This window comes from Ancylobacter crimeensis (genome assembly GCF_023016805.1).
Taxonomy (GTDB): Bacteria; Pseudomonadota; Alphaproteobacteria; order Rhizobiales; family Xanthobacteraceae; genus Ancylobacter; species Ancylobacter crimeensis.
On sequence record NZ_JALKCH010000015.1, the window covers coordinates 1 to 55619 of the forward strand.

At 68.1% G+C, this 55619-nt stretch carries 55 protein-coding genes (1 of these 55 running past the window's edge); 26 read left to right on the forward strand and 29 right to left on the reverse strand.

The genetic code is table 11. The annotated features are described in order from the left end of the window. Window positions 1-511: 511 nt before the first annotated feature. From MWN34_RS18015 to MWN34_RS18030, 4 genes are read right to left on the reverse strand one after another with little or no spacing between them, the layout of a single operon-like run. Window positions 512-1681, reverse strand: a complete 1170-nt coding sequence (locus MWN34_RS18015; RefSeq protein WP_247030701.1) for an ABC transporter permease — start codon at window positions 1679-1681, stop codon at window positions 512-514. Continuing rightward, window positions 1678-2643, reverse strand: a complete 966-nt coding sequence (locus MWN34_RS18020) for an ABC transporter ATP-binding protein (RefSeq protein WP_247030702.1) — start codon at window positions 2641-2643, stop codon at window positions 1678-1680. The genes MWN34_RS18015 and MWN34_RS18020 overlap by 4 nt, the downstream gene beginning before the upstream one ends. After that, window positions 2640-3605, reverse strand: coding sequence for an HlyD family secretion protein (locus tag MWN34_RS18025; RefSeq protein ID WP_247030703.1), 966 nt, complete (start codon window positions 3603-3605; stop codon window positions 2640-2642). Before MWN34_RS18025 ends, MWN34_RS18020 begins: the two co-directional genes overlap by 4 nt. Further along, window positions 3602-4270, reverse strand: coding sequence for a TetR/AcrR family transcriptional regulator (locus MWN34_RS18030; protein WP_247030704.1), 669 nt, complete (start codon window positions 4268-4270; stop codon window positions 3602-3604). The genes MWN34_RS18025 and MWN34_RS18030 overlap by 4 nt, the downstream gene beginning before the upstream one ends. 184 nt (window positions 4271-4454) lie before the next feature. Between MWN34_RS18030 and MWN34_RS18035 the strand changes: the two genes are divergently transcribed. From MWN34_RS18035 to MWN34_RS18045, 3 genes are all read left to right on the forward strand, one after another. Next, window positions 4455-5015, forward strand: a complete 561-nt coding sequence (locus tag MWN34_RS18035; protein WP_247030705.1) for a hypothetical protein — start codon at window positions 4455-4457, stop codon at window positions 5013-5015. A gap of 155 nt (window positions 5016-5170) precedes the next feature. Further along, window positions 5171-6178: an iron ABC transporter substrate-binding protein gene (locus tag MWN34_RS18040; RefSeq protein ID WP_247030706.1), complete on the forward strand. Its 1008-nt coding sequence runs from the start codon at window positions 5171-5173 to the stop codon at window positions 6176-6178. 41 nt (window positions 6179-6219) lie between these two features. Beyond that, window positions 6220-7830, forward strand: a complete 1611-nt coding sequence (locus MWN34_RS18045; protein ID WP_247030707.1) for an ABC transporter permease — start codon at window positions 6220-6222, stop codon at window positions 7828-7830. Window positions 7831-7879: 49 nt separating this feature from the next. Here the strand turns inward: MWN34_RS18045 and MWN34_RS18050 are convergent, their stop codons facing one another. Then, window positions 7880-9385: an ATP-binding protein gene (locus MWN34_RS18050; protein WP_247030708.1), complete on the reverse strand. Its 1506-nt coding sequence runs from the start codon at window positions 9383-9385 to the stop codon at window positions 7880-7882. A gap of 258 nt (window positions 9386-9643) precedes the next feature. Here MWN34_RS18050 and MWN34_RS18055 point away from each other — a divergent pair, with 258 nt between their 5' ends. Together MWN34_RS18055 and bcsS are read left to right on the forward strand one after the other, a co-directional pair. Continuing rightward, a complete protein-coding gene (locus MWN34_RS18055) occupies window positions 9644-10114 on the forward strand; it encodes a DUF488 domain-containing protein (RefSeq protein ID WP_247030709.1) in 471 nt (156 codons plus the stop codon). A gap of 97 nt (window positions 10115-10211) precedes the next feature. Further along, entirely contained in the window at window positions 10212-10958 is a 747-nt protein-coding gene (gene bcsS / locus MWN34_RS18060) for a cellulose biosynthesis protein BcsS (protein WP_247030710.1), read from the forward strand. Between the two features lie 6 nt (window positions 10959-10964). Here the strand turns inward: bcsS and MWN34_RS18065 are convergent, their stop codons facing one another. The 3 genes from MWN34_RS18065 to MWN34_RS18075 are packed head-to-tail and all read right to left on the reverse strand — an operon-like array spanning window position 10965 to window position 13653. Beyond that, on the reverse strand, window positions 10965-12632 hold the full coding sequence (locus tag MWN34_RS18065; protein ID WP_247030711.1) for an NTP transferase domain-containing protein: 1668 nt from the start codon (window positions 12630-12632) through the stop codon (window positions 10965-10967). Next, the gene (locus MWN34_RS18070) at window positions 12629-13330 is read right to left on the reverse strand and encodes an XdhC family protein (protein ID WP_247030712.1); all 702 of its coding nucleotides are present in this window, start codon (window positions 13328-13330) and stop codon (window positions 12629-12631) included. Before MWN34_RS18070 ends, MWN34_RS18065 begins: the two co-directional genes overlap by 4 nt. Next, the gene (locus MWN34_RS18075; RefSeq protein WP_247030713.1) at window positions 13330-13653 is read right to left on the reverse strand and encodes an XdhC family protein; all 324 of its coding nucleotides are present in this window, start codon (window positions 13651-13653) and stop codon (window positions 13330-13332) included. Before MWN34_RS18075 ends, MWN34_RS18070 begins: the two co-directional genes overlap by 1 nt. A gap of 102 nt (window positions 13654-13755) precedes the next feature. Here MWN34_RS18075 and MWN34_RS18080 point away from each other — a divergent pair, with 102 nt between their 5' ends. Then, a complete protein-coding gene (locus tag MWN34_RS18080) occupies window positions 13756-14838 on the forward strand; it encodes a lysine-2,3-aminomutase-like protein (protein WP_247030787.1) in 1083 nt (360 codons plus the stop codon). Here the strand turns inward: MWN34_RS18080 and MWN34_RS18085 are convergent. The 6 genes from MWN34_RS18085 to MWN34_RS18110 form a co-directional block, all read right to left on the reverse strand. Further along, entirely contained in the window at window positions 14798-16030 is a 1233-nt protein-coding gene (locus MWN34_RS18085) for a vWA domain-containing protein (RefSeq protein WP_247030714.1), read from the reverse strand. The genes MWN34_RS18080 and MWN34_RS18085 overlap by 41 nt on opposite strands. Then, entirely contained in the window at window positions 16027-16950 is a 924-nt protein-coding gene (locus MWN34_RS18090; RefSeq protein WP_247030715.1) for an AAA family ATPase, read from the reverse strand. Before MWN34_RS18090 ends, MWN34_RS18085 begins: the two co-directional genes overlap by 4 nt. Window positions 16951-17029: 79 nt before the next feature. After that, entirely contained in the window at window positions 17030-17833 is an 804-nt protein-coding gene (locus tag MWN34_RS18095) for an FAD binding domain-containing protein (protein ID WP_247030716.1), read from the reverse strand. Window positions 17834-17866: 33 nt separating this feature from the next. Beyond that, window positions 17867-20233, reverse strand: a complete 2367-nt coding sequence (locus MWN34_RS18100) for a xanthine dehydrogenase family protein molybdopterin-binding subunit (protein ID WP_247030717.1) — start codon at window positions 20231-20233, stop codon at window positions 17867-17869. A gap of 95 nt (window positions 20234-20328) precedes the next feature. Then, a complete protein-coding gene (locus MWN34_RS18105) occupies window positions 20329-20850 on the reverse strand; it encodes a (2Fe-2S)-binding protein (RefSeq protein ID WP_247030718.1) in 522 nt (173 codons plus the stop codon). A gap of 305 nt (window positions 20851-21155) precedes the next feature. Continuing rightward, complete coding sequence (locus MWN34_RS18110; protein WP_247030719.1) at window positions 21156-21617, reverse strand: SRPBCC family protein; 462 nt, start codon at window positions 21615-21617, stop codon at window positions 21156-21158. A 211-nt stretch (window positions 21618-21828) separates the two neighbouring features. On the opposite strand from MWN34_RS18110, the gene MWN34_RS18115 reads away from it, so the two are divergent. The 8 genes from MWN34_RS18115 to MWN34_RS18150 all read left to right on the forward strand — a co-directional run bounded on the left by MWN34_RS18115 (window position 21829) and on the right by MWN34_RS18150 (window position 29922). Continuing rightward, window positions 21829-23007, forward strand: coding sequence for a BaiN/RdsA family NAD(P)/FAD-dependent oxidoreductase (locus tag MWN34_RS18115; RefSeq protein WP_247030720.1), 1179 nt, complete (start codon window positions 21829-21831; stop codon window positions 23005-23007). A 378-nt stretch (window positions 23008-23385) separates the two neighbouring features. Beyond that, window positions 23386-24303 (forward strand): branched-chain amino acid ABC transporter permease, encoded by a 918-nt coding sequence (locus tag MWN34_RS18120; RefSeq protein WP_247030721.1) that lies wholly within the window; start codon window positions 23386-23388, stop codon window positions 24301-24303. A 7-nt stretch (window positions 24304-24310) separates the two neighbouring features. After that, window positions 24311-25759: a high-affinity branched-chain amino acid ABC transporter permease LivM gene (gene livM / locus MWN34_RS18125; protein WP_247030722.1), complete on the forward strand. Its 1449-nt coding sequence runs from the start codon at window positions 24311-24313 to the stop codon at window positions 25757-25759. Continuing rightward, the gene (locus MWN34_RS18130; protein ID WP_247030723.1) at window positions 25759-26724 is read left to right on the forward strand and encodes an ABC transporter ATP-binding protein; all 966 of its coding nucleotides are present in this window, start codon (window positions 25759-25761) and stop codon (window positions 26722-26724) included. Before livM ends, MWN34_RS18130 begins: the two co-directional genes overlap by 1 nt. A 38-nt stretch (window positions 26725-26762) precedes the next feature. After that, the gene (locus MWN34_RS18135; protein ID WP_247030788.1) at window positions 26763-27476 is read left to right on the forward strand and encodes an ABC transporter ATP-binding protein; all 714 of its coding nucleotides are present in this window, start codon (window positions 26763-26765) and stop codon (window positions 27474-27476) included. 109 nt (window positions 27477-27585) lie between these two features. Then, on the forward strand, window positions 27586-27933 hold the full coding sequence (locus tag MWN34_RS18140) for a DUF6867 family protein (protein WP_247030789.1): 348 nt from the start codon (window positions 27586-27588) through the stop codon (window positions 27931-27933). Between the two features lie 123 nt (window positions 27934-28056). Then, window positions 28057-29157 carry a branched-chain amino acid ABC transporter substrate-binding protein gene (locus MWN34_RS18145; RefSeq protein ID WP_247030724.1) on the forward strand — a complete coding sequence of 367 codons (1101 nt, stop codon included), beginning with the start codon at window positions 28057-28059 and terminating at the stop codon, window positions 29155-29157. 273 nt (window positions 29158-29430) lie between these two features. Further along, entirely contained in the window at window positions 29431-29922 is a 492-nt protein-coding gene (locus tag MWN34_RS18150; protein WP_247030725.1) for a GNAT family N-acetyltransferase, read from the forward strand. A gap of 21 nt (window positions 29923-29943) precedes the next feature. Here MWN34_RS18150 and MWN34_RS18155 read toward each other — a convergent pair whose 3' ends face one another. After that, window positions 29944-30675, reverse strand: a complete 732-nt coding sequence (locus tag MWN34_RS18155; protein WP_247030726.1) for a cytochrome c biogenesis CcdA family protein — start codon at window positions 30673-30675, stop codon at window positions 29944-29946. Window positions 30676-30791: 116 nt separating this feature from the next. Between MWN34_RS18155 and MWN34_RS18160 the strand changes: the two genes are divergently transcribed. From MWN34_RS18160 to purB, 4 genes are all read left to right on the forward strand, one after another. Beyond that, window positions 30792-31805 (forward strand): P1 family peptidase, encoded by a 1014-nt coding sequence (locus tag MWN34_RS18160; protein WP_247030790.1) that lies wholly within the window; start codon window positions 30792-30794, stop codon window positions 31803-31805. Window positions 31806-31815: 10 nt separating this feature from the next. Then, entirely contained in the window at window positions 31816-33504 is a 1689-nt protein-coding gene (gene lhpI, locus MWN34_RS18165; RefSeq protein WP_247030727.1) for a cis-3-hydroxy-L-proline dehydratase, read from the forward strand. Window positions 33505-33555: 51 nt separating this feature from the next. After that, the gene (rpe, locus tag MWN34_RS18170; protein ID WP_247030728.1) at window positions 33556-34239 is read left to right on the forward strand and encodes a ribulose-phosphate 3-epimerase; all 684 of its coding nucleotides are present in this window, start codon (window positions 33556-33558) and stop codon (window positions 34237-34239) included. Window positions 34240-34322: 83 nt separating this feature from the next. Beyond that, a complete protein-coding gene (gene purB / locus MWN34_RS18175) occupies window positions 34323-35630 on the forward strand; it encodes an adenylosuccinate lyase (protein WP_247030729.1) in 1308 nt (435 codons plus the stop codon). Window positions 35631-35695: 65 nt separating this feature from the next. On the opposite strand, the gene MWN34_RS18180 is transcribed toward purB, so the two are convergent. Both MWN34_RS18180 and MWN34_RS18185 read right to left on the reverse strand, forming a co-directional pair. Further along, window positions 35696-36313, reverse strand: coding sequence for an SH3 domain-containing protein (locus MWN34_RS18180; protein ID WP_247030730.1), 618 nt, complete (start codon window positions 36311-36313; stop codon window positions 35696-35698). A 170-nt stretch (window positions 36314-36483) separates the two neighbouring features. Next, window positions 36484-36807 (reverse strand): DUF1476 domain-containing protein, encoded by a 324-nt coding sequence (locus MWN34_RS18185; RefSeq protein WP_247030731.1) that lies wholly within the window; start codon window positions 36805-36807, stop codon window positions 36484-36486. Window positions 36808-37128: 321 nt separating this feature from the next. Between MWN34_RS18185 and purC the strand changes: the two genes are divergently transcribed. From purC to MWN34_RS18220, 7 genes are all read left to right on the forward strand, one after another. Continuing rightward, window positions 37129-37938: a phosphoribosylaminoimidazolesuccinocarboxamide synthase gene (gene purC, locus MWN34_RS18190; protein WP_247030732.1), complete on the forward strand. Its 810-nt coding sequence runs from the start codon at window positions 37129-37131 to the stop codon at window positions 37936-37938. 106 nt (window positions 37939-38044) lie between these two features. Continuing rightward, on the forward strand, window positions 38045-38287 hold the full coding sequence (purS, locus tag MWN34_RS18195) for a phosphoribosylformylglycinamidine synthase subunit PurS (protein ID WP_247030733.1): 243 nt from the start codon (window positions 38045-38047) through the stop codon (window positions 38285-38287). Window positions 38288-38294: 7 nt separating this feature from the next. Further along, complete coding sequence (purQ, locus tag MWN34_RS18200) at window positions 38295-38993, forward strand: phosphoribosylformylglycinamidine synthase subunit PurQ (RefSeq protein WP_247030734.1); 699 nt, start codon at window positions 38295-38297, stop codon at window positions 38991-38993. Between the two features lie 64 nt (window positions 38994-39057). Next, on the forward strand, window positions 39058-41265 hold the full coding sequence (gene purL / locus MWN34_RS18205) for a phosphoribosylformylglycinamidine synthase subunit PurL (RefSeq protein ID WP_247030791.1): 2208 nt from the start codon (window positions 39058-39060) through the stop codon (window positions 41263-41265). A 12-nt stretch (window positions 41266-41277) separates the two neighbouring features. Then, window positions 41278-41514 (forward strand): BolA family protein, encoded by a 237-nt coding sequence (locus MWN34_RS18210; protein WP_247030735.1) that lies wholly within the window; start codon window positions 41278-41280, stop codon window positions 41512-41514. Between the two features lie 155 nt (window positions 41515-41669). Further along, window positions 41670-42008, forward strand: coding sequence for a Grx4 family monothiol glutaredoxin (grxD, locus tag MWN34_RS18215; protein WP_247030736.1), 339 nt, complete (start codon window positions 41670-41672; stop codon window positions 42006-42008). 102 nt (window positions 42009-42110) lie between these two features. Then, complete coding sequence (locus tag MWN34_RS18220; protein ID WP_247030737.1) at window positions 42111-42500, forward strand: DUF1801 domain-containing protein; 390 nt, start codon at window positions 42111-42113, stop codon at window positions 42498-42500. A gap of 77 nt (window positions 42501-42577) precedes the next feature. On the opposite strand, the gene rpsD is transcribed toward MWN34_RS18220, so the two are convergent. The 4 genes from rpsD to MWN34_RS18240 form a co-directional block, all read right to left on the reverse strand. Continuing rightward, window positions 42578-43195 carry a 30S ribosomal protein S4 gene (gene rpsD / locus MWN34_RS18225; protein ID WP_247030738.1) on the reverse strand — a complete coding sequence of 206 codons (618 nt, stop codon included), beginning with the start codon at window positions 43193-43195 and terminating at the stop codon, window positions 42578-42580. Between the two features lie 209 nt (window positions 43196-43404). Beyond that, window positions 43405-44673 (reverse strand): lytic murein transglycosylase, encoded by a 1269-nt coding sequence (locus tag MWN34_RS18230; RefSeq protein ID WP_247030739.1) that lies wholly within the window; start codon window positions 44671-44673, stop codon window positions 43405-43407. 116 nt (window positions 44674-44789) lie between these two features. Next, window positions 44790-45647: a glutamate racemase gene (gene murI / locus MWN34_RS18235; protein WP_247030792.1), complete on the reverse strand. Its 858-nt coding sequence runs from the start codon at window positions 45645-45647 to the stop codon at window positions 44790-44792. 136 nt (window positions 45648-45783) lie between these two features. Beyond that, window positions 45784-46620, reverse strand: coding sequence for an RNA methyltransferase (locus tag MWN34_RS18240; protein ID WP_247030740.1), 837 nt, complete (start codon window positions 46618-46620; stop codon window positions 45784-45786). Between the two features lie 277 nt (window positions 46621-46897). Between MWN34_RS18240 and MWN34_RS18245 the strand changes: the two genes are divergently transcribed. Further along, window positions 46898-48109: an NADP-dependent isocitrate dehydrogenase gene (locus MWN34_RS18245; protein WP_247030741.1), complete on the forward strand. Its 1212-nt coding sequence runs from the start codon at window positions 46898-46900 to the stop codon at window positions 48107-48109. Window positions 48110-48159: 50 nt separating this feature from the next. Here the strand turns inward: MWN34_RS18245 and MWN34_RS18250 are convergent, their stop codons facing one another. The 8 genes from MWN34_RS18250 to scpB all read right to left on the reverse strand — a co-directional run. Continuing rightward, window positions 48160-49497 carry a cyclic nucleotide-gated ion channel gene (locus MWN34_RS18250; RefSeq protein ID WP_247030742.1) on the reverse strand — a complete coding sequence of 446 codons (1338 nt, stop codon included), beginning with the start codon at window positions 49495-49497 and terminating at the stop codon, window positions 48160-48162. Between the two features lie 27 nt (window positions 49498-49524). Beyond that, window positions 49525-50289, reverse strand: a complete 765-nt coding sequence (surE, locus tag MWN34_RS18255; RefSeq protein WP_247030743.1) for a 5'/3'-nucleotidase SurE — start codon at window positions 50287-50289, stop codon at window positions 49525-49527. Between the two features lie 39 nt (window positions 50290-50328). Further along, entirely contained in the window at window positions 50329-51660 is a 1332-nt protein-coding gene (gene serS / locus MWN34_RS18260; RefSeq protein ID WP_247030744.1) for a serine--tRNA ligase, read from the reverse strand. A gap of 116 nt (window positions 51661-51776) precedes the next feature. Continuing rightward, window positions 51777-52568 (reverse strand): twin-arginine translocase subunit TatC, encoded by a 792-nt coding sequence (gene tatC, locus MWN34_RS18265; protein ID WP_247030745.1) that lies wholly within the window; start codon window positions 52566-52568, stop codon window positions 51777-51779. Next, on the reverse strand, window positions 52565-53518 hold the full coding sequence (gene tatB, locus MWN34_RS18270; protein WP_247030746.1) for a Sec-independent protein translocase protein TatB: 954 nt from the start codon (window positions 53516-53518) through the stop codon (window positions 52565-52567). Before tatB ends, tatC begins: the two co-directional genes overlap by 4 nt. Before the next feature lie 72 nt (window positions 53519-53590). Next, window positions 53591-53818 carry a twin-arginine translocase TatA/TatE family subunit gene (locus MWN34_RS18275; RefSeq protein WP_247030747.1) on the reverse strand — a complete coding sequence of 76 codons (228 nt, stop codon included), beginning with the start codon at window positions 53816-53818 and terminating at the stop codon, window positions 53591-53593. A gap of 245 nt (window positions 53819-54063) precedes the next feature. Next, the gene (locus MWN34_RS18280) at window positions 54064-55173 is read right to left on the reverse strand and encodes an ABC transporter ATP-binding protein (RefSeq protein WP_247030748.1); all 1110 of its coding nucleotides are present in this window, start codon (window positions 55171-55173) and stop codon (window positions 54064-54066) included. 30 nt (window positions 55174-55203) lie between these two features. Next, on the reverse strand, window positions 55204-55619 hold the 3' portion of the coding sequence (gene scpB / locus MWN34_RS18285; RefSeq protein WP_247030749.1) for an SMC-Scp complex subunit ScpB. The gene runs 328 nt beyond the window's last position; only the last 416 of its 744 coding nucleotides appear in the window; its start codon lies beyond the right edge, outside the window — the gene reads right to left on this strand; it ends in the stop codon at window positions 55204-55206.

Here is a 55619-nt window from a genome sequence, read left to right on the forward strand (position 1 = left end):
TCCCTACCCACGCGCTGCAGGCGGCCGCCGGAGCGATCCGGCCCGGTGCCCCGCATGCCTTCCCTCCCGAAGGCGGCAGGACCCCCGATCCGCAACCCCGGCCGGAAACGGCGCGGGGATGAAAGTGTTGAGGGCGTGAAGGGGCATGAAGGGCGCGGATCGCGCGGTCACGCTCCCGAAGAAGCCGGGACGGTGCAGGGCCCCGGCGGTGAAGCCGGCGGCGCAGGATCGCGCCTCTCACCCGTCATCCCGGCCGCGGCAGCGGGCCGCACCGACCAGACGTGGCCCTCATCGCCCCACCCCAGGGCGCAGCCGGAGCGCCGGGATGACGGCGGGTGGGACCGGAGGGCGACGGGAAGGACGGCGGGAGGGACTGGAACCGAAGACGATGGGAGGACAGGCAGCATCAGGACGGAGGAGAACGGAAGGAATGGAACGGCCCCATCCGTCTTTCTCTCGGCAACACCCAGAGCACTCCGGCGAGGGAGGCCACTATCCCCACGCATCGCCCTCAATCCAGCGTCTGCCGGAACCGCCGCACCGCGATCGTCATCGCCACCAGCATGATGGCCGCGAGCATGGCGATGTCGCGCACGAGGTCGGCGGCGTCGGCGCCCTTCAGCATGATGCCGCGGACCATGCGCAGGTAATGCGTCAGCGGCATCGTCTCGGAGAGCCACTGCGCCCACACCGGCATGCCGGCGAAGGGGAACATGAAGCCGGAGAGCAGGATGTTCGGCAGGAAGTACATGAAGGTCATCTGCACCGCCTGAAGCTGGTTCTGCGCCAGCGTCGAGAAGGTGTAGCCGATCGACAGGTTCGCCACGATGAACAGCCCGGTCAGCGCCACCAGCAGCAGAAAGGAACCGACCATCGGCACATGGAACACGAACATGCCGGCGAGCAGGATCATTCCCGCCTGCATCGCGCCGACCATCACATAGGGCGCGATCTTGCCGAGCATCACCTCCACCGGGCGGATCGGCATGGCGAGAAGCGTCTCCATCGTGCCACGCTCGACCTCGCGGGTCACCGACAATGCGGTGAAGATCAGCATGGTCATGGTGAGGATGGTGCCGAGCAAGCCGGGCACGATGTTGAGCTGGGTGACGGCGGCCGGATTGTAGCGCGGATGGGCGCGGATGACGAAGGCCGGCGGCTCCGCCTCCAGCCCGCTGCCCGAAGGACCGGCGGTGCCCACCAGGCGCTCGCGGGCAACGGCCTGCGTCACGATCTGGTTGAGCGCGGCGAGCGCGCTGCCGGACGCGACGGGATCGGTGGCATCCGCCGCCACCAGCATGGCCGGGCTCTCGCCGCGCCGCACCGCGCGCTCGAACCCGGCGGGGATCTCCACCACGAACAACACCCGGCCCGAGCGCACGAGAGCCTCGGCTTCGGCGTCGCTGGCCGGCTGGTCGGTGAGGGCGAAATAGCGGGTGTTCTGCAGCGCGGCGAGAATGGCACGGGTCAGCGCCGTGTTCTCATGCGCCAGCACCGCGGTCGGCAGATGCCGCGGCGTCGTGTTGATGGCATAGCCGAACAGGACCAGTTGCAGCAGCGGAATCATGATCATGGTGGCGAAGGACACCCGGTCCCGCAGCAATTGCAGGAATTCCTTCCTCACCATCGCCCCGATGCGGCGCAGGCTGCCGCCGGGCGCACGCTCCGTCGCGCCGGTCATCGGAAATTGTCCTCGCTGCGGCCCATCAGGTCGATGAACACGTCCTCGAGCGTCGGCTGGTCGGCGCGGACGGCGAGCCCGTCGCGCTCCCGCAGCGGCGCGACGGCAGCCTCCAGCGCGGCACGGTCATGACCGCCGACATGGACGCTGGCCCCGAAGGGCGCGATCAGGTCGATGCCCGGCTTGCCCTCCAGCTCGGCGAGCAGCACCGCCGGATCGGCGCCCGAAACGGTGAAGGTCACGAGCCCGGAACGGCCGATGACATCCTCCACCGTTCCTTGAGCCAGCAGGTCGCCATAGGCGATGTACGCGATCTCGTGGCAGCGCTCGGCCTCGTCCATGTAGTGCGTCGAGACCAGCACGGTCAGTCCCTCGGCGGCGAGCTGATGGATCTGCGCCCAGAACTCCCGACGCGCTTTCGGATCGACCCCGGCGGTCGGCTCGTCGAGCAGCAGGAGCTGCGGCGACGGCAGGATGCAGGCACCGAGCGCAAGGCGCTGCTTCCAGCCGCCGGACAGCGAACCGGCGAGCTGGCGGTCGCGCCCGGAAAGTCCCAGCCGCTCCACAGCGGCGCGGGCGGCCTTCACCGGATCGGGCACGCCATAGACCCGGGCCACGAATTCGAGGTTCTCCCGCACCGAGAGATCGGCATAGAGGCTGAAGCGCTGCGCCATGTAGCCGACATGGCGGCGGATCTCGCGGGATTGCGTCAGGATGTCGAGGCCGAGACAGGTGCCGTGCCCGCTGTCCGGTGTCAGCAGCCCGCACAGCATGCGGATCGTCGTCGTCTTGCCGGAACCGTTCGGGCCGAGAAAGCCGTAGATCTGCCCGCGCTTCACCCGCATCGACAGGTTGCGGACCACGGTGCGGCCGCCGAAGGATTTCGACAGGCCTTCGACCTCGATCACATAGTCTGCCGCACCAGCCTGCGCACCGCTGGCAGCGCCCGTTTCTGCTATCATGGGGCGAGCTCGACGGTGACGGGCTGCCCGGGGCGCAGCGTACCGGGCTGGTCGGGCCGGGCTTCCAGCATGAAGACGAGCTTCGCACGCTCATCTAGACTGTAGATCACCGGCGGCGTGTATTCGGCGGCGCTGGCGATGAAGCTCACCTTTGCCGGCACTTTCTCGCGGCACCCGTCGCAGCTCGCCAGCACGCGCGTGCCATGGGCGAAGCGCGGCAGCTCCGGCTCGGAGACGAAGAAGCGCACCTTGATGAGATCGGGCGGCAGAATGGAGACGACCGGACGCCCCGCCGGCACCAGTTCGCCGGGCCGGAAATAGACCGTCTCGATCGACCCCTCCGCCGGCGCCGTCCGGGCCCGGCGTTCCAGCCGTACCTTCGCCGCGGCAAGCGTCGCCGTCGCGACCTCCACGGCCTTCTCCGCCGCGGCGATCTGCTCCGGGCGCGACGGCAGGGCGCCGACCACGATGCGGTTGCGCGCCTCGTCCAGCGCCGCGACGTTCTGGTCGTAGCTGTGCTGGGCATTGTCGAGCGCGGCCTGCGAGCCGACCTTGCGCTCCGTGAGCTCGCGCTGGCGGGCGAGCTCGATGCGCGCGAGGTCCACCGCCGACGCCGCTCGCTGTTCCGCTGCCTTGAGCACCGCGATCTCTTCCGGTCGCTGGGCGGCGGCCTTGAGATTGGCAAGCTCGCCCTGCGCCTGTCCGACACTCGCCTGCGCCTGCGTGACATCCGCCTGCTGCAGGGCATCGTCCACGGTGAAGAGCGGGTGGCCGACGCTCACGCGGTCTCCTTCGTCGACCGAAAGCGCCGTCAGCCGTCCTGCCTCATCCGGGCCGACGAAAATGACCTCGCCTTCCGCATAGCCCTGAAAGCGCGGCGATCCCTCCTTGCCGCATGCCGCGAGCAGCAGCGTCGCCGCACACAGTACCGCGACCCTCGTCGGGCAAAGACGCCGCCTCATGCTCCCACTCCTTCATCGCGCCAGCCGAGCCCGCGCAGGACGACATCGATGTGCGCCGCCAGCATCGCCTCGGCATCCAGCGGCTCGCTGCGCTCGAACAGATCGATCCAGATCACCGCGGTGAGGAACGGACCGATGATGAGCTGCGGAAATCGGAGAGCCGCATCGGAGGTGATCTCGCCGCGCGCCAGTGCGCGCGCATTGATGGCGCGCAACAGATCCTGCCCTCGCGCGACCACGGTCCTGAAATAGAAGTCCGCCAGCTCCGGGAAGCGTTCGCCCTCCCCGATCAGCAGGCGGACGATATGCCGGCGCGGCGTGCAGATGATCTCGCCGTGCAGACGGGCAAAGAGCAGCACCAGCAGATCGCGCGTCGAACCGGGAAACTGCGCGACCTGAGCCTCCATCATGCCCAGCACCGGATCGGCGGCGGTGCGCACCAGTCCTTCGAACAGTGCCGCCTTGTCCTTGAAGTGCAGATAGAGCGTTCCCTTAGCCGTGCCGGCGCGCCGCGCGACATCCTCCATCCGCGCACCGGCAAAACCCTTCTCGGCAAACACCGCAAGCGCGGCATCGAGAATCGCCTGCCGGCGGGCGGCGGCGTCCGGCCTCTTGCGCGGCGGCCGGCGCGGCGTGGCGCGTGGCGTCTGGTCGGCACCGGTCATGTCAACCACCTTTTTGGAAACCGAATTATGACTGACCGGTCAGTTTTTTCAAACCCCAATCCGGATCTTTATTTGGCGACCTTCGCCTGCAAGCGATGCCGCCGATATCGCCGCGCCCCATCTGATGAGGCAGGCAGGAATGCGCCAGACATTCCGCCACCCACGCAGAAGGCCGGAGAGCTCCATGTCGTCCAAAGCCGTCCGCCGGAATCGGGGCGCGGGCCGGGCCCTGTTTGCCGGCGTCGTCACGATGCTGGCGCTGTTGCCTTGGCATCGGCCCGCCTATGCCGTCGAGGGCTGCCTGCGCACATGCCTGTCCGACCGCATCAAGGGCACGGATGACGACGCCGCGATGCGCGACGCGCTGCGCGCCTGCCGCGAGAGCTGCCTTGGCACCGAGGCCGACGAGTTGAAGGCGGAGGGCCTCTATGACCGCTATGCCCAATGCCGCCCCTCGCCGCTCAGCGATGCCGAGTTTCACCGGCTGCGCTCCGGCAACCCGTCCTTCCTCATCCACACCAACGCCCTCATCTGGGAGATGAAGAACGTTCTGCCCGATAAGGTGATCCGCTCCATCGAAGTCACCACCCAATCGCTGAGCCTGTCGGACACCGCCTTCAGCATCCGCACGCTGATCCCGCCCGGACACAGCGGCACCATCGTCATGATGAATTTCTTCGCCGGCTATCCCGCCGCACGCTTCGCCACGCGGCTGACGCGCATCGAGGCCTGCCCGCTGCGCTGATGGCAGCCCCCTATCCACTCACCTCCCGGCGAGCTGCCCCTGCGAGAACATTGACAAGCATCGGCCAAAGGGCTTTCTCGGGCTTGATGACGCGGAAAACAGCGCTGCGGCAATAGCTTGGAGGAATTCCAATGTACCGGATCACGCGCCGGTCCTTGCTTCGGACCTCCCTGGCGCTGGGCGGACTGGCCGCCGGCACCCTCGCTCGCCCCGCCATCCTGCGCGCCGCCTCGGCCGAGGAGCTGACACTGTATAACGGCCAGCACCGGCAGGTGACGGATGCCGTGGTCGCCGCCTTCTCCAAGAAGACCGGTATCGACATTCTGGTGCGCAACGGCTCCAGCCCGCAGATCGCCAACCAGCTTCTGGAGGAGGGCGACCTCTCCCCGGCCGACGTATTCTATTCCGAAGGAAGCCCCCCGGTGGCGGCGCTCGCCAAGCGCGGCATGCTGGCGAAGCTGCCGGACGACACGCTGAAGCAGGTGCCTTCCACCTATGTCGCGACCACCGGCGAATGGACTGGCGTCACCGCCCGCGCCCGCGTCGTCGCCTATAACCGCGATCTCCTCAAGGAGGAGGACCTGCCCTCCGGCCTCCTCGGCTTCGCCGACGCCAAATGGGCGGACAAGGTGGGGTATGCCCCGGCGAGCGACGCCTTCCAGGAACAGATCGTCGCCCTCTTGCAGATGAAGGGCCGCGAGGCGACGCTTGACTGGCTCAAGGGCATGAAGAAGGTCGGGCGCATCTACAACAACAACATCGGCGCCATGCAGGCGGTCGAGCGCGGCGAGATTCCCTGCGCATTGATCAACAACTATTACTGGTTCACCGTGGCGCAGGAGGTCGGCGCGGCCAAGATGCGTTCGGCGCTGCATTACATCCGCAACCGCGATCCCGGCGCGCTCATCACCGTTTCCGCTGCCGCCATTCTCAAGACCGGGCGCAACCTCGAGGCGGCCCAGCACTTCGTCGCCTTCCTCGTCAGCGCCGAGGGCCAGCAGATCATCGCCAACGCCATGGCGGAATATCCGCTGCGCGCCGGCATCACCTCACCCTTCCCGCTGGAGCCGTTCGACAAGCTGGACCCGCCGCCGGTCACCCCGGCCGATCTCGGTGACGCCGCCGAGGCCATTCCGCTGGCCCGCGAAGCCGGCCTCGCCTGAGCGCGGCCTCTGTTTTCAGCCGCAGAACGGAGCGCCGGCCCGTGAGCCTGTCGACCACCGAGGCCAGATCCGTCGTCCGGGCAGCCACCGCCGCTGCGTCCGACGCATCCACCCCGCGCCGCCACATGCTGCGCCGTCCGCCCGGCTGGCTGATGCTGGCGGCGGCGGTGCCCGTGCTGTTCGCGGCGCTGCCGATCGTCTATGTCGCCGCGCGCACCTGGGAGGCCGGGTTCGATGTCGCCATCGACATGCTCTTCCGCCGCCGCAGCGCCGAGCTACTGGTCAACACGCTGCTGCTCGCGGGCAGCGTCACCCTGCTGTCGGCACTCATTGGCACGGGCTGCGCCTTCCTGATCGAGCGTTTCGCCCTGCCCCTGCGCGGCGCCTGGCGCACCCTTATCTGCCTGCCCCTCGCGGTTCCGGCCTTCGTGTCGAGCTATGCCTGGGCGTCTCTTGGCCCGTCCTTTCAGGGGATGGCGGGCGCTATCCTCATTCTCACCCTGTCGCACTTCCCGCTGATCTATCTGCCGGTCGCGGCAGCGCTGCAGCGGATGGATACCCGGCTCGAGGACGTCGCCCGCTCGCTCGGCGAAACCACGCCGCGCACCCTATTGCTCGTGGTGCTGCCGCAGCTTCGCCCGGCACTGGCCGGCGGTGCCCTGCTGGTGATGTCGCACATGCTGGCGGAGTTCGGTGCGCTGTCGCTGCTGCGGGTGCAGACCTTCACCACCGCGATCTTTCAGGAGTACGAGCTTCAATTCAACAGCGCCAATGCCGCCCTGCTCTCCGGCGTGCTGATGGCGCTGTGCCTGCCGGTGGCCATGGGCGAGGCCTGGGTGCGCCGCGACCGCCGCCTCGCCCGCAGTGATCGCCGTACCCGGCGCGATGCCGCGCTTCTGCCGATCGGCCGGGCGCTGTGGCCTGCGGAGATCGGGCTCGCCGTCCTCTCGCTCGCGGCGCTCGGCGTGCCGTTGTTCATGCTCGGCTACTGGCTCAGCGTCGGGCTTTCTGCCGGCACCGGGCGCACCGACATCACGGTCGCGCTCCTCGGCTCGCTCCGGCTCTCGCTGGGCGGAGCCGTGCTCACCACCGTGCTGGCGCTGCCGCTGGTGGTGCTGGCGACGCGCTACCGCTCTGCGTTGACGCCGCTGATCGAGCGCCTGCCCTATGTGGTGCACGGCCTGCCGGGCCTCGTGGTGGCGCTGGCGCTGATCTTCGGCGCGATCCGCTGGGTGCCGCCGCTCTACCAGTCGACCGCGCTGGTCATGGTGGCCTATGCGATCCTGTTCCTGCCGCTCGCCCAGTCAGCTTTGCGGGCGACCGCCGAACTGGTGCCGCCGGAGCTGGAACAGGCCGCACGCACGCTGGGCCGCGGCCCGCTCGCCGCCTTCGGTGCGGTGACGCTGCCGGCGCTGGCCCCCGGCATCGGCGCCGGCATGGCCCTGATCGTACTGGAGCTGATGCGCGAGCTGACGGCGACGCTGCTGCTCGCGCCCTCCGGCGTCTCGACGCTGGCGACCGAGGTGTGGTCCTACACCAATGACGGCTCCTACGCCGCCGCCGCGCCCTATGCGGCGCTGCTGGTTCTGATTTCCGGGGTGCCGGTCTACGTCTTCACCCTGCGCACGCTGAAACAGGGCAAGCGCGGCTGAGAGCCGTGGCTTAGAAACGCCGCGCAAGACACTAAAAATAAATACATCTTCAACCACGCGCCATTTCGCTCGGCCGGGGCTCGCCGGGCGCGGTCTTCCAGCCGAACGCAGGAAAGCGCACCACGCGCCGGCCGCGGAAATCGGTCTCGCAGGTGAGATAGCCGCGCTCTTCCATATAAGTGAGCAACCAGCGTCCCCGCGAGGGCGAGCGGCTGCCATAGGCGCGCGCCAGTTCCTCGTCGGTCGGCGATGCGGCGTCCTCCATGGCGGCGCGGGCGAGCATGAGAAACACGCCCTGCATCTCTTCCGGCAATTCGGCCGCCTGCCCACGGACCTGCTGCCAGATCTCGCCGGAATGCTCGCCCTCCGGCAGGCCCGGTTCGACGCCGGCCCGCGCTATGGCGAGGCGTCGGGTGAAATCGGCGAGATCCGGGACGCGGGAGCCGACCCGGCGCACCCGGCAATGCACGAGGAAGTCCTGATAGAGGCTCTGCACCGAACGCATGGGGGAGGCGGACGCCGCCGCGGCCTCGGCGACGAAATGCCCGATGATGTCACCGATCAGTGCCTCCCGCTCCGCCTCGATGGCGCGCAGCGTCTCAGGATCGGCCAGTTCCTCCTCCGGCGCCGGGGCGGCCGTGATGCTGTCCATGATCTCCGCCATCGGGCGCGGCGCCGGCACGCTGCGCACCGGCGGCAGAGGATCGGCGCCGTCCTCGAAGATCAGGCCCTGCAAATCCGCGCCCATCTCCGGCGGCGGCATCAGGGCGGGCCGGCCATTGCGGCTCGCGGTCTCCACCTCGCCGACCTTCACCGGCACCGGCCGACGGGCCAGCGCCGGGCCGAGCGCGACGAAGGAGCCGGTGTTGAGGTCGCGGAAGCTTTCCGCCTGCCGCTTCTCCATGCCGAGCAGATCGGCGGCGCGGGCCATGTCGATGTCGAGGAAGGTGCGACCCATCAGGAAGTTGGAGGCTTCCGCGGCGACGTTCTTGGCGAGCTTGGCGAGGCGCTGGGTCGCGATGATCCCGGCAAGGCCGCGCTTGCGGCCGCGGCACATGAGGTTGGTCATGGCCGAAAGGGCGGCGCGGCGGGCCTCGTCCGAATTCTCGCCGCCGCCGGCCGGGGCGAAGAGCTGCGCCTCGTCGACCACGACCAGCATCGGGAACCAGTGTTCGCGCTCGGCGTCGAACAGGCCGTTCAGGAAGGCGGCGGCGGACAGCATCTGCGCATCCGCATCCAGCCCCTCGAGGTTGAACACCACCGAGGCCCGGTGCCGCCGCACCCGCCCCGCGAGACGCTCGATCTCGCCGGGAGTGCGTTCGGCGTCGATGACGACATGGCCGTAGCGCTCGGCGAGGCTGACGAAATCGCCCTCGGGGTCGATGATCGCCTGCTGCACATGGCCGGCGCTCTGTTCCAGCAGGCGGCGCAGCAGATGCGACTTGCCGGAGCCGGAATTGCCCTGCACCAGCAGGCGCGTGGACAGAAGCTCCTCGAGATCGAGCCGCACCGGCTGGCCTGCCGTATTCGTCCCGAGATCGATGCCGACCTTCATGCCGTTCGCGTGTCCGTCGCTGGCCCCTGCGGGCATTCTGTTCGAAGGTCCGGATAGGACCCGCTCAACGCTGGGGGTCTTACCATGACCGGAAGCGGCACCGGCCGCCACGGCCGGCGACTCTCCACAGATTCGCCTTGGCCCCGCAAGCATCCGCGCCCGTTTTCGCCGGGCCTGTGGCTTGCCGGCATGGCACCTTTGCCGCGAAGGCCGACCGCACCTCGACAGCACAGCGCGGCTCTGCCAAAGCTTGAGTCCATGAAAACCCCCTCGCGCGCCGCGCAACTCTTCACCATCGGCTATGAGCAGGTGTCCTCGCAGGCCGTGCTCGACACGCTGTCGAAGGCCGGCGTCGATCTGCTCGTCGATGTGCGGGCCGTGGCGGCCTCGCGACGGCCCGGCTTCTCCAAGACCCTGCTGGCCGCCGGCGTGCAGAGCCGGGAGATCGGCTATCTCCATCTGCGCGGCCTCGGTACGCCCGCCGAGGGGCGGCAAGCCGCCCGCAGCGGGCGCCACGCCGACATGCGCCGCATCTTCGAGGAACATCTCGCGACCCCCACCGCTCAGGAGCAGCTCGCCGAGCTGACGGAATTGGTGAAGTCCGGCCGCAAGGCCTGCCTGCTCTGCTTCGAGCGCCACCCAGAGCATTGCCACCGTCAGATCATCGCCGACATCGTGTGCGAACGCGTGGGCGTGCCGGTCGAGCATCTGCTGGCCAATCCGCTCTGAGCTGGCACAACTTGCAGATGCTTGAATGCAACCGACCACAATGGTGCGATCGGTAGCATCTTCCTGCTTTTGCAACCTGTCGGATGGATCCGTCTCCATGAACCGCGCGCTCCGGTGCGTCGGCGGCTGCCTGTGCGCCGGCGCATTTGTGCTGTCCGGCCTGCCCTCGGCCCTCGCCGACGACATATCCGCCGTGGCGCGCGCGGTGGAGCATCGTCTCTATTTCTACACCGGCACCGACATCGCGACCGACAACAGCTATGGATGGGCCGGCGCGGCCTGGGCGCCCTTTGCACCGATGGATGCCGAAGGGCTTCGCCTGCGGGTTCAGGGCGGCATCGGCCAGTATGACTACCGCAACAGCGCCCTGCCGGGCGGCTGGAACACGGTGAACAAGACCGAAGGCGAGGCGCTGGTCGGCTGGCAGTTCCTCTCCGGCCCCCATGCGCTGGCGCTCTATGGCGGCGCGGCGATGATCGAGAATCGGCTGCAGCTCGCCGACCCCGACAACCCGGATCAGGGCACGGCCTATGGCGCGAAGCTGCTGGCGGAATGGTATGGCCGCCTGCAGCCCGACCTCATCGCCACCGCAGCCGCCGGCTTCACCAGCGCCGACCGCACCGCGACGGTGCGCCTGACTGCCGCGAAGGTATTAGAGAATGGCTGGGAGGTCGGCGCCGAGGGCAAGGCCTCGACCGACCGGCTCTCCACCGAAGCCGGAGCCGGCGCCTTCGTCAACCTGCCGGCCTTCGGCAACATGCTGCGCATCGCCGGCGGCTGGCGATGGAACACCGACGCCGCCGACGGCCCCTATGGCACGCTGTCGCTCTATCGGGCTTACTGAACGGCGTCAGGCGTCTTCCGCCCGCATGGCGTCGAGCGCCTGCTCGCCGTCGGTGTCGGCGCGTTCCGCGATGCGGTGAAGCTCCTCGCGCTCCAGCGCATCGGTGGTGTCGACATCCACGAAGGCCTCGTCATCCTCGACCGGCACGTCGACCAGTGCCTCGGCATTGGCGACGATGAGATGGCGTGCGCCGACATCGCCGCTCAGCGTGATCAGCTCCGGGAACAACCGCCGCGCCCATACCACAGGGTTGCCGCGCCGCCCCTCGCGGACCGGCACCGCGACCAGTCTGCCCGCCGCCGGCGCAAGCGCGGCGACAAGCCGGTCGATGAGACCGGCGCTGACGCGCGGCATGTCGCCCAGCAACACGATCGCCCCGTCCGATTTCTCCGGCACGGCGCCGATACCGGCGCGCAGCGAGGTCGAGATGCCTTCGGCATAGGCCGGATTGTGCACGAAGCGGACATCGAGGCCGGCGAGCGCATCATGCACCCGCTCCGGCTCATGCCCGGTCACCACGATGACGGGCGCTGCCTGCGAGGCGAGCGCCGCCTCCACCGCGCGCCGCACCAGCGGGAGGCCATCGAGGGTGGAAGCGAGCTTGTTCGGGCCGCCCATCCGGGTGCCGCGTCCCGCAGCGAGCACCACGGCGGCGATCCGCGCGGTGCCGTCGGGCTCGCGTGCCTCGCGCGGTTGGGGACGTGTCGCGATTTCCATGAGGAGCCCTCCCACACCCATGCCGGCAATGGTTGAACGATCAATGGCGAGACCGGCGAGCAGGCGATGCAGGACCCGGTCGAAACCATTGTCCCGCGGACTGCGCGCACAGCCCGGCGCGCCGAGAACCGGCACGGCGCCGCATTGCGCGACGAGCAGGAGATTGCCGGGATCGACCGGCATGCCGAAATGGAGCAGTTCGCCGCCAGCCGCGACGATACCGGCCGGCACCACGTCCCGCCGGTCGGCAATGGCGGACGCGCCGAAGATGAGCACCATCTCGGCGCTGCGTGCGATGGCTTCGCGCACCGCATCCGCCACCGCTCCGGCATCATGGGTAATCTCGGCATGATGTTCGATGCCGGCGCCGGCCGCATGGAGCCGCTCGGCCGTGACCCGCAGCGTCTTCGCGACCACCTTGTCGGCAAGTCCCGGCAGGCGCGTCGAAATCATTGCGACGCGACGCACCCGATAGGGCGCCACGCTGAGCATCGGCCGCGCCGCGGCAAGGGCGCGCCGATGCACCGACCCTTCCACTGCGAAAGGGATGATCTTGACGGTGCCGACCATCTCGCCCGCGACGACCGGGCGAAAAGCCGGGAGGGTGGCGAGCGTTACCGCCTCGTCGACCGCATTTAACGCATCGACCCCGGCAGAATCGACCACCAGAACACCGGCTTCGGTGGCCCGCAGATTGACGCGGCCAGTAAAGGCGGCATCCGCCTGTATGCCCTCACCCCCCAGCCGAGCCGCGATTTCGGCTGCCGCCCGGTCCTCCGGCACGTCGCCTGCTTCGAGGCGGGCCGCGGTGAGCGATGTCACGCCGGCGCGTGCCAGGGCGGCGAGGCAGGCGGCATCGAGCACCGCGCCTTTCCTGAGATCGATGCCCGGCAGGCGGATCGAATGGGCGGCAATCGCGCCGTCGGCCTCCTCCAGCGCGAACGGCCCGAACCTCACGCCGCCTTCTCCCGCGGCACGTTCCGCTGGCGCAGCGCGCCGACGATCTCGGCCAGGATGGACACCGCAATCTCGGCGGGCGTCGCGGCGCCTATGTCGAGTCCGATCGGCGCCCGGATGCGGCTGAGCGTCTCGCGCGAGATACCCTGTCCGGCGAGCCGCTCCAGTCGCGTCGCATGGGTGCGCCGCGAGCCGAGCGCGCCGATATAGAAGCACCCCGCCGCCAGCGCCGCGGTAAGGCCCGGATCGTCGATCTTGGGATCATGCGTCAATGCCGCGAAGGCGGTGAACGGATCGAGACCGATCTGCGGCAGCACCACGTCCGGCCACTGCGGAAGCACCGTCACATCCGGGAAGCGTTCCGACGTCGCGAAGGCGGTGCGTGGGTCGATGATGGTCACGTCGAGCCCCGCGATCCGTGCCATCGGTGCCAGCGCCTGCGAGATGTGCACCGCGCCGGTAAGGACGAGGCGCGGCGCCGGAACATGGGCAGTAAGGAATATTTTCGCATTGCCGAGGCTCAGCATTGTGCTGCGCCCCGTGCGCAGCACCTCGGCGAGTTCCGTCGCCAGAGGATCCGCGGCGACGTCGACGGAGCGCACCAGACGCTGTCGGCCGCCGTCCATCTCGGTCACCAGCACGCAGGCCCGCCGGGCGGCGCGCTCGGCATTCAGCGCCTCAAGAACAGGGAGTTCCATCAGGCGACCTTCTCGATATAGACCGCGATGCGGCCCCCGCAGGAGAGCCCGACCTGCCAGGCGGTCTCGTCGGCGACGCCGAACTCCATCAGCCGGGGCGCCCCGCTGGCGATCACTTCCGCAGCCTCGGCCACCACTGCCCCTTCGACGCAGCCGCCCGACACCGAGCCGAGGAAATGCCCGGCCTCGTCGATCGCCAGGTGACTGCCGACCGGACGCGGCGCCGAGCCCCAGGTTTCCACCACGGTGGCAAGCGCCACGCCACGCCCTTCGCAGCGCCAGCGCTCTGCCGCCTCCAGAACATCGTCCTCGCGCGCAAACATTCGGAGCCTCCGGAATCTGGTCCAGTCCTTCACATATAGCGCAGCCTGGCGGTTACGGACTTGTCCAATCGTCGCCATGCGATCAAAACCCCGCCCATGACGATGCTTGCAACCGACCGCCCGCCGGCCGAAGACGCCTCCCCGCCTGTCACCGCCCGGCCGCACACCCTTCGCACGGTCGCGGAACTCGACGCCGCCGGCCTCGTGCCGGAGCGTGCCGGACTTGATGCGGTGGCCCAGCGCTACGCCATCGCCGTGACGCCGACTTTGCTCGACCGCATGGGCGCAGGCGAGGACGATCCGGTGATGCGGCAGTTCGTGCCGGATATGCGCGAACTCGACATCACGCCCCAAGAGAACGCCGACCCCATCGGCGACGAGGCTCACAGTCCGGTGCCCGGCATCGTGCACCGCTATCCCGACCGGGTGCTTCTGAAGCTGGTCGGAGTCTGCGCCGTCTATTGCCGCTTCTGTTTCCGCCGCGAGATGGTCGGGCCGGGAGCGGAGAGCAGCCTGTCGCCGGAGGCGTTGGACCGCGCGCTGGCCTATATCGCCGGGCGGCCGGAGATCTGGGAGGTGGTCGTCACCGGCGGCGATCCCTTCATGGCGTCGCCGCGCCGTCTGGCGGTGCTTTCCGCCCGGCTCGCCGCCATCGGGCATGTCAAGGTTCTGCGCTTCCACACACGCGTGCCGGTCGCCGCACCGGAGCGGGTGACGGACGCGCTCGTTGAGGCGATCCGCGCCCCCGGACTCGCCACCTATGTCGCCGTGCATGCCAACCATGCCCGCGAGATCGGTCCCGAGGCCTCTGGCGCGCTTGACCGCCTCGCCGATGCCGGAATTGCGCTGCTGGGCCAGAGCGTGCTGCTGGGGGGCGTCAATGACGATGCCGAGACCCTCGCCGCCCTGTTCCGCACGCTCGTCGCGGCGCGGGTGAAGCCCTATTACCTGCACCATCCGGACCTCGCGCCCGGCACCGGCCATTTCCGCCTGCCCATCGCACGTGGCCAGGAATTGATGCGCTCCCTCCGCGGCCGGCTCTCGGGCATCGCGCTGCCGACCTATGTGCTCGATATTCCCGGCGGTTACGGCAAGGTGCCGATCGGGCCGGATTATCTGGAGCCGACCCCGGACGGCTGGCAGGTCACCGACTATTGCGGCGGGGTGCACGATTATCGCGGCTGACGTCCACGTCATCCCGGGAGAGAGCGGCGACCAGCGCCTCGATACTGGCCAAGTTGTGCACCGGGCGGAAGTCGTCGACATGCGGCAGCATGGCCTTCACGCCGGCCGCGCGGGCCTCGAAATATTCATAGCGCAGCAATGGGTTGAGCCAGATCAGTCGGGCGCAGGAACGGCGCAGGCGATCGGTCTCGAAGGCGAGCGAGGGGCCGTTGCCATCGGCGGTTTCACGCTCCAGCCCGTCGGTCATCAGCAAAACGCGCGCCTTGCCGCCCAGCACGCGGCGCGACCAGAAGCGGTTGAACGCCGCCAGCGAGGTCGCGATGCGGGTGCCGCCGGACCAGTCCCGCGCGCTGCGGCCCGCGCCTTCCAGCGCTTCGTCGGGATCGCGCCGGGCAAGAGCCCGCGTCACATTGGTGAGCCGAGTGCCGAACAGGAAGGTCGAGACATCGCGCCTCGCTTCGGTCAGGGCGTGGGCGAAATGGAGCAGCGGTCGGGAATACTCGGCCATCGAGCCGGAAATATCGATCAGGAGCACCAGCGGTGCCAGGCGCTCCACCGGGCCGCGCCGCCTCAGGTCGAGCAGGTCGCCGCCGGAGCGCAGACTTGCCCGCAGCGTCGCCCTCAGATCAAGCCGTGTGCCGCGGGGATCGGGGCGCTGCCGGCGCGTCCGGATCCATTCCCGCGGGAGAGCAAGCCGGGCGATTTGCCGGCGCACGGCGTCGATCTCGGCCGCGTTCATCTGGGCGAAGTCCTTGACACGGAAGGATTCTTCCGCAGAGACGGTGAGGCGGGCCTCGACCTCCGGCGCCGATGGAGCACGCGCCTCGCGCTGCCGGCCGATTCCGGCGAACAGTGCGTCCTCGATGCGGCGCAGCGGTGCGCGCTCCGAGTTCGGGTGGGCGGGCACGGTCGGCGACATCAGGGCGATGAGCCGCTCATCGAGCCGGCGGCGTTGCCAGAACAGGGGGAATGCCTGGTCGAAGACGAGGTGCTGGTCGCGACGGGTCACGAAGACGGCGTGAAGCGTCCAGTAGAAGTCCTCCCGCGGCCCGATGCCGGCCGCCTCGACCGCCGTCACCGCATCCAGCACCATGCCCGGGCCCACCGGCAGGCCGGCGGCGCGCAGGGCGCGGGCGAAATAGGCGATGTTGTCCGCGAGCTTTCCCCCGGCCGGGATCGCCGCCCCGCTCATCCCGGCGCCTTCGCGGCGTGGCGCGCATCCTTGATCAGCGCGCCGATGCGCGCCGCGTCGGTGCGGACGATATCGTCTTGATATTTCAGGAGAACGCCGAGCGTGTCGCCGACGAGGGCGGGGTCGAGGGCGGCCGCATCCAGCTCGACGAGGGCAGCGGCCCAGTCCAGCGTTTCCGCAACGCCCGGGGCCTTGAACAGGTCGGTGTCGCGCAGCGCCTGCACGAAGGCGACGACTTCCCGCGACAGCCGTGCCGGCACGCCGGGACGGCGGGCGGCGAGGATGGCGAGTTCGCGGGCGGCGTCGGGATAGTCGACCCAGTGATAGAGACAGCGCCGCTTCAGGGCGTCATGTACCTCCCGCGTGCGGTTGGAGGTCACGATGACGATGGGAGGTCGGGGCGCGCGGATCGTGCCGAGCTCGGGGATCGTCACCTGAAAATCCGAAAGGATTTCAAGGAGAAAGGCCTCGAACGCCTCGTCGGTGCGGTCGAGCTCGTCGATCAGCAGCACCGGCGGGCCGGCGGGGTCGGGCTCCAGCGCCTCCAGCAGCGGGCGGCGGATGAGGAAGCGGGAGGAGAAGACGTCCTCCACCAGCCGGTCGCGATCCACCCCTCCAGCGGCTTCCGCAGCGCGGATTGCGACCATCTGCGCGGCGTAGTTCCACTCATAGACCGCGCTGGAAAGATCAAGTCCTTCATAGCATTGCAGCCGGATCAAGCGCCGGCGCAGGCCCGCGGCGAGCACCTTGGCAATCTCGGTCTTGCCGACACCGGCCTCGCCTTCCAGGAACAGCGGACGGCCCATCTTCAAAGCGAGGAACACCACCGTCGCCAGCGCCCGGTCGGCAACATAGCCCTGCCCGGCAAGAAGCTGCCGGGCCTCTTCGATGCTGCCGGGAAGGAGAGCGGTTTCACTCATGACGGGCCCTTCGGCGGACGCGGATCGCGCGTGACCGATGAGTGCAGTGAGGTGACCAGTGTGTCCAGCCTTCCTGCCCTCACGCGTCCGCCGCAGCTTCCACCGCCCGCCGGGCGATGACGCCGACCAGATGCGCCCGGTATTCGCCGCTGCCGTGGATGTCCGACACCATGTCGTCGGCCGGCGGGGACATGCCGTCGAGGGTCTTTCCGGCGAAGCGGCGGCGCAGGGCCTGCTCGGCTTCCTGCCAGCGGAAAACCCCGTTCTGCGAGGCTCCCGTCACCGCCACCCGGATGTCGCTGGTCCGCTTGGCGGCGAATACGCCGACCATGGCAAAACGCGAGGCCGGATGGCGGAATTTGACATAGGCCGCCTTCTTCACCGCCGGGAAGGCGATGCGGGTGATGATTTCGCCCGGCTCCAGCGCCGTCTCGAACAGGCCGAGGAAGAAATCGTCGGCCTCGATCCGCCGCTGGTTGGTGATGATGGTGGCGCCGAGGCCGAGGCAGGCGGCGGGATAGTCGGCGGAGGGGTCGTTATTGGCAACCGACCCTCCCAGCGTCCCGCGGTTGCGGACCTGAGGGTCGCCGATCACGGCGGCGAGGTCGGCCAATGCCGGCAACGCCGCCCGGACCACTGGGGATGCGGCGACCTCGGCGTGGCGGGTCATGGCGCCGATGGTGAGGGTGCGGCCTGCCAGGCTGATGCCGGACAGGTCCGGCACCGCGCCGAGATCGACGAGGTCGCCCGGCGCCGCGAGCCGCAGCTTCAGGGTCGGCAGCAGGGTCTGGCCGCCGGCGAGCAGCTTGCCGTCTTCCGCGCTGGCGACGAGCGCGGCGGCGCGGCGGACGCTGGAGGGGCGGTGATAGGTGAAGGCGAACATGGATGCGTCTCCTGATCGCTGCGTCGTTGGCGACTATTCGGCGGCGCGGGCGGCGGGGCCGAAGGCGCGCATCACCTCCCACACGGTGGAGGGCGTCGCCGGCATGGGCACCGCCTCGGTCCCCAGCGCGTCGGTGATGGCGTTGATGACGGCCGGCGGCGCAGCGATGGCCCCCGCCTCGCCGCAGCCCTTGATGCCGAGCGGATTGGAGGGGCAGCGGGTCTGCGTGAAGCCCATCTGGAAGCTCGGCAGGTCTTCGGCGCGCGGCATGGCATAGTCCATGAAAGAGCCGGTCACGAGCTGGCCGTCGCGGTCATAGGACGCCGCCTCCATCAAGGCCTGGCCGACGCCCTGGGCGATGCCGCCATGCACCTGGCCCTCGACGATCATCGGGTTGATGACGACGCCGAAATCGTCGACCGCGGTCCAGCTGGCGATGGTGGTCTTGCCGGTCTCCGGGTCGATCTCGACCTCGCAGATATGGGTGCCGGCCGGGAAGGTGAAATTGACGGGATCGTAGAACGCCCCCTCCTTCAGCCCCGGCTCGATCTCCGAGGTCGGGAATTTGTGGGCGACATAGGCATTCAGCGCCACCGAGGCGAAGTCGATGGAACGGTCGGTGCCGGCGACGGTGAACTGGCCGTCCCGGAACTCGATGTCGGCGACCGAGGCCTCCAGCAGATGCGAGGCGATCTTCTTCGCCTTTGCCTCCACCTTGTCGAGCGCCTTCACGATGGCCGACATGCCGACCGCGCCGGAGCGCGAGCCATAGGTGCCCATGCCGAACTGCACCTTGTCGGTGTCGCCATGGACGACCGTGACCTGCTCGATGGGGATGCCGAGCCGATCCGAAACGAGCTGGGCGAAGGTGGTTTCATGCCCCTGTCCGTGGCTGTGCGAGCCGGTGAGGATCTCGACATTGCCGGTGGGATTGACCCGCACCTCGGCGCTTTCCCACAACCCGACACCGGCGCCGAGCGAACCGACCGCCTGCGAGGGCGCGATCCCGCACGCCTCGATGTAGCAGGAATAGCCGAGCCCGCGGAGCTTGCCCTGGCGCGCCGAGTGCCGGCGGCGGCGGCCGAAGCCTTTCACGTCGGCGATCTTCATCGCCTTGTCGAGCGAGGCGCGGTAGTCGCCGGTGTCATAAGCCATGATGACCGGGGTCTGGTGCGGGAACTTGCGCACGAAATTGCGTTTGCGGAAATCGGCCGGGTCGACGCCGAGCTCACGCGCCGCGACCTCCATCAGCCTCTCGATCACGAAGGTCGCTTCCGGCCGCCCGGCGCCGCGATAGGCGTCCACCGGCGCAGTGGTGGTGTAGACCGCCTCCACCGCCGCATGGATGGCCGGGATGTCGTATTGGCCGGACAGCAGGGGGGCATAGAGATAGGTCGGGATCGAGGAGGCGAAGGTGGAGAGATAGGCGCCCATATTGGCGCGGGTCTTCACCCGCAGCCCGAGGATCTTTCCACGCTCGTCCATCGCCAGCTCGGCGGTGGTGATGTGGTCGCGGCCATGGGCATCGGACAGGAAGGCCTCCGAGCGGTCGCCGGTCCATTTCACCGGCCGCCCCACCCGCTTCGAGGCCCAGGCGCAGACCGTCTCCTCGGCATAGATGAAGATCTTCGAGCCGAAGCCGCCGCCGACATCCGGTGCGATGACCCGCAGCTTGTGCTCGGGCGCGATGCCGACAAACGCGGAGAGCACGAGGCGGGCGACATGCGGGTTCTGGCTGGTGGTCCAGAGCGTGTAGGCGTCGTTGCCGGAATCATATTCGCCGATGGCGGCTCGCGGCTCCATCGCATTGGGAATCAGCCGGTTGTTGACGATCTCCAGCGTCGTCACATGACGTGCCTCGGCGAAGGCCCGCTCGGTGGCGGCGGCGTCGCCGAGATGCCATTCGAAGGCGAGATTGCCGGGGATCTCGTCATGCACCAGCGTGGCGGAGTCGGTCGCGCCGGCAAGCTCGGCCACCGCCGGCAGCACGTCATAATCCACCGCAATGGCAGCCGCAGCGTCCTTGGCCTGGTCGAGCTGCTCGGCGATGACGACGGCGACATGGTCGCCGACATAGCGAACCTTCTCCTTCGCCAGCGCGGGGTGGGAGCCCATCTTCATCGGCTGGCCGTGGATGTCGTGGATCATCCAGCCGCAGATGAGGTCGCCGAGCTTGTCCTCCGCCAACTCCTTGCCGGTGAGGATGGCGACCACGCCGGGCATTGCGAGCGCCTCCGCGGTGTCGATCGAGCGGATGCGGGCGTGGGCGTGAGGGGAGCGCAGGAAATAGGCATGGGCCTGGCGGGGCCGGAAGATGTCGTCGGTGTACTGGCCCTTGCCGGTGATGAAGCGGTGGTCTTCCTTGCGGCGCACCGCCTCGCCGATCCTGGTGACGGTCATTGGCGTTCCTCCCGGCCCGTGGCCGGCCCCGGCCGCTTGGCGGGCCGGCATGATGGACGGATGATGCTGCGAGCGGGTGCTCTTGGTGGAAGGCGCTATTCCGCCGCGGTTCGCAGGCCCGTGCTTCCGGTTCCGCCTGCGCCCATGGCCGGCGCCATGGCGCGTGCGCCCTCGGCCACCGCCTTCACGATGTTATGGTAGCCCGTGCACCGGCAGATATTGCCGTCGAGCTCGTGGCGGATCAGCGTCTCGCTCAGTTCATTGCCGTGCCGGTGGACGATATCGACCGCCGCCATGATCATGCCCGGCGTGCAGAAGCCGCATTGCAGGCCGTGATGCTCGCGGAACGCCTCCTGCATCGGGTGCAGCAGGCCCGGCGCCCCCAGCCCCTCTATGGTGGTGACGGCGCAGCCTTCCGCCTGAAGCGCCAGCACCGTGCAGGACTTCACCGCATCGCCGTCCAGATGGACGGTGCAGGCGCCGCATTGGCTGGTGTCGCAGCCGACATGGGTGCCGGTGAGCATCAGGTTCTCGCGCAGGAACTGTACGAGCAGCGTTCGCGGGTCGATGTCGGCACTGGCCGTGCGGCCATTGACCGTCATGGTGACGATGGGCATCGCTTCCTCCTGGACGGGGTCCGTTTCCGACCCTCATTCCGGACGCCCGCACAGGCGGTACGCCCGCCAGCCGGGCACTGGCTGATGCCCGACTTTTATTATTCTTCCAGTTTGAAGCTCGTTTTCTATGGCGGTCAAGCATGACTCAGCCATATGGGCCGGGTTTTAGCCGTTTTTGCTGAGCGAATGCCTGTGCTGCGACGCCGAACACTTGGATCGCACCCGCAGCAACACATAAGAACGCGCCGCGACGCAAGGTCAGAGCGCGCGGCTCTCTTGCAGGATCGGGACGACACAGCCTGCGTTCAGGCGGCCGCGGCCTTTTCGTTCATGGCCTTGGCGAAGGCTTCGAAGAACTGGTCCGCCAGCTTCTTGGCGCTGCCGGCGACGAGACGCTGGCCGAGTTGGGCGAGCTTGCCGCCGATCTGCGCATCCACGGAATAATGCAGGGTTGTGCCGCCCTCAACCGGCTCCAGCCGCACCAGCGCGCCTCCCTTGGCGAAGCCCGCAATGCCGCCGTCGCCCTGCCCCGAAATGCGGTAGCCGGCGGGCGGATCGAGATCGGAAAGCTCCACCGTGCCCTTGAAGCGCGCCTTCACCGGGCCGATCTTGGCGACCGCCGAGGCGCGGAAGCCGGTGTCGGAGGTCTTCTCCAGCTCCTCGCAGCCCGGAATGCACTGCTTGAGCACGTCCGGATCGTTGAGCGCCGCCCAGACGACCTCCCGCGGCACCGGCAGCTCATAGGATCCCGTCAGTTCCAGAGCCATCGCCGTACTCCCCCTCCTGTGTCGTTGGCGCACAGTGTAAAACCGTTTCCGCTAGGACGAAATCGGATCGTCGATAGGAAATCGCTCTCGATTCAACGCCTTGGCGCATGTTTCGATCACCAGCGCCGATCAATCGCCTCTTGACCGCCCCGCCCCCGCCCCGCGATACCGGGCCAAGGCGCGCCATCGGGAGGCGCCGGCGGGAGCGTGCATGTCGGGCGTCGACGTTGTGGTGATCGGGGCCGGCGCCGCCGGCATGATGTGCGCGATCGAGGCGGGCCGGCGCGGCCGGCGCGTCGTCGTCATCGACCATGCCGCCGTGCCGGGCGAGAAGATCCGCATTTCCGGCGGCGGGCGCTGCAACTTCACCAATATCCACGCCGGTCCGAAGAACTACCTCTCCGCCAACCCGTCCTTCTGCATCTCCGCGCTGAAGCGCTACACCCCGCGCGATTTTCTCGCCCTCGTCGAGCGCCACGGCATCGCCTGGCACGAGAAGACGCTCGGCCAGCTCTTCTGCGACGGCTCGGCCCGGCAGGTGGTGGAGATGCTCCGCGCCGGGATGCAGGACGCGGGCGTCGAGCTACGGCTCGGAACCTCCGTCGATTCCGTGGAGCGCGGAGCGGACGGATTCCGCGTCGCCGTCGGCCGCGACACGATCGCCTGCCGCTCGCTGGTGGTGGCGAGCGGGGGCAAGTCGATCCCCAAGATGGGCGCCACCTCCTTCGGCTACCAGCTCGCGGAGCATTTCGGCCTGCCGCTGGTGCCGACCCGGCCGGGGCTGGTGCCGTTCACGCTGGACGAAGCCGCCCTCGCCCGCTTCGCCCCGCTCGCCGGGGTCGGCCTCGACTGCATCGCCGCGCACGGCCGCACGCGCTTCGCCGAGGCGATGCTCTTCACCCATCGCGGCCTCAGCGGGCCGGCGATGCTGCAGATCTCCTCCTATTGGCGCGAGGGCGAGGAGATCGCGATCGACATGGCGCCCGGGCAGGATGTGTTCGCGGCGCTGCGCGCGGCACGGGCTGGCCATGGCCGGCAATCGCTCGCGACCGCGCTTTCAACGCTGCTGCCGAAGCGGCTCGCCCAGATGCTCGGCGAGGAACATGGCGGCGGACGCAACCTCGCCGACCTCGGCGACGCCGCGCTGCGCAAGGTGAGCGCGGCGATCGGCGACTGGCGGCTGCGCCCGCTCGGCACCGAAGGCTACCGCACCGCGGAGGTGACGCTGGGCGGGGTCGACACCGGGGCCCTCGATTCGCGCACCATGGAATGCCGCACGGTGCCGGGGCTCTATTTCATCGGCGAGGTGGTGGATGTCACCGGCTGGCTCGGCGGCTACAATTTCCAGTGGGCCTGGGCCTCCGGCTGGAGCGCCGGGCAGGTTTGCTGAATGGTTTCCCTGCCAAACCCTTCCGCATGCGGGCGACGGAAGCAGGGCGGGCGTCGAATCACGACGCGCAGGTTGTGGCCGCCTCGCAACAGCACGCCACGACACGCGAGCGCCCCGCCAAGCAGCAGCTAAAAATCACTTAACATATTGTAAAATAAAAGAAATTTAAAAATTTCGAAATTAATTGGAACGCTACTATCACGAGTTTCGATGGATTGCATTTCGCCTTTCGATCGAATTGTCTCGGGCGCGGCGCCACGCTAAGAATAGCCTATCTCGCACACGGCGCGGGCACGGGCATATAATGGGCAAGAACCCACATCCGCTGCCCGCCAACACCGGCGGCAACGCCTCCGCTGAGGGGAGCGGACTGGTCATATGGACATTTTCGTTCAGCAGCTCATCAACGGGCTGACGCTGGGCTCGATCTACGGGCTCATCGCAATCGGCTACACCATGGTCTTCGGCATCATCGGCATGGTGAACTTCGCCCATGGCGACGTTTTCATGGTGTCGGCCTTCATCGCGCTCATCTGCTTCCTGCTGGTGACGACGGTCTTCGGCATCACCTCGATCTTCCTGGCGCTGGCCATCGTGCTGGTCGTGGCGATGTTCTTCACGTCGCTGACCAACTGGGCGATCGAGCGGGTGGCCTACCGGCCGCTGCGCGGCTCCTTCCGCCTCGCCCCGATGATCTCGGCGATCGGCATGTCGATCCTGCTGTCGAACTTCGTCCAGGTCGCGCAGGGCCCGCGCAACAAGCCGGTGCCGCCGATGGTGACCGACGTCATCGTGCTGATGGAGAACGACGGCTACCAGGTCACGCTGGCCTGGAAGCAGATCATCATCATGGTGCTGACCGCGGTTCTGCTCGGCGGCTTCTGGTACCTGGTGCAGAAGACCTCGCTCGGCCGCGCCCAGCGCGCGGTGGAGCAGGACCGCAAGATGGCGGCGCTGCTCGGCATCAATGTCGATCACACCATCTCGCTGACCTTCGTCATCGGCGCCGCCCTCGCCGCCGTCGCCGGCGTGATGTACCTGATGTATTACGGCGTCGCGAACTTCGCCGACGGCTTCGTGCCCGGCGTGAAGGCCTTCACCGCCGCAGTGCTCGGCGGCATCGGCTCCCTGCCCGGTGCGGTGCTCGGCGGGCTGCTGATCGGCCTGATCGAGGTGTTCTGGTCGGCCTATTTCTCGATCGAGTACAAGGACGTCGCCGCCTTCTCGATCCTCGCCATCACCCTGATCTTCCTGCCGCAGGGCCTGCTGGGCCGGCCGGAAGTCGAGAAGGTCTGAGGGCGCCATGGCTACGGGAATAGCCGACAGCGCCGCGGGCGCGCCGGCCGGGCAGAACGTCCTTGGCGATGCGCTGAAGGACGCCTTCTTCGCCGGCCTCATCACCCTCGGCCTGATCGGGCCGCTGGTGGGCTTCCAGACGGTCGCGATCGACACCGGGGCGGGCAGCGTGCTCGGCCTCGCCTACCGGCCGGTCACGGTCGCCATCATGGTGGGCATCGTCTTCATCGGGCGGCTCATCCTCAACCTCACCATCTGGTCGCCGAACCGGGTCGCGAAGACCCGCTCCGGCCCGACCGTGTTCGACCGGATCGGCACCGCGGCCGGCCCGGCGGTGAAGCCGCTCCTGCTGGCCTTCGCCATCGGCTTCCCCTTCCTCGCGACGCTCATGATGGGCGGGATGACGCAGGCGCGATACCTGCTCGACGTCGGCATCCTCATCCTCACCTATGTTATGCTGGGCTGGGGCCTGAACATCGTGGTGGGCCTCGCCGGCCTGCTCGACCTCGGCTATGTCGCCTTCTACGCGGTGGGAGCCTACACCTACGCACTGCTCGCCACCTCCGAGCCGGTGACGCATTTCTTCGGCGGCCTGCTCGGCGAGACCTTCTGGGCGAACTGGGCGTTCTGGATCTGCCTGCCGGTGGCCGGCCTGTTCGCCGGGCTGTGGGGCATGATCCTCGGCTTTCCGGTGCTGCGCCTGCGCGGCGACTACCTCGCCATCGTGACGCTGGCCTTCGGCGAGATCATCCGCCTCGTCCTCATCAACTGGGTGGACTTCACCGGCGGCGGCGCGGGCATCGCCTCCATTCCGCGCGCGACCTTCTTCGGCATCCCCTTTACCGCCGGCGAGGACGGATTCGCGGCGCGGTTCGGGCTGGAATTCAGCCCGATGCACCGCATCATCTTCCTCTATTTCGTCATCCTGGCGCTGGCCCTGATCACCGCCTTCGCGACGGTTCGGCTGCGCAAGCTGCCGGTCGGGCGGGCATGGGAAGCGCTGCGCGAGGATGAGATCGCCTGCCGCTCGCTCGGCATCAACACCACCAACGTCAAGCTCTCGGCCTTCGCCACGGGCGCGATGTTCGGCGGCTTCGCCGGCTGCTTCTTCGCGGTGCGCGCCGGCTTCGTGAGCCCGGAGAGCTTCACCTTCGACATCTCGGCGATGATCCTGGCCATCGTGGTGCTCGGCGGCATGGGCTCGCAGATCGGCGTCGCGGTCGCGGCGGCGGTGATGATGGGCGGCATGGAAGCTCTGCGTAACCTCGACTTCCTCAAGCAGGTCTTCGGGCAGGATTTCGATCCCGCGCTCTACCGCATGCTCATCTTCGGCTTCGCCATGGTGTCGATCATGGTGTGGAAGCCGCGCGGCCTCGTCTCCACCCGCGAGCCGACCATCTTCCTGAAGGAACGCAAAGCCGTGTCCGGCGATCTCGTGAAGGAGGGGCACGGCTGATGGCGACCTCTCCCCTTTCCGCGGCGACCCATCGCTGGGAAGCCGACCCCATCCTCACCGTCGAGCACCTGTTCATGCGCTTCGGCGGGCTGGTGGCGGTGAACGACCTCAGCTTCAATGTCGGGCGCGGCGACATCACCGCCCTGATCGGCCCGAACGGCGCCGGCAAGACGACGGTGTTCAACTGCATCACCGGCTTCTACAAGCCGAGCGAGGGTCGCCTTGCCCTCGCCCATAATCGCGCGCCGACGCCGGACGAACTCGCCACCGTCACCGCCATCGGCGAGCGCGCGCTGGTGGGCACCGACGCGGCGGTCTACCTGCTGGAGCGGATGCCCGACTACCGGGTTTCCGGCGAGGCGAAGGTCGCCCGCACCTTCCAGAACATCCGCCTGTTCACCGGCATGACGGTGCTGGAAAACCTTATGGTCGCCCAGCACAACGCGCTGATGACGGCCTCCGGCTTCTCGCTGAAAGGCCTGTTCGGCCTGCCCGGCTGGAACAGCGCCGCCCGCGCGGCGACGGAAAAGGCGAAGTTCTGGCTGGAGAAGGTCGAGCTTCTGGACCGCGCCGACGACCCGGCGGGCGACCTGCCCTATGGCGCCCAGCGACGCCTCGAGATCGCCCGCGCCATGTGCTCGGACCCGATCCTGCTCTGCCTCGACGAACCCGCCGCCGGCCTCAACCCGCGCGAAAGCCTGGAACTCAACACGCTGCTGCGCATGATCCGCGCCGAGCACGGCACCTCGATCCTGCTGATCGAGCACGACATGAGCGTGGTGATGGAGATTTCCGACCACGTCGTGGTGCTGGACTACGGCACCAAGATCGCCGACGGCACGCCCGAGGCGGTGCGCAACGACCCGCGCGTCATCGCCGCCTATCTCGGCGTGGACGAGGACGCCGTGGAAGAGGTCGAGGCCGAGATCGACGAGATCGAGGCGCAGTCCGGAGCGACATCGTGAGCGACATCATCCCCGCCGCCCGCGACAGCGCATCCGCCATGCTGTCGGTTCGAGGCGTCAAGACCTTCTACGGAAACATCATGGCCCTCAAGGGCGTCGACGTCGACGTTCACAAGGGCGAGATCGTCACCCTGATCGGCTCCAACGGCGCCGGCAAATCGACCCTGATGATGACCATTTTCGGTCAACCCCGGGCCCGCGAGGGAGCGATCCTGTTCGAGGGGCGGGACATCACGAAGATGCCCACCCACGAGATCGCGCAGCTCAAGATCGCCCAGTCGCCGGAGGGTCGCCGCATCTTCCCGCGCATGACGGTGTTCGAGAACCTGCAGATGGGCGCCTCGATCGACGGCTTCGCCCATTTCGACGGCGATCTGGAGCGGGTGTTCGCCATGTTCCCGCGGCTCAAGGAGCGCATCAACCAGCGCGGCGGCACGCTGTCGGGCGGCGAGCAGCAGATGCTCGCCATCGGCCGCGCGCTGATGAGCCGGCCGCGCCTGCTGATGCTGGACGAGCCCTCGCTCGGCCTCGCCCCGCTGATCGTGCGCCAGATCTTCGACGCGATCCGCGAACTGAACCGCACCGAGGGCCTCACCGTGTTCCTGGTGGAGCAGAACGCCTTCCACGCGCTCAAGCTCGCCCATCGCGGCTATGTGATGGTCAACGGCGTCGTCACCATGTCGGGTGAAGGACGCGAACTGCTGGAACGGCCCGAGGTGCGGGCCGCCTATCTCGAAGGCGGGAGGCACTGACATGGCCACCAAGGGCTCCGGCACCATCATCGCCCAGGGTTCGAACACCAGTCTGGCGGTCGTGCTGCCCGCGCTGGTGATTCTCGCCGTCCTCGCCCTCGCCGTGCTGATGCCGGCGCTGGTGACGAATTCGCGCGGCGACTTCCTGCTGGTCACCGTCGTTCTCGGCGGCGGTGCGGCCTGGCTCTCCGGCCGGGCGATCGCCTCCACCTGGCGGCCCTACCGGCAGGTGCTGCTCTATGGCGTGCTCCTTGGCTGCGTGGTGCGGTTCTTCCACTACGCGCTGTTCCAGGGCACGCTGCTCTCGCTCTCCCACTTCATCTGCGACACCGCCTTCGTGCTCGCGCTCGCCACGCTCGGATTCCGGGCGGAGCGAGCGAAGCAGATGGCGACCCGTTATGGGTGGCTCTATCGCCAATCGGGCCGGTTCGGGTGGCTTTCGGGCGGCCGCAACTGAGCCTTTTGTTCAAGAAGGTTTGCAATCGACTCCGGCACGAAATCGAGCATGATGCGGGCAGCCGACCTGAACATGCGCCGGGTTCGACTGTAGAACGACCTCAACTACCACAGGGGAAATTTAATGAAGAAGATTCTGTTTGCCGGCATTGCGCTGGGTGCCATGATGGCGCTGGCGATGCCGGCCTCCGCCCAGGTGAAAGTCGGCGTGGGCGGCCCGATCACCGGTGCGAACGCCACCTTCGGCGCGCAGCTCAAGAACGGCGCCGAGCAGTGGGCCGCCGACGTAAACGCGGCCGGCGGCCTGCAGGGCCAGAAGGTCGAAGTCTTCGTCGGTGACGACGCCTCCAAGCCCGAGCAGGGCGTTTCGGTGGCGAACAAGTTCATCGCCGACGGCGTGAAATACGTGCTCGGCCACTTCAACTCGGGCGTCTCGATCCCGGCCTCGGAGCAGTATTCCGAAGCTGGCGTGCTGATGATCTCCCCGGCCTCCACCAACCCGAAGCTGACCGAGCGCGGCCTGCCTGAGGTGTTCCGCACCTGCGGCCGCGACGACCAGCAGGGCGCGGTCGCCGGCGAATACATCATCAAGAACTTCAAGGACAAGAAGATCGCGATCGTCCACGACAAGACCCCCTACGGCAAGGGTCTCGCCGACGAGACGCAGAAGGCGATGAACGCCGGTGGCGTCAAGGAAGTGATCTACGAAGGCATCAATCCGGGTGAGAAGGACTACTCGGCCCTCGTCTCCAAGCTCAAGGCGGCGAATGTCGACATCCTCTACTATGGCGGCCTGCACACCGAAGCCGGCCTGCTGGTGCGCCAGATGCGCGACCAGGGCATGAAGACCGTGCTCTTCTCCGGCGACGGCATCACCGACAAGGAATTCTGGACCATCGCCGGTCCGGGCGCCGCCGGCACCCTGATGACCTTCGGTCCCGATCCGCGGAAGAGCCCGACGGCGTCCAAGGTGGTGGAAGAGTTCAAGGCGAAGGGCATCGACCCCGAAGGTTACGTGCTCTACACCTATGCCGCCGGTCAGGTGCTGCAGCAGGCTGCCGACGCGACCAAGTCGCTCGATCCCAAGAAGATCGCCGATTACATCCACTCCGGCAAGGCGTTCGACACCGTCCTCGGCAAGCTGACCTTCGACAAGAAGGGCGACCGCACCACCCTCGACTACGTCATGTATGTCTGGAAGGACGGCGGCTACACCGAGATGTGAGCCGGCGCTCGCGCTCGCGCATTCCGCTGAACCTTTGGAAGACCGCCGGGGCACCCGTCCCGGCGGTCTTTCTTTTGCAGCCGTCGGCCGACCACGCGCAGCGGGAAACATTGCCGGCAACCCATTCGCACATCGGCTGCCCCCATACGCCGCCATTCCCCTTGCGCAAGATCGCGTGCGGGGACAAAAGCTGGAGAACGGCCTGCGTCTTCTCATGACCTCGCCCCTGCCCTTTCCCGCCTCCGTGCCCCTTTCCATGGAATGACGACGACGATGCGCCTCGAGACAGCCCGGCCCGAAGACGCCGAAGCCATTCTCAAGGTCCACCGCGCCGCGATCCGCGGCACCGCGGCTGCCTTCTATCCGCCGGACATCGTGGAAGCCTGGGCGCCGCTGCCGGTGCGGGGCGACCATGTCGACGCCCTCGCCCATCGCATCGAGATCGGGGAGGAGGAGGCGATCGTCGCCCGGCTGCGCGGGCGCAGCCTCGCCGGCTTCGGATCCTTCGTGCCGGGAAACCGCGAACTGCGCGCGGTCTACGTGCTGCCGGAATGCGGACGGCAGGGCATCGGTGCCGCCATCCTCGCGGCGCTGGAGCAGCGGGCCGTCAAATACGGCCTCACCGAGTTCATTCTCGACGCCTCGCTGAACGCCGAGGCTTTCTACCACCGCCACGGCTATCTCACCGTGCGCAATGGCGAGCACCTGTTGCGCGGCGGGCTGCGCATGGCCTGCATCCGCATGCGCAAGGGGCTGAGCCGATAAGACCCGAGGCGGCCGCCCGCCTCACCCCAGCCGGGAGAGCATCGGAAAGGTTTCCAGCAGCCAGAAGCTCGCCTGCGCGATCCAGCCCGAGAGGAAGCCTATGCCGGTGAGCACCAGCAGCCCACCCATCGCCTTCTCCATCATCGGCAGGAAGCGTCGCGCCCGCGAGAGCACCGCGAGCGCCGGGCGCGCAGTCGCCGCCACCAGCAGGAATGGCACGCCGAGCCCGGCGGAATAGACCGCCAGCAATCCGGCGCCGTGCAGAAGGGTCTGCTCGGAGGCCGCCACCGCGAGGATCGCCGCCAGCACCGGCCCGATGCAGGGGGTCCAGCCGAAGGCGAAGGCGAGGCCCATGACATAGGAGCCGAGCAGCCCCACCGGCGCACCCACCTCCACCCGCTTGGTGCGGGTCAGCCAACCGAAGCGGAAGACGCCAAGAAAATGAAGCCCCATCAGCAGGATGGAGATTCCGGCGACGATCGCCAGCTCCTGCCCATACATGCGCAGATAACCGCCGATGACCGAGGCGCCGGCGCCAAGCGCGACGAACACCGTGGAGAAGCCGGCGACGAACAGAAGCGCCGCCGCCAGCGTGCGCCGGGCGGCGGCATCGGTGGGCGCCTTATGGGTGATCTGGTCGAGGCTGGTACCTGCGAGATAGCACAGATAGGGCGGAACGAGCGGCAGCACGCAGGGCGAAGCGAAACTCGCAAGACCGGCGACGAACGCTGCCGGAATGGTGACGTCAGCCATCGGGTTTCACGGACCTCCACTCGGCACGCCTCCCAAAAGCACGCCGGCAGGTGGAAACGCAATGCGGCGTGCTCGCCCATCGCCCGGATGTGATAGGAGAACGCGGGAGGATGATGATGCGCAATCTCATTACCGATGTCGCCGGCATAAGCGTCGGCAACGCCACCGATCTTTCGCTCGGCTCGGGTGTCACCGCCGTCCTGTTCGACGAGCCGGCCGTCGCCTCGGTCGATGTGCGCGGCGGCGGGCCGGGGACTCGCGAGACCGACCTGCTTGCTCCCGACAGCACGGTCGGCGCCATCCACGCGCTCACGCTGAGCGGCGGCTCGGCCTTCGGCACCGACGCGACGACGGGCGTGATGGCCTGGCTCGCCGAGCAGGGCATTGGCTTTCCGATCGGCACGGCCCGGGTGCCGCTGGTACCGGGTTGCGTGCTGTTCGACCTGCTGAATGGCGGCGACAAGGCCTGGGGCCGCTTCCCGCCCTATCGCGAGCTCGGCTATCAGGCCGCGGCAGGCGCGGGCGCGGACTTCGCGCTCGGCACCGCGGGCGCGGGCACGGGAGCATCCACGGCCATCCTCAAGGGCGGGCTCGGCTCGGCGTCCACCGTCTCCGGTGCCGGCCATGTGGTCGGCGCGATGGTGGCGGTGAACGCGGTCGGCTCGGCGACTGTCGGCGACGGCCCGCATTTCTGGGCAGCGCCGTTCGAGCGGGACGGCGAGTTCGGCGGGCTCGGCCTGCCCTCCCCGTTGCCGGCACCGACCGTGACGCCGCATGTGAAGGGCGTCGATTCCGGCGCCAACACCACCATCGCCGTGGTGGCCACCGATGCGCAGCTCACCAAGGCCCAGTGCAAGCGCCTCGCGGTCATGGCGCATGACGGGCTCGCCCGCGCCATCTGGCCGGTGCACACCCCGCTCGACGGCGACACGGTGTTCGTAGCCGCTACTGGACGGCGCCCGCTGGCCGATCCGGTTCTGGACATGACATGGCTCGGCGTCGCGGCGGTCGATGCGCTGGCGCGGGCCTGCGCGCGGGGCGTCTATGAGGCGACCGCCCTGCCCTTCGCCGACGCCAAGCCGGCGTGGCGCGAACGCTTCGGGCGGAAAGGCGTTGGCTCCAAGGGATGAGAACAGCGTGATGAGCGATCCTGCCGCCCTGTCGATTCTGACCGGCTCCGCCGAGGGGCCGGTGATCGTGCTCACCGAGGCGCTGAGCTTCTGGGGTGGTGTCGATCCTGCGAGCGGCCGCATCATCGACGTGCATCATCCCCAGCACGGAGCCTGCCTGACCGCCGCGGTGGTGCTGCTGCCGACCAGCCGCGGCTCCTGCTCGGGCTCCGGGGTGGTGCTGGAACTGGCGCTGGCCGGAAAGGCTCCGGCCGCGCTGCTGTTCTCGGAAGCCGAGGATGTCGCAACCCTCGGCGCGCTGGTGGCCGGCGAGATGTTCGCGCGTCCCATGCCGGTGCTGCGGCTCAACCGGGCGGCTTTCGCCACGCTCGAAGCCGCCCGCTTCGCGCGGGTGACGCCGGAGGCGATCGAGGCGGGCGAGGTCGCGATCCCGGTCGTCCCGCCGCAGGAGCGCGCGCTCGCCCTCACCGATCGCGACCGCGCCGTGCTGGACGGAGCGGACGGTGCGGGAGCGGCGCAGGCGATGCGCATCCTCGTCGCCATGGCCCGCCAGCAGGGCGCGGCGGCGCTGACGGACGTGACCTGCGCCCATATCGACGGTTGCATCTATGCCGGTCCGGCCAATCTGGTTTTCGCCGAGGCGATGGAAAAGCTCGGCGCTCGGGTTCGCGTGCCCACCACCATGAACGCCATCTCGGTGGATCGCGCGAACTGGCAGGAGCAGGGCGTCGCCCCTGGGTTCGGCGATCCCGCCGCGCGCCTCGCCGATGCCTATGTGCGGATGGGGTGCCGGCCCACCTTCACCTGCGCGCCCTATCTGCTGGAGAACGCCCCGGGCTATGGCGAGCCGATCGGCTGGTCGGAATCCAACGCCGTCATCTTCGCCAACAGCGTGCTTGGCGCGCGCACTGCCAAGCATCCGGATTTCCTCGATCTGTGCATCGCCGTCACCGGGCGTGCGCCGCGGGTCGGCCCTTATGTCGACAGCGAGCGGCAGGCACGCCTCGTCATCGACATCGACGCGCCGGAGGGCGCCGGGGCGGCGCTCTGGCCGCTGGTCGGCTATCTCGCGGGCGAGATCGCGCAGGACCGGATCCCGCTGCTCACCGGTCTGGCGGAGGCCAAACCCGGGCGCGACGATCTCAAGGCGCTGTGCGCCGCCTTCGGCACCACCTCCGCCGCGCCGATGCTGCACATCGAAGGCGTGACGCCGGAGGCCGGCACGGAACGTCCGGCGGAGGTGCCGCGCTTTCGCATCTCCCGCGCCGATCTGGCTTCCGGCTGGCGGCGGCTGAATGACGGGCCGGAGGCAATCGACCTCGTCGCCATCGGCAGCCCGCACGCCTCGCTGGAGGAATGCCGCGCGCTGGCCGCCGCCCTCGCGGACGGGCATGCCCATGCTGAGGTTAGCGCCATCATCACCGCCGGGCGGCAGGTGATCGCGCAGGCCGAGCGCGAGGGCATCCGCGCCCGCCTCTCCGCACGCGGGGTGGCGATGGTGCCGGACCTGTGCTGGTGCTCGATCACCCGGCCCGTTTTCCCCGAGACGGCGCGCACGGTGATGACCGATTCCGGCAAATACGCCCATTACGGCCCCGGCCTTTCGGGCTGCGCGGTGCGGCTCGGCACGCTGGAGGATTGCGTCACCGCCCTCACCGAAGGCCGCGCCCCGCCCCGCCTGCCGGACTGGCTCGCCTGACCCCCGCATGCTAGGCGAGCGGACAGCACCCTCCCGCCGACGGAGCCCCCGATGACCTTCCCGATCGCGATCGCCCCTTCCATCCTCGCCAGCAATTTCGCCCGCTTCGGCGAGGAGACGCAGGCGCTCGACGCCGCCGGCGCGGACTGGATCCATATCGACATCATGGACGGCCATTTCGTGCCGAACATCTCCTTCGGCCCGGATGTGGTGAAGGCGCTGCGCCCGCTTTCGCAGAAGACCTTCGACGTGCACCTGATGATCGCCCCCGCCGATCCCTATCTGGAAGCCTTCGCCAAGGCGGGCGCGGATGTGCTCACCGTCCATGCCGAGGCCGGCCCGCATCTGCACCGTTCGCTGCAGGCGGTGCGCACGCTCGGCAAGAAGGCCGGCGTCGCGCTGAACCCGGCGACCCCGGCAAGCGCCATCGCCCATGTGCTCGACATCGTCGACCTCGTTCTGGTGATGACGGTCAATCCCGGCTTCGGCGGCCAGAGCTTCCTGCATCCCATGCTGGACAAGGTGCGCGAGGTGAAGGCGATGATCGGCGACCGCCCCATCCATATCGAGGTCGATGGCGGCGTGACGGCGCAGAATGCGGGCGCCTGCGCGGCGGCAGGGGCCGATGTCTTCGTCGCCGGCTCGGCGGTGCTGAAGGGTGGCGCCGAGGCCTATGCCGGCAACATCGCCGCCATTCGCGAGGCCGCCGCGCTGGCGCGGGGCGAGCTGGTCTGAGCGTTCCGCGGGGCGCGGCATTTGAAGCGGCGGGGCCGATCTGCTAGAGCGCGCGCGTTGATGCCGACAGGAAAGAGCCGCCCGTGATCCCGCGCTATACCCGTCCCGAAATGGCCGCCATCTGGGAGCCGCAGACCCGCTTCCGCATCTGGTTCGAGATCGAGGCCCACGCCACCGACGCCCTCGCCGAACTCGGCGTGGTGCCGAAGGAGGCTGCCGCGAAGATCTGGGAGAAGGCGAAGGACGCGACCTTCGACGTCGCCCGCATCGACGCCATCGAGGCCGAGGTGAAGCATGACGTCATCGCCTTCCTCACCCATCTCTCCGAGATCGTCGGCCCCGAGGCGCGCTTCGTCCATCAGGGCATGACCTCCTCCGACGTGCTGGACACCTGCCTCTCGGTGCAGCTCGTGCGCGCGGCGGACCTGCTGATCGCCGATACCGACCGGCTGCTGGCGGCGCTGGAGAAGCGGGCCTTCGAGCACAAGCTGACCCCCACCATCGGCCGCTCCCACGGCATCCATGCCGAGCCCACCACCTTTGGGCTGAAGCTGGCGCAGGCCCATGCCGAATTCCAGCGCAACCGCGCCCGCCTCGTCGCCGCGCGCGAGGAGGTGGCGACCTGCGCCATTTCCGGCGCGGTCGGCACCTTCGCGCAGATCGACCCGCGGGTTGAGGAATATGTCGCGCAGAAGATGGGGCTGAAGGTCGAGCCGGTGTCGACGCAGGTGATCCCGCGCGACCGCCATGCCGCCTATTTCGCCGCGCTCGGCGTCGTCGCCTCCTCCATGGAGCGCGTCGCGACCGAGATCCGCCATCTGCAGCGTACGGAAGTTCTGGAGGCCGAGGAGTTCTTTTCCGCCGGCCAGAAGGGCTCTTCCGCGATGCCGCACAAGCGCAACCCGGTGCTCACCGAGAACATCACCGGCCTCGCCCGCCTCGTGCGCGGCATGGTGACCCCGGCGCTGGAGAACGTCGCGCTGTGGCACGAGCGGGACATCTCGCATTCCTCGGTCGAGCGCATGATCGGCCCCGACGCCACCGTGACGCTCGACTTCGCGCTGAACCGGCTGGCCGGCGTGGTCGAGAAGCTGGTGATCTATCCCGAGAACATGCAGAAGAATCTCGACCGGCTCGGCGGACTGGTCCATTCGCAGCGCGTGCTGCTGGCCCTCACCCAGAAGGGCTGCTCGCGCGAGGATGCCTACCGCCTCGTGCAGCGCAACGCGATGCCGGTCTGGCGCGGCGAGGGCGACTTCCGGACCCTGCTCACCGCCGACGCGGACGTGCGGAAATATCTCTCCGAAGAGGAGATCGCCGAGAAGTTCGACCTCGGCTACCACCTCAAGCACGTCGACACGATCTTCCGCCGCGTCTTCGGCCACGCCTGAGCGCCGGCGCGACACGCCCCGCATGTGCAAAGGGCCGGTCTCGCGACCGGCCCTTTTTTATCCCGTCAGCGACCTCTCCATGGACCGGGCCCGAAACCGGGAGCCCCGAGTCCCGGACTGCCCATTCCCGGACCGCCGAAGCCGGGGCCGATGCCCGGTCCGCCGGGGGGCAAGCCGGGCGGGCGCGGGCCGGGACCCGGACCCGGACCCGGACCGGGGCCTGGCGGACGCGGGCCGGGCCCCCAACCGGGACCGCCCGGTGGCCGTGGACCGGGCCCCCAGCCGGGGCCACCGCGCCAGCGCGAACCGGGCCCCCAATAGCCGCCGCCCCAATAGCCCGGGCCCCAGTAATCGCCCCAGTAACCGCCGCCCCAGCCGAACCCCACGACGGGGGGATAGACGACCGGAGGATAGACATAGGGCCGCACGACGATGGGGGCAGGTCCGCCTTGCGCCAGAAAATTGGCGCTGACCCAGCCGGCATTGGTGCGGCACCAGTTGCCCTCGCATTTCAGCACCTCGACGCCGGCACCCGCCGGCAGCGAGTTCACCACCGCATAGCCGGTGCCCGGCCCGGTGCGTACATTCACGTTCGAGGTGACGGTCGCCGGCCACGCAAGCGAGGCGGCGGTGCCCGCCAGCGAGAAGCCGCCGGCCAGCAGGATTGTTCGGAGTGATCTCATCGGACGCTCTCCGCCGACCATGACATCGCACAGACGCTCGCGCCGAGGTCGGCCCCGGCCTATCAGACAACGAGATGGGACATGCGAGGTTTCATTGCCGTCGGGTGCGCATCGAGACCGCGCGACCCGCTGGCCGTCTTCAATCGGCCGAGCGACCGGCCATCGTCCCCTCAGCCGACGCTCTTGATCTGCGCGATCGCCTCGGTGAGCAGCTCTTCCATGGTACGCCGAATGCGATGCTCGGAGATGTCGAGACCCTTGGCGTCGAAATCGGCCTTCAGCTTGCGATAGACGTCCTCGTCGCCGGCCTCTTCGAGATCGGCCTCGATCAGGGAGCGCGCATAGGCCGCAGCCTCGTCGCCGGCAAGGCCGAGCTTTTCAGCCGCCCATATGCCGAGCGCGCGGTTGCGGCGGGCATGCGCCTTGAACCGCACGGTCTCGTCATGCGCGAACTTCGCCTCGAAACCTTCTTCGCGCTTATCGAAACTGCTCATGGAGACCCCCGCTGGGTTACTGTTGGGCAGCTTGATTATCCCGCCGCGATACCCAAATCAACGCCGGCGGCGCCGCAGGGGCCCTTGACGGCAACGCGACGCCGCAAAGGCCCGCGTAGCACCACCCCAGCCCCGGAAGCACGCCAGACATGCACAAGGCGGTCTCGCGCTTCAAGGCATCGCGTTGTATACGGCCCGCCGATCAGCTAGTGTCCGGCGGTGGGCGCTTGTGCAATGCGTCACGAATCGACGTGGCACCTCACGCCGCTCGAACGCTCGGCGCCCCGAGCCGTGGACCAGCAGAACCGGAGCCCCGGCACGATGGATTTCCTCAACCGACGGTACCCACCCATGAGCCGCCGCCGCCGCATTTACGAAGGTAAGGCCAAGGTCCTTTATGAAGGCCCCGAGCCCGGCACTTTGATCCAGCATTTCAAGGATGACGCCACTGCCTTCAACAACAAGAAGCACGACGTCATCGACGGCAAGGGTGTGCTGAACAACCGCATCTCGGAATATGTCTTCCTGAAGCTGAACGAGATCGGCGTCCCCACACACTTCATCAAGCGCCTCAACATGCGCGAGCAGCTCATCCGCGAGGTTGAGATCATTCCGCTCGAGGTGGTGGTGCGCAATGTCGCGGCCGGTTCGCTCTCGACCCGCCTCGGCATCGAGGAAGGCACGGCGCTGCCGCGCTCGATCATCGAGTTCTACTACAAGAACGACCAGCTCAACGACCCGATGGTGTCGGAAGAGCACATCACCGCGTTCGGATGGGCCACCACCCAGGAAATCGACGACATCATCGCGCTCGCGATCCGCGTTAACGATTTCCTCTCCGGCCTCTTCCTTGGCGTCGGCATCCGTCTCGTCGATTTCAAGATGGAATGCGGCCGGCTGTGGGAAAACGACATGATGCGGATCGTGGTCGCTGACGAGATCAGCCCCGATTCGTGCCGGCTGTGGGACATCAAGTCCAACGACAAGCTGGACAAGGACCGCTTCCGCCGCGACATGGGCGGGCTCGTCGAGGCCTATGCCGAGGTCGCCCGCCGTCTCGGCATCATGTCCGAGAACGAGCGCGGCCAGAATACCGGCCCGGTGCTCGTGAAGTCCGAGCCGGACAAGTGATCCGATCGGCTTGAGCCTCCGGCTCGGCCGACCCGAAGTCAGGCGGGGGCCCCTCACCGAGCCCCCGCCTTCCTGTTTTTGGCTAAAGGCGCAGAAGGCGACACTCATGAAGGCGCGTGTCCTTGTCACCCTCAAAACCGCCGTGCTGGACCCGCAGGGCAAGGCCATCGAAGGCGCCCTGCGCTCGCTCGGCGTCCACGGCATCGGCAGCGTTCGGCAGGGCAAGGTGTTCGACATCGAGCTCGACCAGACCGACCAGACGAAGGCCGAGGCCACCCTCAAGGATGCCTGCGAGAAGCTTCTGGCGAACACCGTCATCGAGAGCTACCGCATCGAGTTCGTGAGCTGACGCCGCCATGAAAGCAGCAGTCATCGTCTTTCCCGGCTCCAATCGCGAGGGCGACGTCGCGCGCGCGCTCAAGGCGGTCTCCGGCCACAGCCCGGCCATGGTCTGGCACGCCGAAACCGCGCTGCCGGCCGGCACCGATCTGGTGGTGCTGCCGGGCGGCTTCTCCTATGGCGACTATCTGCGCTGCGGCGCCATCGCCGCCCGCGCCGGCATCATGGATGCGGTGCGCGCCCATGCCGCCCGCGGTGGGCTGGTGCTCGGCATCTGCAACGGCTTCCAGATCCTGTGCGAGAGCGGCCTGCTGCCCGGCGTTCTGGTGCGCAACGCCCGGCTGCGCTTCATCTGCCGCGAGGCGCTGCTGCGGGTCGAGCGGATCGACACGCCCTACACCCGCAAATACGCCAAGGGCGCCGTCATCCGCATTCCCGTCGCCCATGGCGAGGGCAACTACACTGCGGATGCCGAGACCCTGCGGCGGCTGGAGGGCGAGGGCCGGGTGATCTTCCGCTATGTGACGACCGCCGGCCAGCGCGACGACGAGCAGGTGCTGAACGGCGCCGCCAACTCCATCGCCGGCATCGCCTCCGAAAAGCTGAACGTTCTCGGCCTGATGCCGCACCCGGAAAATCACGTGGACCCGCTCGTCGGCCCGACCGACGGACGGCCCCTGTTCGAGAGCCTCGCAGGCGTGCTGGAGCGGGCCTGACCGGCGCTCTGCGCCCCGGCCCCTCCCCGTCCCCGAGCCCAACCTTGATGATGGCGGTCGCATGATCCCCAACGAACCGAAGATCACGCCGGAACTCGTTGCCGAGCACGGCCTCAAGCCGGATGAGTATGAGCGCATCCTGAAGCTCATCGGCCGCGAGCCGAGCTTCACCGAGCTCGGCATCTTCTCGGCGATGTGGAACGAGCACTGCTCCTACAAGTCCTCGCGCCTGCACCTCAAGGGCCTGCCGACCAAGGCGCCCTGGGTGATCCAGGGGCCGGGCGAGAATGCCGGCGTCATCGACATCGGCAACGGGCTGGCCGCCGTCTTCAAGATGGAGAGCCACAACCATCCGTCCTATATCGAGCCGCACCAGGGCGCGGGCACCGGCGTCGGCGGCATCCTGCGCGACGTCTTCACCATGGGGGCCCGCCCGATCGCGGCGCTGAACGCGCTGCGCTTCGGCGACCCGACCCACCCGCGCACCCGGCATTTGGTGGCGGGCGTGGTCTCGGGCATCGGTGGCTACGGCAACTCCTTCGGCGTGCCGACGGTGGGCGGGCTCGTGGGCTTCCACACCCGCTATGACGGCAACTGCCTCGTGAACGCGATGGCGGTGGGCCTCGCGGAAGCGGACAAGATCTTCTACGCGGCGGCGACCGGCGTCGGCCTGCCGGTGGTCTATCTCGGCTCCAAGACCGGGCGCGACGGCATTCACGGCGCAACCATGGCCTCGGCCGAATTCGGCGAGGGTGCGGAGGAGAAGCGCCCGACCGTGCAGGTCGGCGATCCCTTCGCCGAGAAGCTGCTGCTGGAAGCCTGCCTCGAGATCATGGAAGCGGGCTGCGTCGTCTCCATCCAGGACATGGGCGCGGCAGGGCTCACCTGCTCGGCGGTCGAGATGGGCGCCAAGGGCGATCTCGGCATCGAGTTGAACCTCGACAACGTGCCCTGCCGCGAGGCCGGCATGAGCGCTTACGAGATGATGCTCTCCGAGAGCCAGGAGCGCATGCTCATGGTGATCGCGCCGGGCAAGGAAGATGAGGCCGAGGCGATCTTCCGCAAATGGGGGCTCGACTTCGCCATCGTCGGCTACACCACCGACACGCTGCGCTTCGTGGTGAAGCACAAGGGCGAGACCGTCGCCGACCTGCCGATCAAGGAACTGGGCGACGAGGCTCCGCTCTATGACCGGCCCTGGGTCGAGACGCCCAAGCAGGCCCCGATCGACCCCGCGAGCCTTGAGGTGAACCACACCATCCCCGGTATTCTGGAACGGCTGATCGGCTCGCCCGACTTCGCCTCCAAGCGCTGGATCTGGGAGCAGTACGACCACCTCATCCTCAACAACACCGTGCAGCGCCCCGGCGGCGACGCGGCGGTGGTGCGGGTGAACGAGGGGCCCAAGGCACTCGCCATGACCACCGACGTGACCCCGCGCTATTGCGAGGCGGACCCGTTCGAGGGCGGCAAGCAGGCGGTGGCGGAAGCCTGGCGTAATCTGGTAGCCGTCGGCGCCAAACCTCTGGCGTTGACCGACAATCTGAACTTCGGCAATCCCGAGAAGCCGGAGATCATGGGCCAGCTCGTCGGCTGCCTGAAGGGCATCGCGGAAGCGGCGAAGGCGCTCGACTTCCCGGTCGTGTCCGGCAATGTCAGCCTCTACAACGAGACTTTCGGCCGCGCCATCCTGCCGACCCCGACCATCGGCGGCGTGGGCGTGCTGGACGACGTGTCGAAGACCATCAGCCTCGCCTTCGAGAATGCCGGCGAGGCCATCCTGCTGATCGGCGAGACCAAGGGCTGGCTCGGCCAGTCCGCCTTCCTCGCCGAAATCCTCGACCGCGAGGACGGCGCCCCGCCGCCGGTCGACCTCGCCGCGGAGCGCCGCAATGGCGATTTCGTCCGCAGCCTGATCGAGGAAGGGCTGGTCACCGCGGTGCATGACGTATCCGACGGCGGCCTGCTGGTCGCCATCGCGGAAATGGCGCTGGCCTCCGGCATCGGCGCCAACCTGCTGGCCCCGCCCGCCGGCGTCTCGCCGCTGGGCTGGTGGTTCGGCGAGGACCAGGCGCGTTATGTCATCACCTGCGGCAATCCGAAGAACGGCATCCTGAAGCGGGCCGAGGAAGCCGGCGTCCCGATCCAGAAGATCGGCGCCACGGGCGGCGACCGCATCACCGTGCCGGGCGAGCGACCCATGCCGGTGGACGCCCTGCGCGAGCGCAACGAAGCCTGGCTGCCCATCTATATGGGCGCGGGCCTTATCTGAGGGGCTGACGCCATGGCGATGGAAGCAACAGAGATCGAGCGCCTCATCCGGCAGGGCCTGCCGGACGCGCAGGTCATCATCCGCGACCTCGCGGGCGACGGCAACCACTACCACGCGACCGTCGTGAGCGAGGTGTTTCGCGGCAAGTCGCGGGTGCAGCAGCATCAGCTAGTCTACAAGGCGATCGGCGAGCAGATGGGCGGCGTGCTCCACGCGCTCGCTCTGCAGACCGAGGTGCCGAAGGACTGAGTGCCGACGGGTATCGGAGGACGAGCCGGGCCGCGACAGCGCGCCCGGCTTCGTTTATATCTGCGCCCAAGGGTTGAATGGCGCGCTGCGCGCCATCACTTACGTCACGGACAACAGCGGCCTCCCGGCGGAGGCGTGAGACGGGTGAGCGTCACATGAGCATTCAGGATTTCATCGACTCCCAGGTGAAGAGCAACGACGTCGTCGTCTTCATGAAGGGCACTCCGCAATTTCCCATGTGCGGTTTCTCCGGCCAGGTCGCACAGATCCTGAACCATCTCGGCGTCGATTATAAGGGCATCAACGTGCTCGATTCCGACGAGATCCGGCAGGGTATCAAGGACTACACCAACTGGCCGACCATTCCGCAGATCTTCGTGAAGGGCGAGTTCATCGGTGGCTGCGACATCGTCCGCGAGATGTTCCAGGCCGGCGAACTGCAGACCCTGCTGGAAGAAAAAGGTGTGCCGGTGATGGGCCGCGCCACGGCGTGATCTCAGGCAACGGCAAGGCTGAAGGCGGGGCGCATGAGCGCCCCGTTTTCGTTTCGGCACCCTGCCGCCACGCCTTGCCCTCACTGACAGAGGAGAAACCCCGTGCCGAAGACCTCCGCCACCGCGCCGGACAAGGTCAGCCGCCTGATCGACGCACGCATCGCGGAACTCTCCGACTGGCGCGGCACAATGCTCGCTCAGGTGCGCACGCTCATCCGCAAGGTGGACCCCGGCGTGGTGGAGGAATGGAAGTGGCGCGACGTGCCCACCTGGTCGCACAAGGGAATTCTCTGCACTGGCGAGACCTATAGAAGCGTGGTGAAGCTGACTTTCGCCAAGGGTGCCCGTCTGGCGGATCCGCATGGCCTGTTCAATGCCAGCCTCGATGGCCGTGTGCGGCGCGCCATCGACCTGCACGAAGGCGACACGCTGGATGCGCAGGCGTTCACCGCCCTGGTCCGTGCCGCGATCGCCCTGAACGACAGCGCCTGAGCGCGCATTGCTTCGCTCCTGCCCAACAAAAAAGCCGCCCCGAAGGGCGGCTTTTCCGTGGGTCCGAAGACCGGAAATCAGCGCGAGTAATACTCGACGACGAGGTTCGGCTCCATCACGACCGGATAGGGCACCTCGTTCAGCTCCGGCACGCGGGCGAACTTGGCGGTCAGCTTGGAGTGATCGACCTCGAGATAGTCCGGAACATCGCGCTCGCCGGAGGCGACCGCTTCCAAAACCAGCGCGAGCTGCTTGGAGGCGTCCTTCACCTCGATCACGTCGCCGATCTTCACCTGATAGCTCGGGATGTTGACGCGGCGGCCGTTCACCTTCACGTGGCCATGGCTCACGAACTGGCGGGCGGCGAACACGGTGGGGACGAATTTGGCGCGGTAGACGACCGCATCGAGGCGACGCTCGAGCAGGCCGATCAGCTGGGCGCCGGTGTCACCCTTCAGGCGGGCGGCTTCGACATAGGTGGCGTAGAACTGCTTCTCGCCGACCGAGCCGTAATAGCCCTTCAGCTTCTGCTTGGCGCGCAGCTGCACGCCGAAGTCGGAAAGCTTGCCCTTGCGGCGCTGACCATGCTGGCCGGGGCCGTATTCACGCTTGTTGATCGGGCTCTTTGCACGACCCCAGATGTTCTCGCCCATGCGGCGATCGAGTTTGTGCTTGGCCGAAATGCGCTTGCTCATTGCGCTGGTCCTCTTCGCATAGGTTGCGGATTGGATCGCGCCCCCTCCTGTGCCCTCCTCAAGAGGGCCGACAGATCGTGCTCGAACGCGCCGGGCACGGTCACGGGTGCGTGAAACATCTTCGCCGGACGTGCGAGCGCCCGGCGAGGTGTGGGTGCATAGGCGGAAAGCGGCTGGAGGTCAAGGGCGCGCGCCTCGGCACCTGCCTTCTAGCGTCCTTTGCGGAGCGCTTCCAGCACGTCCAGCCCCGCATAGCCGTCGGCCGGGGCGAGGCCGGCCTTCTGCTGAAAGTCGCGCACCGCCTTCATGGTGAGGTTGCCGACCCGCCCGTCGGTGCCGCCGGTGTCGAAGCCGGCCGCCGTGAGGCGCTTCTGTACCTCCTGCACCTCCGGCAGCGTCAGCGGCCGCTCTCCGCCGGGAAAGGGCGTGACGAAGGGCTTCTCGCCCAGCACCCGGTCGCCGAGATGGCACACGGCGAGCGCATAGTTCATCGAAGGGTTGTAGGACTTCACCGCATAGAAGTTCTTCGTCAGCAGGAAGGCGGGTCCCTCCGGACCGACCGGCGCCCATAGCCGCGCGACCGCCTTGGGATAGGCGAATCGTCCCCCGCCCGCCGGCTTGATCCCCTGCTTCGCCCACGTTTCGACCGGCTTGCTGGTGCGCTCGTCGGCAAGGCCCGCGGGCAGCCCTGCCATCGTCACCTCGAATCCCCAGGGCAGGTCGCGCTGATAGCCGCCGCGCTTGAGGAGATAGCGCGACGTGCCGGCAAGCGCGTCGCCGATCTCATAGGGGGAAATGCGGCCGTCGCCGTCATAATCGGTGCCGAGATTGAGCCAGACCTCGGGCATCCACTGGGTGTGGCCCATCGCGCCCGCCCAGGAGCCCAGCATCTCGTCCGGCGTGCCCCAGCCGCGCTGCACGATGAGCAGGGCGTTGATGAGCTCGGTCTGCCAGTAGGCCTGCCGGCGCGGCTCGCCCCAGGCCAGCGCGGCGAGCGAGTTGAAGACGGGTTTCATGTGATCCGGATCGGTGACCAGCTCGCCGAAGGCCGTCTCCATGCCCCACAGCCCGAGGAGGATGTCCGGCGCGACGCCGAAATCGGCCTCCAGCTTCTTCAGCAGCCGGGCATTCGCCTTATAGGCCGCCACGCCGGTCCGGATGCGCCAGTCCGAGATGCGGCGGTTGAGATACTGCCAGAGCTGTTCGCGGAACTCCGGCTGCGCGCTGTCGCGGGCATAGACCGAGGTGTCCGGCACGATCCGGCTCATCACCCGGTCATAGACGGCATCCGACACCCCACGCGCCCGCGCCTTGTCGCGAAAGGAGGCGACGAAAGCCGGGAAGCCCTGCCGCGCCGCCTCGGCCTCGACGGCGCCCGGCCCGATGCCCAGCGTCGCCAGCGCGACGGTGGCGCCGAGGCCGACCAGCAGCCGGCGACGGTCGGGCCATTCGATGAAAGGACTTTCGCTCCGCCGCACCTGCCGCTCCTGCTCGTCACGCGCCGCCGATAGCGACGCAGCGTCACCGCGCGATCTTGGCAAGGCGAAGATGGCCCCGGCAAGGCCCCGCGAGGCGACGTGCGTTCAGGATGTCGTCAGACGCTCGCGACGAGCGGGGCCAGATCGAGCAGGTCGTTCGCCTGCGCCGGGGCGCCGGCCAGCGCCTCCACCAGCGCCTGGTCGAAGGGCGTGCCGGTCGCGACCAGCGTGAGGGGCTCTGGCTGGAAGCGCTGCGGCGCTGGTCCCAGAAGCGAGCCGAGGCGGCGGGCGATAGCGGGCGCGGGATCGACCCAGCGCACCGGCCATGGCGCGAGTCGCTGGAGGCGATCGAGCAGCAGCGGGTAATGGGTGCAGGCTAGCACCACCGTATCGGTGCGGCGCCCCCCCGCCTCCACGAAAACCGGAACGATCTCGGCGGCGATGTCGGCATCCGGCACGGCGCCTCCGGCCATCGCCTGCTCGGCGAGGCTGGCGAGGCGCTGGCTGCCGACGAGAGTGACCGCGCAGCCATGGCCGAATTCGCGGATCAATGCCTGCGTATAGTCCCGCTTCACCGTGCCGGGCGTGGCCAGCACGCTGACGAGGCCGGAGGCGGAATGCTCGCAGGCCGGCTTCACCGCCGGCACCGTGCCGACGAAGGGAATCGCGTGGCGCGCGCGCAAGGCGGGCAGCACGACGGTGGAGATGGTGTTGCAGGCGATGACCACCGCATCGGGCCGGTAGCGCGCGATGAGCGCATCCATGACCGCCAGCACCCGCGCCAGCACGGTTGCCTCGTCCAGCCGGCCATAGGGAAAGGCCGCATCGTCGGCCGCGTAGACGTAGCGGGCATCCGGCCGTACCCGCTTCAGCTCCCGGAACACCGAGAGCCCGCCGAGGCCGGAATCGAACACCAGAACGGTCGGTGCGCGTGTGCTGTCTGACATGGCGGCCGGGAAGGCGACGGTGCGCATCGGACTGCCGGCTCGGGTGAGCCCCGCCGTCATGCTGCAGGGGTGAGTCTCGATCGACATGGTCTTCGCCCTTCTAGCAGGCGGCATTGTGGCCATACGCGGTGAAGAAAGCGTTGATGCCGCGGCGGGCAGCCTCTCACTCGCGAGGCTCGCTTTCCCCCTTCTTCGCCGCGCGCGCGGCCTTCGCGGCGGACTGGCGGCCCTGGCGCCCTTCCCGCCCCTCCGCGAGCGCGACCACCATGCCGTGCAGGGTTGCAAGATCCTGCCGCGTGAGGTTCTGCCGATGGAAGATGTTGCGGATGTTGCGGATGGTGGACGGCTTCTTTTCCGGCGAGCGGAAGAAGCCGGCCGTCTCCAGTTCGCGCTCGATATGGTCGAAGAAGGCGAAGAGGTCCGCCCGGTCGGCCTGAAGCGAGCGATCCGGCGGGGCGAAGGGCAGCGCGCCATTGGAGGCGAGCTTGAACCACTCATAGCCCACCACCGCCACAGCCATGCCGAGATTAAGCGAGGCGAAGGCCGGGTTCACCGGCAGGGTGAGGATGGCGTCGGCCAGCGACACCTCTTCCGTATAGAGCCCGGTGCGCTCGCGCCCGAACAGGAACCCGACATCCTCGCCGGCGGCCAGCCGGCCCGCCGCCTCCCCCGCCATGACGTCGGCACCGAGGACAGGCTTCGCCATCCCGCGCTCCCGCGCCGTCGTGGCGGCGACGAATTGCAAGTCCGCAACGGCGGAGCGCACGTCGGGGAAGAGCCGGGCGCTGTCGAGGATGCGGTCGGCCCCGGAGGCGAAGGTCACCGCCTTCGGATTCGGCCAACCTTCGCGCGGATTGACGAGCCGCAGCCGCGACAGGCCGAAATTGCCCATGGCCCGCACCGCCGAGCCGATATTCTCGCCGAGCTGCGGCTCGACCAGAATGATGACCGGCCCGCCTTCGGTCCAGGGCTTCGTGCTGTCGGTTCCTGCGCCAGGCATGTGTCGTCTCCGTTGGCGGCCCGTCATAACGGCAGGACCGCGACTTGCGAAGCCCGGACCTCGATCGGGCGGAATGACGCAACGGCAAGTCCTGCGACGACACGACCGTGCGGTTGGGCGGAACGAACCATGCGAGCGGCGCGGATCTTGCGGGACGCTTCGGCCCGGCCGCGCTTTCCTGCGACGCGGTAGCGCGCTATCACCCACCCACCGGCGTCCGCCGCGCGGACGGACGCCGAGGCCCCATTACGATTCTGCTTCCGTGCGAGGTGACACCATGGCGAAGATCAAGGTCGCAAATCCCGTCGTCGAACTCGACGGCGACGAGATGACCCGCATCATCTGGCAGTACATCAAAGACAAGCTGATCCACCCCTATCTCGACATAGACCTCGAATATTACGACCTTAGCGTCGAAAACCGCGATGCGACCGCCGATCAGGTAACGATCGACGCCGCCGAAGCGATCAAGCGGGTCGGCGTCGGCGTGAAATGCGCCACTATCACGCCGGACGAAGCCCGCGTGAAGGAATTCAACCTGAAGAAGATGTGGCGTTCGCCCAACGGGACGATCCGCAACATCCTCGGGGGCGTGATCTTCCGCGAGCCGATCATCTGCAAGAACGTGCCGCGTCTCGTGCCGGGATGGACGCAGCCGATCATCGTCGGCCGCCACGCCTTCGGCGACCAGTACCGCGCCACCGACTTCAAGGTGCCCGGAAAGGGCAAGCTGACGATCAAGTTCGTCGGCGAAGACGGCACCACCATCGAGCACGATGTCTATGACTTCCCCGGCTCGGGCGTCGCCATGGCGATGTACAATATCGACGAGTCAATCATCGAGTTCGCGCGCGCCTCGCTGAATTACGGCCTGATGCGCAACTACCCTGTCTATCTCTCGACCAAGAACACGATCCTCAAGCAGTATGACGGTCGGTTCAAGGACATCTTCCAGCAGATCTACGATGCCGAATTCAAGGCCGAGTTCGAAAAACGGAAGATCTGGTACGAGCACCGCCTGATCGACGATATGGTCGCCTCCGCGCTCAAATGGTCCGGCGGTTATGTCTGGGCCTGCAAGAACTATGACGGCGACGTGCAGTCCGACATCGTGGCGCAGGGTTTCGGCTCACTCGGCCTCATGACCTCGGTGCTGATGACGCCGGACGGCAAGACCGTGGAGGCCGAAGCCGCCCACGGCACCGTGACCCGGCACTACCGCGAGCACCAGAAGGGCAAGGAGACCTCCACCAACTCCATCGCCTCGATCTTCGCCTGGACCCGCGGCCTCTCCCACCGCGCCAAGCTCGACGACAATGCCGACCTCGCCGCCTTTGCCGCGACGCTGGAAAAGGTGTGCATCGACACGGTCGAGAGCGGCTACATGACGAAGGACCTCGCACTCCTCGTCGGCGCCGACCAGAAGTGGCTCTCGACCACGGGCTTTCTCGACAAGATTTCCGAGAACCTGTCGAAGGCGCTGGCCTGAACATCGGCTGTCCGTGACAACGAAACGGCGGCCTGTGGGCCGCCGTTTTGCTATTCCGCCTTGCCCGCCACCTCGCTGGCGGCGATGTCCCCGCTCGACTGCAGCGGCCGCGGGCCGTATTTCTCGTGTGCCATGGCGCGGATGCGCCGGCCGATCTCGGGACGACGGCGCATCACCATGTCGAGATCGTCCGCGCTCAGGATGAGCAGCATGGAGCGTCGGCGTGCCCGTGCGGTCGCGGCGCGCCTCGTGTGGTTCAGAAGCGCCAGTTCGCCGAAGAACTGTCCTTCGCCTAGCACCACCGGACCGTCGTCGAATTCGAGATCCACCTCGCCGGAGGCGATGAAATACATCGAGCGCGCCGGCTCGCCGCGCCGCTCCAGGATCTCGCCGGGCTCGGCGGTGTGCGAGGACAGCAGGCGGTGGATCTCGCCGATCGCCGCAGCATCGAGATCGGCGAAGAGCGGCACCCGCGCGACCATGCCCCAGGTGATGACGAAGTCGCGCCGCTTGATGGTCTCGGCGAAGGCCGTCGCGATGATGCCGACCGGCAGCGCCAGCGTAATGACGCCCGCCAGCATGGTAAAGCCGGCGATGATGCGACCCGGCATGGTGATCGGCACCACGTCGCCATAACCCACCGTGGTGATGGTCGCCAGCGCCCACCACATGGCGGCGGGAATGGAGGAGAACGTGTCGGGCTGCGCGCCACGCTCGGCAATGTACATGGCGGAGGCCGACACCAGCACCGCGGCGGCCACCAGCCAGAAGCAGGCGAGCAGCGATTGGCGTTCCGAGCGCAGCACGTCCAGAAGGGACTGCATGCCCGGCGAATAGCGGGCCAGCTTGGCGAAGCGCAGCACCCGCAGGATCGCGAGCGCGCGCAGGTCGAGCCCGCTGGTGAGGAAGGCCACGGCGAAAGGCAGCCACGCGATGAGATCGACGATCGCCGGCAGGCTGCGGACATAGCGCCGTCGCGCCTTGGCGGCCGACAACCCGCGATAGCGCGGATTCTCCGGCGCCACCCAGACACGCACCATATATTCCACCGCAAAGACGACCAGCGAGGCCATTTCGAACAGGCGGAATTCCGGGCGATCGTGCAGCAGCAGGCTTGGCACCGTTTCCAGCAGGGCTGCCAGCGTGTTGAGCACGATGAGCAGGATGAGGACGCGGTTCACCTGTTCGGCGGTGCGGTCCTGCGCCGAATCGCGCTCCAGGATCTCATAGAGCCGCCGCCGGTTGGCCCGGCTGAAAAGCCAGCGCCGGTTGGCCCAGCGGGCACCGGCGCCGGTCGGCGCGCGCCCGCCGGGCGGCGGCACGGTCTGCCCGCCGTTTCCCGTACCGGAGGGGTCGGCACCCTTTTCTCCACCCGGCACCTCCCCCATGGATGGCTCCTGTTGCCGGGCTGCCGCTCAATCGGCGAAGACGCGGGCGAGCCGGGTCATTTCCGGCTCGTCCGTCATGTCGAGCCGCAAAGGTGTGACGGAGATGCGCCCCTCGTCCAGCGCATGCAGGTCCGAACCGTTCACCGTCTCGAAGATGCGGCGCTCGAAGGCGATCCAGTAATAGGGATTGCCACGCCCGTCGGCTCGCTCGTCGATACGCAGCAGTTCCTGATTGCGCTTGCCTTGGGACGTGACCGCGATGCCCTTCACCTCTCCGATCGGACGGTTGGGGAAGTTCACATTCACCACGATACCGGGCGGAATGCCGGCATCGAGCACACGGCGCACGACGTCGGCACCATAGTGCTCCGCGACGGTATAGGGCGGGTGGCTGCGGGTTTCCTTGCCATAGGCCTGCGACAGCGCGATGGACGGGACGCCGAGCACGGTGCCCTCCATCGCCCCGGCCACCGTGCCGGAATAGCCGACATCCTCCGCGACGTTCTGGCCGCGATTGACGCCGGAGAGCACGAGATCGGGCTTCAGGTCCTGCAGGATGTGGCGCACGGCCATGATCACGCAGTCGGTCGGCGTGCCCTTCACGGCGAAGCGCTTCTCCTCGATCTGCCGCAGCCGCAGCGGGTCGGAGAGCGAGAGCGAATGCGAGACGCCGGACTGGTCGAATTCCGGTGCCACCACCCACACATCGTCCGAGAGCGCGCGGGCGATCCGCGCGCACACGTCGATGCCCGGGGCGTGGATGCCGTCGTCATTCGTGACCAGAATCCGCATCAGCCTCTCTCCCTTCGGCGCCCGGCGGGGCGCTCCCTGTTACGGCTTCTCGATCCGGGTGAGCCCGCCCATATAGGGCCGCAGCACATCCGGTATCGCGACGGAGCCGTCCGCGTTCTGATAGGTTTCGAGGATCGCGACCAGCGCCCGCCCCACCGCCACGCCCGAACCGTTCAGCGTATGGACGAAGCGCGGGCCCTTCGCATCCTTCGGGCGATAGCGCGCATTCATGCGCCGCGCCTGAAAATCGGTGCAGGTCGAGCAGGAGGAAATCTCGCGATAGGCGTTCTGCCCCGGCAGCCAGACCTCGATGTCGAAGGTCTTGCCCGAGGCGAAGCCCATGTCGCCGGTGCACAGCCGCATGACGCGGAAATGCAGGCCGAGCTTCTTCAGCACCGCCTGCGCGCAGGCGAGCATGCGCTCATGCTCGAAGGGCGACTGATCCGGCGTGGTAATCGACACCATCTCGCATTTGGTGAACTGGTGCTGGCGGATCATGCCGCGGGTGTCGCGCCCCGCCGCCCCCGCCTCGGCGCGGAAGCAAGGGGTGAGCGCGGTGAGGCGCAGCGGCAGCTCCTCCTCGGCGACGATGCTCTGCGCGACGAGATTGGTCAGCGGCACCTCGGCGGTGGGGATCAGCCAGTGCTCGTCCCCGGCACGGAACTGGTCGTCGCGGAACTTCGGCAGCTGCGCGGTGCCGAACATCGCCTCGTCCTTCACCAGAACGGGCGGCGAGACTTCCAGATAGCCGTGTTCGGTGGTGTGGGTGTCGATGAAGAACTGGCCGATGGCCCGCTCCAGCCGGGCAAGCTGGCCCTTCAGCACCACGAAGCGGCTACCGGAGAGCTTCGCCGCCGCCTCGAAATCCATCAGCCCCCAGGCTTCGCCGATCTCGAAATGCTGCTCGGGCTTGAAGGTGTAGTCCCGCCACATCGGCACCGGCACCTCGCCGGAGGGCAGGTCCGGGCGCGGCACCAGTTCGTAATCGACGTTCTCCGTCTCGTCCTTGCCGTCCGGCACGTCGTCGAGCGGAACATTGGGGATCGCGGCGAGCTGGCCGTTCAGTTCCTCCTCCGCCGCCTTCACCTCGACTTCCAGAGCGGGGATGCTGTCCTTCAGGCCGGCGACTTCGGCCATCAAGGCCTCGGCCTTCGCCTCGTCCTTGGCCTTCTTGGCGGCGCCGATGTCCTTGGAGGCGGCATTACGGCGGGCCTGCAGCTCTTCCAGCTTCACGATGCCGGCACGGCGGCGCTCGTCCAGCGCGATGAGACCCTGCACCAGCGCGGACGCCTCGGCCGCATCGGTGCCGCGCCGCGTCAGCGCGCGAATGAGGCCCTGGGGCTCCTCGCGGATCCATTTGATGTCGTGCATGGCCGTCTCGCTCTCGTCCCCTATGGGATTGTCCCGGCCATCTGCCGGGACTGGCAGGACGTACCCAATGCGCGCGGCGCCGACAAGCCTTCCTGTCCGCGCGGCGCACCTGCAGTCTACTGCGGCCCCGTTTCGGCCTCGTCCGCCGGACGGTGCTTCTTCTCGACAAGCTTCACCAGAAACACCGACACCTCGTAGAGCAGGAGCGTCGGGATCGCGAGCGAGAGCTGGCTGATGACATCCGGCGGGGTGAGCACCGCCGCGACGATGAACACGCCGACAATGGCGTAGCGGCGGAATGAGCGGAGCTGCTGCGAGGTGACGATGCCGATCTGCGCCAGCAGGGTCAGGATCACGGGCAGTTGGAAGCAGATGCCGAAGGCGAAGATCAGCGTCATGATCAGCGACAGATATTCGCTGACCTGCGGCAGCATCGAGATTTCAGCCTCGCCCGGGGAAGCGATCTGCTGCATCGACAGGAAGTAGTGCATCGCCAGCGGCATCGCGACGAAATAGACGAAGGCCGCCCCGATCAGGAAACAGATCGGCGTCGCGATGAGGTAAGGCCGGAAGGCGTTGCGCTCATGCTTGTAGAGCCCGGGCGCGACGAACATGTAGACCTGCGTCGCCACGATCGGGAAGGCGAGGAAACCGGCGCCGAACATGCCGAGCTTGATCTGCGTGAACAGGAACTCCTGCGGCGCGGTGTAGATGAGCTTCACATGCTCGGTGCCGCCGGCGGCGAACTCATAGGGCCACAGCAGCAGGTTGTAGATGTAGCGGCCCAGCATGAAGCAGCCGATGAAGGCCACCAGAAAGGCGATGAGCGACTTGATGAGACGGGCGCGCAGCTCGACCAGATGCTCGATCAGGGGCGCCTTAGAGGCGTCGATCTCCTCCTGACTCACGAAGAGGCTCCTTCATCGCCCGGCGCTTTGGGGGCGGCAGTGTCGGTGGTGCGGGTTGCGGCCTTGCGCGGGCGCGGCGCGCGGGCCGGCGTATCGGTCGCGGCCTCGCCCGGCGGACGGGCGACCTTGGCGCGCGGGGCTCGGGCGGGTGCCTTACGGGCGGGCGGGGCCACCTCGGACGAAGGCGCGGCGGAAGCGGATGCGGAAAGCGGTTGGCCTTCGAACAGATCCCCGGTCGCGTCATCGTCGAGATCCGCGGCGGCGGATGCGATCTGCCGGGCCTCGGATGGGCCGGCTGCCTTCGGCTTGCGGGGAGCACGCGGCGCGTTTGCAGGCTTCGCGGCGGGCTTGGCAGTCTCTCCGGCCGCGGCCGTCCTGGTGCGGGTGCGTTTCGGCGGCCCGGCCGGCGCCGGGTCGGGTACGGCCGGCTTCACGTCAGCGACGAGAGCCTCCTGGGGCGTCGCCGAAGCGGACGGTGGAGGCGGCACATGGTCGAGCGCACTCGATTCGACGGGCGCGGTCGGCGCTGCCGGCAGCGGCTCGGCGACGCCCTGCGGGGCCTCGGCCGGAGGCGGCGCGGCGATGCGTCCCTCGATCTGGTCGATCGCCGCCTTCTCGTCCACCGGTTTGGCGCTCGCGGGCTGCGCTGCCGCCGCATTCATCTCCTTTTCGAGATCGTGCAGCGGATTGGTCGGAATGGCGGCGGAGATCGCGTTGCGCGTATCCTCGCTGAAGGAGGTGAAATCCTTCTTCAGCCCCTCGCGCAACCCGTCGAGTTCCGCCTCGCGCAGCGCCTCGCGGAACTGGCCCTGGAACTCGCCGGCCATGCGGCGCAGCTTGCCGACGCCCTGCCCCACGGTGCGCAGCACGGCCGGCAATTCCTTGGGCCCGATCACGACCAGCGCCACCACGCCGATCAGCATCATCTCGGACCAGCCGATATCGAACATGACGCGCACGGGGCCGCGCGGCGGCGGCCCCTCCCCGTTCCGGAAGCCTCAGGTGAAACGCCTCAGCCGACCTCAGCCGACGCGGGTGCGCTCCTGCTCGACGGTCTGCTGGTGGTCCAGCGTGCGGATCGGCTCGGCCGGCTTGGCGGGCGGGGTATCGTCGTCATCCGCCATGCCCTTCTTGAACGCCTTGATGCCCTTGGCGGCATCGCCCATGAGGTCCGACAGCTTGCCGCGGCCGAACAGCAGCAGCACCACGACGAGCACGATCAGCCAGTGCCAGATGCTCAGCGATCCCATGACTAAAACTCCCTGTTTCGTTGTGCCGCCGGCCACGCCCGGAGAGATCCTTCGCAAGGAAGGTGGACCGCCTGTCCCCTGTGGCCGCGCACTGTCGAGCGAACACTAGAGCATCGCGGGGGAAAGTGGCAGCCGGATTTTCGCGCAGGCCGCGCCGCATGGGGACGCAGCGATCACGTTGTCGCAGGCGTACCGCACTCGGAAACCGCCCCTCGCCGCCGCGCCCGCGCGTGACCTCTCGTGATCTATGAAGTCTCCGCCGCGAAGACAAGCACCTCCGCAGCCTCGATCTCCACGCCGACCTCATGGCCCCGCTCCAGCCCCGCCAGCGGTCGGCGGCGCGCGACGAGGTGATCGTCGAGACCGTCCACAGCTACCTCATAGAGATCGAGCTCGCCGAGGAACCGATGCGCCACGAGCCGGCCGCGGCGTCCTGCGCCCGGCGCCCGCAGGCCAACCCCCTGCGGGCGGATCGCGGCGATGCCTGCCGCACCCTCGGCCAGTCCCGTAGCCGGCCAGCGGCCGAGCGGGGTTTCCAGCATCCCGGCCTTCACCCGACCGGGCACCTCGTTCAGCTCGCAGAAGAAGCGCGCCGCGGCGAGATCGGCGGGATGTCGATAAAGCTCCTCCGGCGTGCCGATCTGCACCAGCGCGCCGGCGCGCATCAGCCCGATGCGGTCGCCGAGCCGCATCGCCTCCTCGGGGTCGTGGGTCACGATGATCGAGGTGGCACGGACCTCGCGGAGCACGTTCAGCGTCTCGGTGCGCACGCTGTCGCGCAGGCGGCGGTCGAGCCCGGAAAAGGGCTCGTCCATCAGCAGGATCCCCGGTCGTGGCGCCAGCGCCCGCGCCAGCGCGACGCGCTGCTGTTCGCCGCCCGAAAGGGTGTGCGGATATTCGCCGGCATAGCGCTCCAGCCCGACACGGGCGAGCGCCCGCCGTGCCTCGACCTCGGCGTCGGCCGTGTTCATGCGGCGCAGCCCGAAGGCCACATTCTCCAGATTGGTGAGATGTGGGAACAGCGCATAGTCCTGGAACACCAGCCCGATATTACGCCGCTCCGGCGGCACGAAGCCCTCCGGCCCCGCCAGCACCCGCTCGTCCAGCAGGATGCGCCCGGAATCCGGCCGCTCGATGCCGGCGATGAGGCGCAGCAGCGTGGTCTTGCCGCAACCGGAATGGCCGAGCAGGCAAATGATCTCGCCGGGCTCCGCGGTGAAGGACACGCCGCGCACCGCGGGCACGTCGCCATAGGCCAGGCGCACATCCTCCACGATGAGCCGGCTGGCGAGCGCGGCCGGCGTCCGCATGCCTGCGCAATGCCCCTCGCGCACGGGATGATCGACCACGCTCATGCCATTCCCTTTTCCGTCCGGACGCGACCGTCAGTCCGCGGCGCCATGGGGCGCGCCCTCCTCGTCGCCGTCCTCCGGCTCGGGATAGGGCGCCAACGCCAGGTCCACAAGATCGGGTTCGAGCGGATCCTCGTCGTCGCGCAGGGTTTCCTCGTCGCTGGGCAGCGGCACGGTGAGGCCTGCCGGAACGCGGGCGTCGATCAGCCCGGTGCCCTTCAGTTCCTCGATGCCCGGCAGATCCTGTATCGCCTCCAACCCGAAATGGCTGAGGAAACCGAGCGTCGTGCCATAGGTGATCGGGCGCCCCGGGCTGCGGCGACGTCCCCGCATGCGCACCCACCCGGTTTCGAGCAGCACGTCCAGCGTGCCCTTGTTGGCGGAAACACCGCGGATCTCCTCGATTTCCGCACGCGTGACCGGTTGGTGATAGGCGATGATGGCAAGCG

Coding starts and splice junctions, on each gene's coding strand:
- MWN34_RS18015 (WP_247030701.1), bottom strand. CDS start 1,681: ATGACCGGCGCGACGGAGCGTGCGCCCGGCGGCAGCCTGCGCCGCATC.
- MWN34_RS18020 (WP_247030702.1), bottom strand. CDS start 2,643: ATGATAGCAGAAACGGGCGCTGCCAGCGGTGCGCAGGCTGGTGCGGCA.
- MWN34_RS18025 (WP_247030703.1), bottom strand. CDS start 3,605: ATGAGGCGGCGTCTTTGCCCGACGAGGGTCGCGGTACTGTGTGCGGCG.
- MWN34_RS18030 (WP_247030704.1), bottom strand. CDS start 4,270: ATGACCGGTGCCGACCAGACGCCACGCGCCACGCCGCGCCGGCCGCCG.
- MWN34_RS18035 (WP_247030705.1), top strand. CDS start 4,455: ATGTCGTCCAAAGCCGTCCGCCGGAATCGGGGCGCGGGCCGGGCCCTG.
- MWN34_RS18050 (WP_247030708.1), bottom strand. CDS start 9,385: ATGAAGGTCGGCATCGATCTCGGGACGAATACGGCAGGCCAGCCGGTG.
- MWN34_RS18055 (WP_247030709.1), top strand. CDS start 9,644: ATGAAAACCCCCTCGCGCGCCGCGCAACTCTTCACCATCGGCTATGAG.
- bcsS (WP_247030710.1), top strand. CDS start 10,212: ATGAACCGCGCGCTCCGGTGCGTCGGCGGCTGCCTGTGCGCCGGCGCA.
- MWN34_RS18070 (WP_247030712.1), bottom strand. CDS start 13,330: ATGGAACTCCCTGTTCTTGAGGCGCTGAATGCCGAGCGCGCCGCCCGG.
- MWN34_RS18075 (WP_247030713.1), bottom strand. CDS start 13,653: ATGTTTGCGCGCGAGGACGATGTTCTGGAGGCGGCAGAGCGCTGGCGC.
- MWN34_RS18080 (WP_247030787.1), top strand. CDS start 13,756: ATGCTTGCAACCGACCGCCCGCCGGCCGAAGACGCCTCCCCGCCTGTC.
- MWN34_RS18085 (WP_247030714.1), bottom strand. CDS start 16,030: ATGAGCGGGGCGGCGATCCCGGCCGGGGGAAAGCTCGCGGACAACATC.
- MWN34_RS18090 (WP_247030715.1), bottom strand. CDS start 16,950: ATGAGTGAAACCGCTCTCCTTCCCGGCAGCATCGAAGAGGCCCGGCAG.
- MWN34_RS18095 (WP_247030716.1), bottom strand. CDS start 17,833: ATGTTCGCCTTCACCTATCACCGCCCCTCCAGCGTCCGCCGCGCCGCC.
- MWN34_RS18100 (WP_247030717.1), bottom strand. CDS start 20,233: ATGACCGTCACCAGGATCGGCGAGGCGGTGCGCCGCAAGGAAGACCAC.
- MWN34_RS18105 (WP_247030718.1), bottom strand. CDS start 20,850: ATGCCCATCGTCACCATGACGGTCAATGGCCGCACGGCCAGTGCCGAC.
- MWN34_RS18110 (WP_247030719.1), bottom strand. CDS start 21,617: ATGGCTCTGGAACTGACGGGATCCTATGAGCTGCCGGTGCCGCGGGAG.
- MWN34_RS18115 (WP_247030720.1), top strand. CDS start 21,829: ATGTCGGGCGTCGACGTTGTGGTGATCGGGGCCGGCGCCGCCGGCATG.
- MWN34_RS18120 (WP_247030721.1), top strand. CDS start 23,386: ATGGACATTTTCGTTCAGCAGCTCATCAACGGGCTGACGCTGGGCTCG.
- livM (WP_247030722.1), top strand. CDS start 24,311: ATGGCTACGGGAATAGCCGACAGCGCCGCGGGCGCGCCGGCCGGGCAG.
- MWN34_RS18130 (WP_247030723.1), top strand. CDS start 25,759: ATGGCGACCTCTCCCCTTTCCGCGGCGACCCATCGCTGGGAAGCCGAC.
- MWN34_RS18135 (WP_247030788.1), top strand. CDS start 26,763: ATGCTGTCGGTTCGAGGCGTCAAGACCTTCTACGGAAACATCATGGCC.
- MWN34_RS18140 (WP_247030789.1), top strand. CDS start 27,586: ATGCCGGCGCTGGTGACGAATTCGCGCGGCGACTTCCTGCTGGTCACC.
- MWN34_RS18145 (WP_247030724.1), top strand. CDS start 28,057: ATGAAGAAGATTCTGTTTGCCGGCATTGCGCTGGGTGCCATGATGGCG.
- MWN34_RS18150 (WP_247030725.1), top strand. CDS start 29,431: ATGCGCCTCGAGACAGCCCGGCCCGAAGACGCCGAAGCCATTCTCAAG.
- MWN34_RS18155 (WP_247030726.1), bottom strand. CDS start 30,675: ATGGCTGACGTCACCATTCCGGCAGCGTTCGTCGCCGGTCTTGCGAGT.
- MWN34_RS18160 (WP_247030790.1), top strand. CDS start 30,792: ATGCGCAATCTCATTACCGATGTCGCCGGCATAAGCGTCGGCAACGCC.
- lhpI (WP_247030727.1), top strand. CDS start 31,816: ATGAGCGATCCTGCCGCCCTGTCGATTCTGACCGGCTCCGCCGAGGGG.
- rpe (WP_247030728.1), top strand. CDS start 33,556: ATGACCTTCCCGATCGCGATCGCCCCTTCCATCCTCGCCAGCAATTTC.
- MWN34_RS18180 (WP_247030730.1), bottom strand. CDS start 36,313: ATGAGATCACTCCGAACAATCCTGCTGGCCGGCGGCTTCTCGCTGGCG.
- MWN34_RS18185 (WP_247030731.1), bottom strand. CDS start 36,807: ATGAGCAGTTTCGATAAGCGCGAAGAAGGTTTCGAGGCGAAGTTCGCG.
- purC (WP_247030732.1), top strand. CDS start 37,129: ATGGATTTCCTCAACCGACGGTACCCACCCATGAGCCGCCGCCGCCGC.
- purS (WP_247030733.1), top strand. CDS start 38,045: ATGAAGGCGCGTGTCCTTGTCACCCTCAAAACCGCCGTGCTGGACCCG.
- purQ (WP_247030734.1), top strand. CDS start 38,295: ATGAAAGCAGCAGTCATCGTCTTTCCCGGCTCCAATCGCGAGGGCGAC.
- MWN34_RS18210 (WP_247030735.1), top strand. CDS start 41,278: ATGGCGATGGAAGCAACAGAGATCGAGCGCCTCATCCGGCAGGGCCTG.
- grxD (WP_247030736.1), top strand. CDS start 41,670: ATGAGCATTCAGGATTTCATCGACTCCCAGGTGAAGAGCAACGACGTC.
- rpsD (WP_247030738.1), bottom strand. CDS start 43,195: ATGAGCAAGCGCATTTCGGCCAAGCACAAACTCGATCGCCGCATGGGC.
- murI (WP_247030792.1), bottom strand. CDS start 45,647: ATGCGCACCGTCGCCTTCCCGGCCGCCATGTCAGACAGCACACGCGCA.
- MWN34_RS18240 (WP_247030740.1), bottom strand. CDS start 46,620: ATGCCTGGCGCAGGAACCGACAGCACGAAGCCCTGGACCGAAGGCGGG.
- MWN34_RS18245 (WP_247030741.1), top strand. CDS start 46,898: ATGGCGAAGATCAAGGTCGCAAATCCCGTCGTCGAACTCGACGGCGAC.
- MWN34_RS18250 (WP_247030742.1), bottom strand. CDS start 49,497: ATGGGGGAGGTGCCGGGTGGAGAAAAGGGTGCCGACCCCTCCGGTACG.
- surE (WP_247030743.1), bottom strand. CDS start 50,289: ATGCGGATTCTGGTCACGAATGACGACGGCATCCACGCCCCGGGCATC.
- serS (WP_247030744.1), bottom strand. CDS start 51,660: ATGCACGACATCAAATGGATCCGCGAGGAGCCCCAGGGCCTCATTCGC.
- tatB (WP_247030746.1), bottom strand. CDS start 53,518: ATGTTCGATATCGGCTGGTCCGAGATGATGCTGATCGGCGTGGTGGCG.
- MWN34_RS18275 (WP_247030747.1), bottom strand. CDS start 53,818: ATGGGATCGCTGAGCATCTGGCACTGGCTGATCGTGCTCGTCGTGGTG.
- MWN34_RS18280 (WP_247030748.1), bottom strand. CDS start 55,173: ATGAGCGTGGTCGATCATCCCGTGCGCGAGGGGCATTGCGCAGGCATG.